We start from the raw sequence: 57671 nt of genomic DNA, 5'->3' as shown, positions 1-57671 counted from the left end.
CCCGACTCGGCGGCGAGCTGGCGGGTGCTGCTCGACGACCTGCCCTCGGTCGCGCTGACCGGCGTGAACCACCGCGTCGCCACGCTCGGCACCGTCGCGCCGGACCGCACCCAGACCCCGCTGCGCTGGCACGACGCGCCGACCGAGAAGCCGGTGCTGGGCCGCAGCGAGACCTGGGAGATCCTCAACTTCACCGACCACTCGCACACCGTGCACCTGCACCAGGTGCAGTTCGAGGTGGTCAGCCGGCAGCCCTTCGGCATCCCGCCGAAGCCGCGCCCGGCCGAGTCCTGGGAGTCCGGCCGCAAGGACACCGTGCTGGCCCACTCCGGCGAGGTCACCCGCGTCAAGGCCGTCTTCGACCGCCCCGGCCGCTACGTCTGGCACTGCCACATGCTCGAACACGAGGACAACGAGATGATGCGCCCGATCCAGGTGGCCTGAACAAAGGAAGGGCACCTTCACATCGCTCCGCGATGCAGAAGGTGCCCTTCCTCACGCGCCAGGTGCGCTGAGCTGCGGTGTCAGAGCGGAGTCTTCGTCACCTTGCCGCCGTGGTCGACGTACCAGCGCTCGCTGGCCATCGGCACCCCGCGCAGCCGGTCGACCAGCCAGTCCACGGCCAGCGTCGGCGCGAACGGGCCCAGGTTCGCCGCGGGCACCCCGCCGATCGAGTGCCGCGAGTCCTGGTACACCACCAGCTGCTTCGGCCCGGCGACGCTGTTCAGCAGCGCCTCGCTGCACTCCAGCGGGCTCAGCTCGTCGCGGTCCCCGGCCAGCACCAGGTACGGCATCTTCAGCAGCTCGGCATGGCCCTCCCAGGTCAGCGTCCTGGCGAACGCGTCGAAGGCGTCCTCGTCGGTGTGCCCCGACATGTACATGAAGCGCATCTTGTACGTCGGCCAGGCTTGCTCGAACGCCGCCGACCAGCCCGGCTGGTGGCAGGTGTTCATCACCGCGCAGGCCTTGATCCGGGGCTCGTGCGCCGCCGCGATGGTCCCGGCGAACGAGCCGAAACTGATGCCGCTCAGCACGATCCGCGACGCGTCGACCTCCTCGCGCCGGGACAGCCAGTCCACGCAGGCGGTGCCGGTACGCGCCCACGCGGGCACGGTCGTGTGGATGCCCATCATCGCGGCCTCGTACTGCCCCGGCCCCTCGATCGCCAGCACCGCGAAGCCGCGGGTCAGGAAGCGGTCGCCGTGCAGCGCGACGGTGGCCTCCTTGAAACTGTCCATGCCGGGCACCGCGATCACCACCGGCACCCGCCCGCCGTGGTAACCGGGCGGCAGGTGGAACCAGGCCGGCAGCGCCCCGCCCGCGAACGGGATGCTCACCGCCTCGATGCGATGGTCGGCCAGCTCGGCGTAGTGCGCGAAGCAGGCCCGCTTACGCCGGTGGTAGAAGCGGTTGACCTCGTCGTCGCTGTGGATCGGCCACTGCGCGGCGCCCCAGTGCACGGCGGCCATGTAGTAGTTGTCGCGCGCGGTGATCTGGTGCCCGTCGTCGGCGGCGGCCTCGGCGCGCGCCTCGCGGCGGCGGGCGACCGCCTCGAAGGTGGGCGCGAAGTCGGCGTACCGGCGCACCCGGGCGCGGATCGCGGCGAAGTCGGCCCCGGCCTCCGTGCCGCAGGCGGCGTTCCAGTAGATGGAGCGGGGCTGGTCGAAGTCGACGCCCGTCTCGGCGATGGCCGCCTCCAGCCGGTCGCGTTCGGCCAACCAGCGCCGGGTGGCCCGGACGGGGCGCTCGGCGCCCGGCGGCGCGGTGGCCGTCATCCGTGTTTCCGCATGGGACTTGACCTGGTCCATGTCGATCTCCTCAGTCGCGCGACACCGTCGCCCGCCGGCACAGATGGCACCGGCACACCGTCCCGTGGCGCATGACGGCGCCGTAGGGCTGCCCGACGGTCGCCGCCGCCCCGGCGGCACCGTCCCCGTAAGCACCCTGGCACACCACGAGCCCCGATGAGGCCGAATCAGTCCAGGTCAGACGTTCACCCGAGGGCGCGAGGCAGGACGTATCCGGTCGTGCAGCAGCGCCGCCGCCACCACCGTGGCGAGCCAGCACGCGCCCAGGGCGTAGCCGGCGAGCACGTCGGTGAGCCAGTGCACGCCGAGATACAGCCGGGAGAAGCCGACCAGCAGCGTCAAGGCCGTGGCCGCCAGCCACACCAGCGGCTTCGCCGCGCGCGCGACGCGCAGGCTGACCAGCAGTGCGAGCATGCCGTACGCTGCGGCGGCCTGCGCGCTGTGGCCGGACGGGAAGGCGTAACCCGTGGCCGTGGTCAGCACCTCGCCGACGACGGGGCGCGGCCGCACGGTGAGCAGCTTGCCCGCGGTGACCAGCAGCGCGCTGCCCACCGACACCGCCAGCACCAGCGCCACGGTGCGCCGCCGGTCCCGCCACAGCGGCAGCAGCAGCGCCGCGAGCATGAGCAGCGGCACGGTGACCCAGCCGCTGCCCAGCCAGGTGACCACCTGCATGCAGCGGGTCAGCCAGGGCGTGCGGTGATCCGCCAGCCAACTCGCGACCGGCGGATCTGTGCTGCTCAGCTCCTCGTGCGCGACCACGTCGTCGGTGATGCCGGCGAGCACCCACAGCCCGACCAGCGTCGCCGCCGCCCCGAAGGCCAGCCAGCCTCGCACACGGTGATCAGGCAATGCGCAGCCTCACCCGGATCGTGCGCAAGCCGCGACCGGTCGCCACCGGGCCCGCACGTTCCCGGGCGGCAGGCGACCCACCGGGTGCGGGTCCACCGGCGGGCGAGCGGCGCATCGCCAGGTTCGGCCGCAGCCCGACACGCGCTGCCGTCCGGTCCATCGCCAGGTTCGGGGACGGCCCGACGGACGGCGGGGCGGCCGCGTGCCGCGGACCGGACGGATCGGTGGGCGGCGTCGGCCCCCCGTCCAGCGCGTCGTCCCGGCGGCCCTTGCCGAACTTGAGGTACAGCGCGGGCAGCACGAACAGGTTCAGCAGGGTCGAGGTGACCAGGCCACCGAGGATCACCACGGCCATCGGGTACTCGATCTCGTGGCCCGGCAGGTTGCCGAGCACCACCAGCGGCACCAGCGCCAGCGCGGTGGCCAGGGTGGTCATCAGAATCGGCGACAGCCGCTCGCGCGCGCCGCGCAGCACCAGGTCGAGGCCGAACGGCTCGCCCTCCTCACGTTCCAGGTGCTGGAAGTGATTGATCATCAGGATGCCGTTGCGGGCCGCGATGCCCAGCACCGTGAAGAAGCCCACCAGCGAGCCGAGCGAGATCACCCGGCCGGTCAGGAAGGCCGCCAGCACGCCGCCGACCAGGGCCGCAGGCAGGGTGAGGAAGGACAGCGCGGCCAGCCGCCAGCTGCTGTACGAGGCCTGCAGCAGGAAGAAGATGGCGACCGCGGCGAGCCCGGCGTAGACCAGCAGCCGCCGGTCGGCGGCCTGGCGCTCGGCGTACTCGCCCAGGATCTGGGCATAGTGGCCACGGGGGAAGTCGACCGTCTGCATCTTCTCTTCCAGCTCGCCCACGACCGAGCCCAGGTCGCGGCCCTTCACGTTGGCGTCGACGTCGATCTTGCGCAGGGTGCCGTCGTGCTCGATCTGGTTCGGCGTCGACGCGATGCGCACGTCGGCAACGTCGCTCAGCGGCACCGTGCCGCCGGCGGGCACGTCGATCGGCAGCTGCCGGATCGCGGTGACGCTGGACCGCGTCTCCGGGGTGCTCCAGACCTGCACGTCGTAGGCCTTGCCGTCGCGGAAGACGTCGCCGACCTCCTCGCCCGCCATCAGCGTGGCGGCCGCGCGGCGCACGTCACCGGGCTTGATCCCCAACTGCTGCGCCTTGGCGAGATCGACCTCGATCTCGATCTGCGGCACCTGCTTCTGCAACGAGATGTGCTGGTCGACCACGCCGTCGATGCCGGACAGCACATTGAGCACCTTGTCGGCCTGCTCGCGCATGACCTGGAGGTCCTCGCCGTAGATGCGCACCACGATCGCGTCGCCGGAGCCGGTGAGCACCTCGCGGATGCGCTCCTTGAGGTAGGTCTGCACGTCGCGGACCAGGCCCGGGTAGCTGTTCACGACCGCTTCGATCTTCTTGTGGGTCTCGTCGTAGTCGGCGTCCGGGTCGATGCTGATCCAGTTCTCGCCGAAGTTGACCCCGACCACCTCGTCGGCGATGAGCGCCTGGCCGATGTGCGCGCCGAAGTTGCGTACCCCCGGGATGGCCATGAGGTCCTTGCTGGCCTGCTCGGTGATGCGCACCTCCTCCGGGTGCGACGCGCCGGGTTCGGTGACCCAGTGCATCAGGAAGTCGCGCTCCTTGAACGAGGGCAGCAGCGCCTGGCCCAGGCCGGGCAGCACCACGATGCCCGCCAGAGTCATGACCGCGACCAGGGCGTACGCCCGCACCGGCCGCTTGGTGACGCGGCTCAGCGCCGACTGGTATCCCTTCTGCAGCCAGCGCACCAGCGGCGACTCCCGCCGCTCCAGCGGCGCCTTGCGCAGCAGGATCAGCGCCAGGGCCGGGGTGACCGTCAGCGCTACCACCATGGACACCAGCACGGCCAGCATGTAGGCCAGGGCCAGCGGCCGGAAGAAGGCGCCGGTCAGGCCTTCCAGGAAGAAGATCGGCACGGCCGACGCGATGATGATCAGCGTGGCGTAGACGATCGGGCCCCGGACCTCCAGCGAGGCGTCCAGGATCAGCCGGGCGGTGGTCGGCACGGAGTCGTCCGCACCGGCCCGCCGGGCCTGGCGCAACCGTCTGACTATGTTCTCGATGTCGATGATGGCGTCGTCGACCACCACGCCGACGGCGATCACCAGCCCCGCCAGGATCATGGTATTGATGCCGTACCCGAACGCGTGCAGCACCAGGCCCGCGCCCACCAGCGACAGCGGGATGGCCACCACGCTGATCAGCGCGGTGCGCCACTCGAACAGGAACAGCGCCAGCACCAGCACCACCAGCAGGCAGCCCAGCAGCAGTGCCCGGCCCAGGTTGTGGATGGCGGTCTCCACGAAGGTGGCCGGCCGGAAGATCGTCGTGTCGACGGTGATGCCGGTCAGGCCCGGTGCCAGCTCCTTCATCGCCGCCTCGACGCCCTCGGTCACCTCCAGCGTGTTTCCCCAGGGCAGCTTCTCGACGATGAGCATGAGGCCCGGCCCACCGTTGATGACCGCGTCACCGATCATCGGCTGGTGGTCCTCCTTGACCGTGGCCACGTCGGCCAGCAGCACCTTCTTGCCGTCGCGCTCGGCCACCAGGACCTGTGCCAGGTCGGCCGGGGTCACGATCGGCAGCACGTGCTGGATGGCCATACGCTGGTTCGGCGTCTCCAGGAAGCCGCCAGTGCCGATCACCGCGCCGTCGGAGTAGCGCAGCAGGCCCGCGTCGAGCGCGTCGGCGGTGACCTCCATGACCTCGTCCAGCGTCACGTCGTGCGCCTGCATCCGGGCCGGATCGGCCTGCACCTGCATCATCTGCAGCCGCTCGCCCCAGATGGCGACGTTGGCCACGCCGGGCACCCGCAGCAGCCGGTTGCGGATGGTCCAGTAGGAGACCATCGACATCTCCATCACGGACCGGGTGTCCGAGGACAGCCCGATCTTCATGACCCGGCTGGTCGACGACAGCGGCTGCAGCATGACCGGCGGGCTGGCCCAGGTCGGCAGCATCGCCGAGGCCTCGTTGAGCCGCTCGGACACCAGCTGGCGGGCCTTGAGCAGGTCGGTGCCCGGCTTGAAGATGAGCACGATCGACGACAGCTGCGACACCGACTTGGACCTGATGTCGGCCAGGCCCTCCACGCCGTTGAGCGCCTGCTCCAGCGGCACCGTGACCAGCGCCTCCACCTCCGCGGCGGACAGGCCCAGGCTGGGGGTCTGCACCTCGACGCGCGGCGGGGCGAACTCCGGGAACACGTCGACCGGCATGTCGCGCAGCTGGCCGACGCCGAAGAACATCATGCCGCAGGCGATCGCGACCACCAGGGCCCGGAACTTCAGGCTCGATCCGACGATCCACCGCATCATGGCCGCGCCGCCCCCGTCACTTGCCGATGCCGGTCTCGGCGCCGTAGAGCTCGGACGCGCCGACCGACACCACCTTGGCGCCGGCAACCGGGCCCTGCGACAGCGTGACCTGGTCACCCACGATCTTGGTTACGGTGACCGGCTCCCGCTGGAAGCTCAGCGGGGCGGTCTCGACGTACGTCCACGTGGTGCCGTCCGGCAGGTAGATCAGTGCGGAGTACGGGATGGTCTTGACCCCGGCCGCCTCGGTCAGCGGCACCGTGGTCAGGCCGAGCCGGCCGACGCCCTCGTCGGTGAGCGTGACCTTCTTGACCTTGCTGCCTTCGATCGACTCGACCTTGGCCGGCTTGGGCGGCGTCGAGGTGCTGGTGGGCACTCCCTTGGCAGCGGCGACGCCCAGCGCCCCGACGACCAGCAGGCCGACCAGCAGGCCGCCGACCGTCCACCGGTCGAGCCTCTCGCCGAGATGGTGCTTCATCGTCGTGTCACCCCAACCGTGGTTCGGTGTAGAGCGCGAGGTCCTCGCGCTGTGAGCCGGCCCCGAAGCGCAGGTACAGCGCGGGGACGGCGAAGAGGGCGAGCAGCACGGCCACCGCCAGGCCGCCGAGCAGGACCAGGGCGATCGGCCGCAGCAGCTCCATGCCCGCCCGGCCGCCGAGCAGCAGCAGGGGCAGCAGCAGCGCGGCCGTGCCCACCGCGGTGACCAGGATCGAGCCGGCCTGCTCCCGGGCCGCCCGGGTGACCAGCCCGGGGCCGAACGGCTCCGCGCCCCGGCGTTCGAGGGCCTGCATGTGGCCGATCATCTGCAGCACGAACCGGGCCGTGATCGCGGCCACGGCGACCAGCGCGGTCAGGGTCGTGATCGCCGACAGGCCGGTGATCAGTCCGGTGATCAGCCCACCGGCCATCGCCACCGGCAGCGTCAGGAACGCCAGCACGGTGAGTTTCCAGCTGCCGATCGCCGCCTGCATCAGCAGGAAGATCCCGATCAGCGCGGCGAGCCCGACCAGCAGCAGCCGGTTCTGGTTCTCCTGCTGGTGCTCGTACGCGCCGAGCAGCTCGGCGTGGTGCTCCAGCGGGAACGGGATGGCGCCCAGCTTGGACTCGACGTCGCCGACCACGGCCCGGTAGTCGCGGCCCTTGATGCCGGCGCTGACGTCGACGTAGCGGAACACCGAGTCGCGCTCGATGACGGTCGGGCTCGGCGCGATCGACACGTCGGCGACGTCGCCGAGCCGGATCTGCTGCCCCGCCGGAGTATTGATCTTCAGGTCCTGGATGCTGGTCAGGCTGTTGCGCACGGTCGGCGCGCCCCAGACCACGACTTCGAAGACCTTCTGGTCCTCGAAGAGGTTGCCGACCTGGATGCCGGACAGCATCGCGGCGGCGGCCCGGCGTACGTCACCGGGCTTGATGCCGGCCTGCTGCGCCTTGGCCAGGTCCACCTTCACCCGCACCGTCGGCTCCTCCACCGGCAGGTCGGCGGTCGGGTTGACCACGCCGTCGACGGTGCCCAGCATCTGCTGCACCTCGGCCGCCTTGCTCCGCAGCACGTCGAGGTCCTGGCCGTACACCCGCACGACCACGGCCTCCTCGTCGCCGCCGAGCAGCTGCGTGATGCGCTCCTCCGGGTAGGTCAGCACGTCGGTGTCCAGCCCCGGATAGCTCTTCACGAGCGAAGCGATGGCGGCGCGGGTCGCGCCGTAGTCGGCGGCCGGGTCGATGTTGACCCACAGCTCGCCGGAGTTGACGTTCACCACCTGGTCAGAGGTGATGGCCCGGCCCAGGTGCGCGCCGACGGCCTGCACCCCCGGCAGCGCCTGCAGGTCCTTGCTCACCTTCTCGGTGATCCGGGTCATCTCGATGCCGGAGGTGCCGGGTGTGGTGTCCCAGTGCACCAGCAGGCTGCGCTCGCGCAGCGACGGCATCACGCTCTGGGCCAGTGGCTGGAACAGGGCCAGCACACCGCCGAGGGCGACCAGCCCGGCCAGCCCGTACGCGATGGCGGGTGTGCGCAGCACCGGCGACAGCGACCGCGGGTACCAGCCGTGCGCCCGGCGCAGCAGCGGCGAGGAGTGCCGTTCCAGGGCGGTGTTGCGCAGCAGCACCAGCGACATGGCCGGGATGAAGGTCAGCGCCACCACCGTCGAGGCGAGCACGACGGCGACGAAGCCGAGTGCCAGCGGGCGGAAGAACAGCCCGGTGAGCTCCGGCAGCAGCAGCACCGGCGCGGCCGCGACCAGGGCGATGACCGTGGCGTACGCCGTGGGCTTGCGCACCTCCAGCGCCGCGTTGAAGACGGCCCGGCCGACCGGCTCCTCGCTGCCCGACAGCCGCCGCTCGCGCAGCCGGCCCGCGATGTGCCGGACGTCGCCGACCGCGTCGGCGATCGCGAAGACCACCCCGAGCACGATGCCCGCCAGCAGCATCAGGTTCAGCCCGTACCCGGCGAAACTCAGCACCACCCAGGCCAGCGCCACCGACACCACGACCGCCAGGAACGCGGTGAGCGCGGTGCGCCACTCCCAGAAGCACAGCGCCAGCACCAGCGCGAGCAGCAGCAGGCCGAGCAACGCGACCAGGGCGGAGCTGTCCAGCGCCCGGTCGATGAAGGCGGCCGGCTGGTACACGTTCGTGTTCATCTCGATGCCGGTCAGGCCGGGCTTCATCGCGCTCAGCGCCGCCTGCACGTCCTTGGTCACCTGCACGGTGTTCGCGCCGGGCAGCTTCTCGATCACGAGCATGAGGCCGGGGCCGCTCTCCACCAGCGCGTCGCCGATCAGCGGCTGGTGGTCCTCGACGACCGTGGCCACGTCACCCAGGCGCAGCCGCTTGTCGCCGTCCTGGCTCTCCAGGGTGACCTGGGCCAGGTCCTGCGGGGTGCGGATGGGCAGCACGTGCTGGATGCCCAGGCGCTGGTTGGGGGTGTCGATGAAGCCGCCGGTGCCCGGGGTCGACGCCTCCAGGAAGGTCAGCGGGGAGACCCACAGCGCGTTGCCGGCGGTGGAGATGACCTGGTTGAGGGTCACGTCGTTCTGCTGCAGCTTCGCCGGGTCGACCTGCACCTGCAGCTGCCGCTCGCGGTTGCCCCAGACGGCCACGTTGGCCACGCCCGGCACGCCGATCAGGCGCGGCTTGATGACCCAGCGGGCCAGCACCGACATCTCGGTGAGCGGCACGTCCTTCGAGGTCAGGCCGACCATCATGACGCGGTTGGTGGACGACAGCGGCTGCAGCATCACCGGCGGGCTGGACACGTTGGGCAGCGCGCCGGCCTGGGTCAGCCGCTCCTGGACCATCTGGCGGGCCCGGTACACGTCGGTGCCCGGTTCGAAGATCAGTTCCACTGAGGAGAGCCCGGGGACCGACTCGGAGTTGATGTGGTCCAGCCAGGCGACGCCGTTGAGCAGATCGGACTCCAGCGGCACGGTGATCAGCTGCTCGACCTCCTCGGCGGACAGACCGAGGGCCTCGGTCTGCACCTCCACCCGCGGGGCGCTGAACTCGGGCAGCACGTCCACCGGCGCGCTCTTGAGCCGTACCGCACCCAGGATCAGCAGCGCCGCCGCGAGCGGCAGGATCAGGAGGCGGAACTTGAGACTGGTGCTGACCATCCAGCGGATCATGGCCGTGGACTTCCCTTCCAGCGACCGCGGAGCGGCGGTACATCCGTCCGATGGGGTGCGAACACGGTTCACGCAACCCGCATAAGCTGACCGTAATCCGAATCTGACCGATTTGAGAGCCTCATTCGGATTTCAGAGATATCTCAGTGAACACACAGCCTGAGAGCATTTAGACGGCTAATGTCCGGTTGAGAGTGCCGTTACGTCGTCAGCGGAGGACGTCCGTGGTGATGCAGAGCTCCAATCCCGTGCTCACCCGTCCGATCGAAGCTCCCGTCGTGCTCGACCAGCGGCAGCGGCTCACCCTGGACGGCGTGTGCGGGCGGACCCTGGTGCTGGTCGCCGTCACCGCGGCGACCGCCGCCGCGTCCTGGAACCTGCTGCGGGCCCCCGCCTGGACTGGGCTGGCCGTGCTCGGCTCGACCCTGGCCGGCCTGGTGCTCGCCCTGGTGATCGTGTTCAAGCGGATCACCAACCCGTTCGTGATCGGCGGGTACGCCGTACTGCAGGGCGTTTTCCTGGGCGTGGTCAGCCGCGAGCTGGAGCAGCAGTTCCCCGGCATCGTCGTGCAGGCCGTCATCGGCACGTTCGGCGTCTTCCTGGCCATGGCCGCGCTGTACAGCGCCCGCATCCTGCGCGCCACCAAACGCTTCACCCAGGTCGTCACCGGCGCGCTGCTCGGCATCGTGCTGCTCAGCCTGGTCGACCTGGCCCTGCGCTTCTTCGGCCACAGCCTGCCGATCTACCGCGCGGGAACCCTCGGCGTGCTCTTCGCCGTGCTCTGCGTCATCGTCGGCGCGCTGACCTTCGTCATCGACTTCGACCAGGTCGAACGCGCCGTCGCCGCCGGCCTGCCACCCCGCTACGGCTGGTACCTGGCCTTCGGCATGCTGGTCGGCCTGATCTTCCTCTACTGGCAGATCCTCCGCCTGCTCAGCTACCTCCGCCGCTGAGCGGGCAAAGCAAGGGCACCTTCTTAACGCTCCGCGTTATAGAAGGTGCCCCTGTTAACACTGGATGCCGTGTGAGCTGCGGTCGGACCGGGCGCGAGGTGCGGTGCGCACGGCGCGCCCGCGCCAGTCAGCGGACCGGGTGGCCCGCGCCGCGCAGGGCCGTCTTGACCTCGCCGATGGTGACGTCGCCGAAGTGGAACACGCTCGCGGCGAGCACGGCGTCGGCCCCGGCGTCCACGGCCGGCGGGAAGTGGGCGGCCTTGCCCGCGCCACCGGAGGCGATCACCGGAATGTCGACCACGGCCCGGACCTCCTTGATCAGTTCGAGGTCGAAGCCCTCCTTGGTGCCGTCGGCGTCCATGGAGTTCAGCAGGATCTCGCCCGCGCCCAGGTCGGCGACCCGGCGGGCCCACTCGATCGCGTCCAGCCCGGCCGACTTGCGCCCGCCGTGCGTGGTCACCTCGAACCCGCCGCCGTCCTTGAGCCGCCGCACGTCCAGCGACAGCACCAGCACCTGGTTGCCGAAGCGGCGGGCGATCTCGGTGATCAGTTCGGGCCGGTGGATCGCGGCGGTGTTGACGCCGACCTTGTCCGCGCCCGCGCGCAGCAGCACGTCCACGTCCTCGACCGACCGCACGCCGCCGCCCACGGTCAGCGGGATGAAGACGGTCTCCGCGGTGCGCCGGACCACCTCCAGCATCGTGCCGCGCCCCTCGAAGGAGGCGGACACGTCGAGGAACGTGATCTCGTCGGCGCCCGCCGCGTCGTACGCCGACGCCAGCTCCACCGGATCACCGGCGTCGCGCAGGTCGACGAAGTTGACCCCCTTCACCACCCGCCCGGCGTCCACGTCCAGACAGGGGATGACCCGCACCGCGACACTCATGCGCTCGACGCTACCCGCCGGCCCGCCACGAGGAGCCGCTGGTCCGGCTCGTGGGACGGTCCGGGGCGCCGGTCCGTGCCGTCCGGGGCCGCGACCCTGCCGCCCCCGCTCGCCCCGAGCAGCACTCCCCCGATCACCAGCGCCCCGGCGATCACGTCGCCCGCCCGCAGCGGCTCCCCCAGGAACAGGGCCGCCGAACTCATCCCGAAGAACGGGACGAGCATCGAGAACGGGGCCACCGTCGCCGCGCCGTACCGCTTGATCAGCACGCCCCAGCCCGCGAACCCGGCCAGCGTGGAGATCCCCGCGATGTAGGCCAGCGCCCCGAGCCCGGACAGGTCCAGCCCGGACAGTGCCGCGCCGACCCGGCCGGGCCCCTCGAACAGCAGCGACAGCGCGAACAGCGGCAGCGTGGCCACCGCCGACACCCAGACCATGAAGCGCAGCATGTCGGGCGGGGCGGCCCGGCGCATCATGACGTTGGAGACGCTCCACGCGACGGCGGCGGCCAGCACCAGCACGAAACCCTCCACCGGCCGGTCGGACCCGAGCCGGGAGGCGACCAGCCCGACGCCCGCCACGGCCACCCCGAGCCCGGCCCACTGGCGCAGGCCCGGCCGCTCCCGCAGCAGCGCGACCGCGAAAACGGTGGTGAAGATCGCCTGGCTCTGCAGCAGCAGCGAGGACAATCCGGCCGGCAGGCCGGCGGCCATCCCCGCGAACAGCAGCGAGAACTTGACCACGCCCAGCACCAGGCCGATGCCGAGGACCCACCGCCAGGGCGTACGCGGACCGCCGATGAGCAGCACCGCAGGGAACGCCGCCAGCGCGAACCGCAGTGCGCCGAACAGCAGCGGCGGCATCCGGTCCAGCCCGACCTCGATCGCCACGAAGTTGCAGCCCCACACGGCGGCGACGGCCACGGCCAGCAGGATGTCCCTCGGTCTCATGAGCCGAGTCTCGGCCCGGACAACCGTGCAGCACCAGCGAATAGTTCTTCAGTGTTCGTTTAGAATCGCTACATGCTCGATCTCGGCCGCCTGCGCGCCATCGACGCGCTCTCCCGCCACGGCACCGTGCACGCCGCGGCCGCCGCCCTGCACTGCACCCCGTCCGCGGTGTCGCAGCAGCTCGCCAAGCTGGAACGGGAGACCGGCGCGGTGCTGTGCCACAAGGACGGGCGCGGGCTGCGCCTGTCCGACGCCGGGCGGCTGCTGGCCGAGCACGCCGCGCTGGTGCTCGCGGCCGCCGACACCGCCTCGGCCGCGCTCGACGCCTACCGGGGCGAGGTCGCCGGCGAGGTCACCGTCGCCTGCTTCGCCACCGCCTGCCGCGGCCTGCTGCCCCCCGCTCTGACCGCACTGACCAGGTCGTATCCGCGCCTGCGCCCCCGCGTCGTGGAGACCAACCCGTACGAGGCGCTCCAGTCCCTCGACCGCGGCCGCGTCGACGTCGCCGTGATCGACGACTGGCGCGAGGTGCGCCTGCACCTGCCGCCCGGCGTCTCCTCGACCGTGCTCGGGGAGGACACCGCCGACCTGGTCGTGCCCGCCGACCATCCGCTCGCCGACGCCGGGCCGGGGCCGCTGGACCGGGCCGCGAACGAGCGCTGGATCGCCTCACCCGAGGGCACCATCTGCCACGACTGGCTGGTCCGCGCCCTGCCCGGCCTGCGCCCCGCGTACCTGGTCGGCGAGTTCGAGACCCAGCAGGCCCTGGTCGCCGCAGGCCTCGGCGTCGCGCTGCTCCCCCGCCTGGCCCGCCTCACCACCGCCCCCGGGACCGTCGTGGTCCCCGTCGACCCGGTCCCCACCCGCCGCGTCAGCGTCACCTGGCGCACCGCCCACCACCAGCGCCCCGCCCTCAAAGCCGTGATCGAGGCCATCACCACCGCCTGGTCCACCCGCACCACCGCCCGCGCCGGCTCCTGACCCGCCCCACCCGTGGCGCGACTCTTGACGAGTCGCGCCTACCGGGCCGGCCTGATGCCGCGAGTCTTCAAGAGTTGCGGCATCAGGCGAGGGCGGCGAGCGCCTCCGGGATGGTGAACGCGCCCGAGTAGACGGCCTTGCCCGTGATGACGCCCTCTACGCCGATCGGCTCCAGCGTCGCCAGGGCGCGGAGGTCGTCGAGCGTGGACACGCCGCCGGAGGCGATCACCGGAGCCGGCGTCGCGGCACAGATGTCGCGGTACAGCTGCAGGTTGGGTCCCTGGAGCATGCCGTCCTTGAGGATGTCGGTGACCACGTAGCGGGCGCAGCCGGCCTTGTCGAGGCGCTCCAGCACCTCGTACAGGTCACCGGCCTCCCGGGTCCAGCCGCGCGAGGACAGCACCCGTCCGCGCACGTCCAAGCCGATCGCGACCCGGTCGCCGTACTCGCCGACGACCCGGTCGCACCACTGCGGGTCCTCCAGCGCGGCGGTGCCGATGTTGACCCGGGCCGCGCCGGTGGCCAGGGCCGCGGCCAGCGACTCGTCGTCGCGGATGCCGCCGGACAGCTCGACCTTGATGTCGACCCGGCCGACCAGCTCCGCGAGCAGTTCCGCGTTGGAGCCCCGGCCGAAGGCGGCGTCGAGGTCCACCACGTGGATCCACTGCGCCCCGGCTGCCTGGAAGTCGAGCGCGGCGGCCAGCGGGGCGCCGTACGACGTCTCACTGCCGGCGGCGCCCTGCTCCAGGCGCACCGCCTGGCCGTTGACGACGTCCACGGCGGGCAGCAGGTCCAGGGCCATCAGGAACTCCTTCGGTCGAAAGCGACGATCACGAACACGGGCAGGGTCAGCGCCAGCAGCAGCGACAGCGCCACGGCCAGCGCCGTCGACGGCACCAGCGTCCAGATCACGAACAGTGCCAGGGCCGTCACGATGGCGACCCCGGCCCGCTCGGCCGCGCTGCGCCGCGCCGACAACCGGCCGGTACGGCGTATGCGCAGTTCATACAGGCTGATCCGGCGCCAGAAGGCGCGCCGCGCCAGGCGGCGGGCCGCCCGGCGCTCCTCGGCCGCGACGGCCTGCCGCGCGGCGGCCTCGCGTGCCTCACGGCGCAGCTTGCGTTCCTTGCTCATGTGTCGTCTCCACCCCGGTCCCGCCGCAACGTCGCGGCGAGCCTAACGAGTGGGCTCACAGCGTGGCGATCCAGTTCCGCAGCACCCGTGCGCCGACCGCTCCGGACTTCTCCGGGTGGAACTGGGCGACCGACAACGGCCCCCGCTCCGCGGCGGCGACGAACGTCGCGTGCTCATGCGTCGACGTGGTGACCAGCGCGACCGCGTCGAGTTCGGCGTTGGGCGGCGCGGCGTACGAGTGCACGAAGTAGCAGCGGGCGTCCGCGTCGACGCCGCTGAACAGCGTCGAGCCGGCCGGGGCGTCGAGCAGGTTCCAGCCCATGTGCGGCACCCGGCGGGCGGCCAGCCTGGTCACCGCGCCGGGCAGCAGGCCCAGGCCCTTGGTGACCACGCCGTGCTCGTCGCCGGAGTCGAACATGACCTGCGCGCCGACGCAGATGCCGAGCACGGGCCGCCCGGCCATGACCCGGTCGGCGATCACCGGCCCGGCCTGCGCGGCCTCGATGCCCGCCATGCATGCGGCGAACGCGCCCACACCGGGCACGACCAGGCCGTCGGCCCGAACGGCCGCAGCCAGGTCCTCGGTGACCACCACGTCGGCTCCGGCCGCCTCCAGCGCGCGCTGCGCGGAGCGCAGGTTGCCCGACCCGTAGTCGAGCACCGTCACCTTCGGCAGCGCGCTCACAGCACGCCCTTGGTGCTCGGGACCGCGCCCGCACTGCGCGGGTCGATCTCCACGGCGGTACGCAGCGCGCGGGCCAGCGCCTTGAACTGGCCCTCGATGACGTGGTGCGCGTCGGGTTTCTGCCCCGGCCGGGAGGCCCGCAGCACCGACACGTGCAGCGTGATGCGCGCCGTCTGCGCGAACGACTCGAAGATGTGCCGCGTCATCGAGGTCGGGTAGACCGGGCCGCTACCCGGGTTGATGTAGTCGGCGATGTTCTCCGGCTCGTCGTGCACCATGTACGGCCGCCCCGACAGGTCCACTGCGGCCTGCACCAGCACCTCGTCCATCGGCACCACCGCGTCGCCGTACCGGCGGATGCCCGCCTTGTCGCCGAGCGCCTGCGCGAACGCCTCGCCTAGCGCCAGCGCGGTGTCCTCCATGGTGTGGTGCGCATCGATCTCCAGGTCGCCCTCGGTGCGCACGGTCAGGTCGATGCCGCCGTGCCGGGCGATCTGGTTCAGCATGTGGTCGAAGAAGCCGACCCCGGTGCTGATGTCGCCGCGGCCGGTGCCGTCGAGGTCGACCTCGACGAGGACCTTGGTCTCCTTGGTGACCCGCTCCACGCGTCCGGTCCTCATGCCTTCAACTCCTTCATAGCCGCCAGGAAGGCGGAGGTCTCCTGCTCGGTGCCCGCGGTGACGCGCAACCAGCCCGGCAGGCCCACGTCGCGGACCAGCACGCCCTGACCGAGCAGCGTCTGCCAGGCGGCCTTCTGGTCGGCGAAGCGTCCGAACAGGACGAAGTTCGCGTCCGAGTCGGCCACGGTCCAGCCGCTGTCGCGCAGCTCCGCCACGATGCGGTCGCGCTGTGCCTTGATCGCCTCGACGGTGCCCAGCAGCACGTCCGCGTGCGCCAGCGCGGCGCGGGCGGCGGCCTGGGTGAGCGCCGAGAGGTGGTACGGCAGGCGGACCAGCTGCACCGCCTCGATCACGGCGGGGTGCGCGGCGAGGTAGCCGACGCGTGCCCCCGCGAAGGCGAACGCCTTGCTCATGGTGCGGCTGACGACCAGCCGCGGGTGCCTGTCCAGCAGTTCCAGGGCGCTGGGCGTGCCCGGCCGCCGGAATTCGGCGTACGCCTCGTCGACCACGACCAGGCCGGTCGTCTCGGCGAGCACCGCCTCGATCACGGCGAAGTCCAGCGCCGTGCCGGTCGGGTTGTTAGGCGAGCACAGCAGCGTCAGCGCGGGCCGGTGGCGGCGCACCTGCTCGACCGCGTGCTCGGCGGTCAGCCCGAAGTCGCCGTCTCGCCGGCCGTCCACCCAGGTGGTGGCGGTGCCGACGGCCAGTAGCGGATGCATCGAGTACGCCGGGCCGAAGCCCAGCGCGGTGCGCCCCGGCCCGGCGAACGCCTGGAAAAGCTGCTGCTGCACCTCGTTGGAGCCGTTGGCGGCCCACAGCTGCTCGGCGGTGAGCCCGTGCCCGCAGTAGGCGGCCAGGTCGGCGCGCAGCTTCACGGCGTCGCGGTCGGGGTAGCGGTTCAGGTCCGCGATCTCGCCGGTGATCGCCCGGCTCACGGCGCGCACGACCTCGTCGGGCAGCGGGTACGAGTTCTCGTTGGTGTTCAGCCGCACCGGCACGTCCAGCTGCGGCGCGCCGTACGCGCTGAGCCCGCGCAGATCCTCCCGCAGCAGCTCCTGCACCCACTCGTTCATGCCGCGCTCCCCTCGAAACGCGCGGTCACGGCCTCGCCGTGGGCGGGCAGGTCCTCGGCGTTGGCCAGGGCGACCACGTGGTGCGCGACGTCGCGCAGCGCGTCGGCGGTGTACTCCACGACGTGGATGCCGCGCAGGAACGACTGCACGGACAGGCCCGAGCTGTGCCGGGCGCAGCCCGCCGTGGGCAGCACGTGGTTGGAGCCGGCGCAGTAGTCGCCCAGCGACACCGGCGCGTACGCCCCGACGAAGATCGCCCCGGCGTTGCGCACCCGCATCGCCCACTCGCGCGCGTCGCGGGTCTGGATCTCCAGGTGCTCGGCGGCGTACGCGTCCACCACCCGCAGGCCCTGCGCCAGGTCACCGACCAGCACGGTCGCCGACTGCGGCCCACCGAGCGCGGTGGCGACCCGCTCGCTGTGCTTGGTGCGGGCCACCCGCACCGCCAGCTCCGCGTCGACCGCGTCGGCCAGCGCGGGCGAGTCGGTGACCAGCACGCTGGCCGCCATCGGGTCGTGCTCGGCCTGGCTGATCAGATCGGCCGCGACGTGCGCCGGGTCGGCGGTGTCGTCGGCCAGGATCGCGATCTCGGTCGGCCCGGCCTCGGCGTCGATGCCGACCACGCCGCGCACCAGCCGCTTGGCGGCGGTCACCCACAGGTTGCCGGGGCCGGTGATCAGGTCGACCGGCGCGCAGTCGTCGTGCGCGGGCAGCTCCCGCTCCGGGTCGGCGGTGCCGCGCGTGCCGTAGGCGAGCATCGCCACGGCCTGCGCCCCGCCGACGCCGTACACCTCGTCGACGCCGAGCAGCGCGCAGGCGGCCAGCACCCGCGCGTCGGGCAGCCCGGTCGCCTGCTGCGGCGGGCTGACGACCACCAGGCTGGACACCCCCGCGGCCTGCGCGGGGACCACGTTCATGACCACGGTCGACGGGTAGACGGCCAGGCCGCCGGGCACGTACAGGCCGACCCGGGACACCGGCAGCCAGCGCTCGGTGACCGTGCCGCCGGGCACGACCTGGGTGGTGTGGTCGGTGCGGCGCTGGTCGGCGTGCACCTTGCGGGTGCGCGCGATCACCTCCAGCAGGGCGGCCCGGACCTCGGGTTCGAGAGCCTGCTCGGCTTCCTTGATCGCTTCCGCCGGCACCCGCAACGCGGCCAGGTCCACCCCGTCGAGCCGATGGGTGGCTTCCTTGACCGCCTCGACGCCATGCTCGCGCACCCCGTCGACCAGCGGGCGGATCTGCTCCACCGCCTGGCTGACGTCGATCTGGGCACGCGGCAGCAGGTTGCGCGGATCGATGTCACGTCCACGCAGGTCGATACGGGTCAACACCTCCCAAAGTCTACTGGCGCACCCGCACGCCCCGGCGCACCCGCCCAGGCACTGGGACAGTGAGCCGGGCCACTGAGTCATGGCCGCCGGCTACCGCGGCCTTAATCGGTGTCATCCTCCGCTGCGCTGCGGACGACACCGAGCGGCCGCTACCGCGGGCGGGCAGTGTCATGGCCGCCGGCCACCGCGGCCCTGATCGGTGTCGTCCCCCGCTGCGTCGCGGACGACACCGGGCGGGCGGTGCCCGCTGACACACTGCGGCGTTAGGCTCACCCAATGACCGGGACGCTGCCGCTGTTCCCGCTGGGCACGGTGCTCTTCCCGGGCCTGGTGCTGCCACTGCACATCTTCGAGGAGCGCTGGCGCACGCTGATGCGCAACCTGATGGAGCTGCCCGACGGCACCCCGCGCGAGTTCGGCGTGGTCGCCATCGAACGCGGCCTGGAGGTCATGCCCCCGCCGCACGACGGCATCGCCACCTCCGAGGTGGTGGTGCACGAGGTCGGCTGCGTGGCACAGCTGCGCCAGATCACCGAGCTGCCCGACGGCAAGTTCGACATCGTCACCGTCGGAGCGCGCCGGTTCCGCATCACCGGTTTCGTGCCCAGCCCGCACCCGTACCCGGTGGTCGGGGTGGAATGGCTGCCCGATCCGGCCCCCGACGAGCTGGCCGACCAGCTCGCGCCCCGGGTGCTGGCGGCGTTCCGGGAATACCTCGGGGTGCTGCGCGGCGGGCCGGACGACCAGCTGCCCGACGACCCGACGGTGCTGTCGAACCTGGTCGCGGCCAGCGCGTCGCTGACCGTCGGCGACCGCCAGCAGCTGCTCAGCGCACCGGATCCGGCGTCCCGGCTGCGCCAGGAGCTGGCCATCCTGGCCCGGGAGACCGCGCTGCTGCGCGAGGTCCGGGCGGTGCCGGCGCAGCTGTCTCAGCTCGGCCCGGCGCCCGCGATGAACTGATCGTCGTCGTGGTCGGCCCACTCCTGCTCGTCCTCGTGGCGGCGCAGCGAGGGGAACCGCGACCAGGCCGCGGCCAGCGCGTAGGTGACCACCGCGGCGAGCGCCGGGATGAGCAGCGCTCCGCCGATCGCGTACGGGAAGAAGGTCAGCTTCTTCACCGCGCGCAGGTCCACCGGCCGGTGCACGATCGTGTCCACCGGCGCGTTCTTCAGCTGGTCCTGGTAGGCGGACAGCCCGATGTCGTGGCCCAGCCACCAGGCGGCCCAGCCCGCGATCAGGGTGCCCAGCAGCAGCCCGGCGAGCTGGATCGGCCCCCGGCGGGCGGGCAGCAGCACCCAGGCCGCGATCGCGCACAGCAGGCCGAAACCGAGGCCGAGCAGCACGAACCAGCCCTCCGCGGCGGCCAGCTGCTCCGGCTCGGGGGAGGTGTAGACCGCGCCCTCCTCGACGATGCGCAGCGGCAGGGTCGGCGCGAGCGCGTGCCACAGCAGGCCCAGGCCCAGCCCCAGCACGCCGATCACGGCCGCCAGCGCGAGCGCCCAGAGCACGTCCCCGCCCCGGCCACCACCCGACGACGCCGGCCGGCCTGGCTCGATCGGGCCCTGGTACTGCGAAGTGTCGTCGGAAAGCATGTTCGAACCGTAGTCCCCTCAGCGCGGCCGGGCCCGCGCCCGGGCACGGATGGGCGGGATACCTCCCTTCGTGCCCTGCTGCGATAAGTTGTCCAGACCGATCGCCGAACGCGGGAGCCGCCATGATTTCACAGGAACGGCTGGAGGAGATCGCGCGGCACTGGGCCGTCGCCGAGACCCTGCGCCGCGGCTACGAGTGCGAACCCCGGCTCACCGAGTTCCCGGGCGGCTGGGTCGTCTGGTCGCCGCCCCCGGCCGGCGGTCCGGTGGCCGAGCCCGGCAGCGGCGAGACCGTGATCATCGATCGGGAGACCGGCGCGCTGACCGTGGTGCCGGGCCTGCCGCCGCAGGTCGCGATGAGCCGGTACGCGGGCCCCGCCGCGACGGCCCAGGCCGCGTACCCGGCCGCACCGCTGCCCGTCCCGCCGCCCGGGGCCGCGACCTCGTCCGTCAGCACGATGCCACCGCCGATGCCACCGCTGCCGCCCGTGCTCTCCGTGCCGGCCGACCCGCACTCGCTGACCCCCGGGCCTCCGCCGCCGAACGCCGCCCTGACGTCGTCCCCGTTCGGGCCGCCCCGGCTGTCGGCCGACGAGTCGGAGCGGCGCGCCATGGCGCTCGCCACGCAGCTGGCCCGGCTCGGCCCCGGCCTGCCCGCGCCGACGCTGCCGCAGGTGGTGGCAACGCTGGAGGTGGCCGGACGGACGTTCCAGGCGCTCGGGCACACCGCCGACGCCGAACCGGCGCACCACCCGGCCGTCGCGCACGCGCTCGCCGCGATCCCGCCCGGCAGCCGCACCCGCGGCGCGCACCGCCACCCCGATCTGATCGTCGTGTCCAAGGCCCTGTTCGAACTCGGCGGGGCAGCGCACACCGACCCGGCCTGGGCCGCCCGGCAGCTCGCCGGGGCGACGCTGCGGCTGCATCTGCTGCGCGAGGGCGCGCCGGCCGACAACCCCACCCCCGCCGCCTCCTGCCACACCTGCGGCACCGTGCTGGTGAGCCTCGGCATGCCCGGTGAGCTGCCGCGTGACCTGGTCCGCCCGGAGCCGCCGCAGCGCGGTGCGGCCGGGCGGGCGGCGCTGCGGGCGATCACCGCGGAGGCGGTGGCCGCCACGATCGCCGTGCCCGGCGTACGCCACCGGCTGCCCGCGCTGCCGTTCCTGGTGGATCTGCTGGAGCCGTACGCGCCGTTCCACCCGGTGCTGCAGAGCCAGAGCGGCGCGGCTCAGCGCGTGGAGTCGTTCACCCTCGACGTGTGGACCCGCGAGCAGACCGCCGACACCCTCGGCGACCTGTCCGAACGCCTCGGCGCGCGGCTGTTCCCGATCGGCGGCGAGGCCGGCGGCCTGCACTCGATCCTCGCCGTCGACGAGCACCACCGCGTCTTCGCCGTCGACCACGCCGGCGCCTGGTACCTGGGCCCCACCCTCGAAGCCGCCGTCCAAACCCTCCTCATCGGCCGCTCCACCCCCCGCCTCCGCCCCAACGCCACCTGGTAACCCCCCCGGCCATTCCCGCGTTGATCATGAACTTATGGCACGGCTCGACGGCGCGCCGCTGCCACAACTTCATGATCAACGTGACTGTGCGGCCGCGAAGCACGCGAGGGGTCAGGCGGGCGGTTCGAGGGTGCCGTCGTCGCGGACGCGGGGCATGGGGTGGCCCTGGAGGAGGACGACGAAGGCGGTGTCGAGGTCGGGGCCTGCGTACCATTCGCCGGCCTGGTCGAGGACCCAGACGCGGCTGCGCTCGTCCACGGCGATGATGGCGTCGCCGGCCTGCTCCGCGCCGATCGGGGCGAGCTGGACACCGATCACCCGGGCGAAGTCGGCCAGCGAGTCCGCCGTCGCGCCGACCAGGTCGCCGCCCAGCTCGAACGGGCGCACCCAGTGCGCCACCCCCGGCCCGCGGCGCACCGAGACCAGGTACGGGAACTTCTCGATCGCCGCCCGCAGCGGCTCCAGCGGCGGGTGGCCGTACTCCCCCAGCGCCCGCACGGACCACTCGGCCCACTCGGTCGCGGACACGATGCGCCCGTCCAGCCGCAGCGGCACGTCCCAGCCGCCCGCGGCCAGCGTCGCCGCGACGTCCGGGGACAGGTTCGCCAGCGGCCCGGGGATGCCCGTCGGCGGCGCGACCGGCTCGACCGGCCCGACGGCGGCGGAGGCGGGCGCGAGCCCGAAGTGGATCCAGGCCGCCAGGCAGGTGTCACACGGCCCGGCCGGCGTGCCCGCGAGCGGGTCGCCCGGGTCGCGGACCAGGGTGAGCCGCAACTCCTGCACCTGCTGCGCGGCGGCCCGCACCTGCGCGACGGTCAGGCCCGGCTCGCCGCGGGAGGCCGCCGCGTGCTCCAGCTCGTGCAGCCAGTCGGACAGCACGATCAACTCCGCGTGCCGCCGGGTGCCGCGTACCAGCGAACCCGGGCTCTGCACCGCCAGCCACTTGACCACCAGCGGGTGGTGGTTGAGCTCCTGGTCGCCCTTGGCCCCGGTCGTCTCGCGCGGCAGTCCGTCGGCGGGCACCAGGCGCACCGTGACCCCGGGGGCCGACCCGCCGCCGAGCCGCCGCAGCGCCGCGACCGGGTCGGCGGTCACCGGGGCCGCGGGCTCCTGCTCGGCCCGGTGCTGCCGGTGCAGTCGGCGCACGTGCTCCAGCGGCACCGACGGGTACGTGGTCACCCGCGCGTCCTGCCGGTCGATGACCAGCCGCGCGCCCGCGCCGGGCTCCGGTGGGCCGTCGCTGTCGGGCAGCGTCCAGACGATGAAGCACTCCGGGAACTCCGCGACGTACGGCCGGTGCGAGCCGCCCGCCCCGCGCGCCAGCTGCTCGGCCACTCGCTGCGCGTCCTGCGCCGTGACGGTCATCGCCAGTCCCTTCCCCTGCACGATCCGGCCCGCGAGGCAGCGCGGGCCGGGCTTCACCCTGCCACGGGCAGGCACGATCTCAGAAACATGTCCAATGTAGACCTACGATCATCGTGAATTCCCAGCCCACCGGGACCAGCAAGTTCGGGAGTCACCTCGCATGGCTTCACTGGCAGCCCGGTCAGCTGCGCTGATCCGCCTCGCGGACCCGACGCGAAGCCTCGGCGCGGCGCTCCTCCCAGGACCTGTCGAGTGCGTCCAGCGCCGCTGGACCCAGATCCTCCACCGGAGCGAGCCGCGCGTAGCGCTCCGGCGATCGCGCCGGGACACCGTCGCCGACGCCGATCCGGATGCTGCCGGCCGCCCGGCTGAAGGACCCGCCGCGCTCGTACACCATGAGCAACGGCTCGAACGGATCGGGCGGGTCCTGCGGCCTGGCCGGCAACGCGGTGAAGTCGAGCATGTACCGGATGATCCGCGGGTCGAGCGGCCGCAATCCCCGCCCCTCCAGCCCGTCCAGCACCGAGTCCAGAAGCGCCTCGTCGAGCAGGGCACCCCGGCCGGCCGCCGCCGCGATGTCGAAGAACGGCCAGGCGTCCGCCCGGTCCAGCGCCTGTGCCCACAGCGCGGAACGGCGCAGGTACTCTCGCATCAGCGCGATGCGCGACCCGTTGTGGACCAGGCTCTCCTCCCAGACCACCCCGCGCAGCCGCGTGATCAACTGCTCGGTGCGAGCATTCGCCTTCATCACCGGTTCTCCTGGACATCGCCGTCGGGGCGCGCCGCGGTCCGGGCAGCGGGCGGCACGTCCGGCAGCCGAGCAGCGGTTGCCGGATCGTGAGCCGCTGCCGCACCATCAGCCGTCGCGGCGCTGGACACCGGCCTGGTAAGCACGTGCCTGCTCCGCCCGCCGGGCCAGCCATGCCTCGTCCAACGCGTCCAGCGCAGCCGGGCTCACATCGTCCAACGGCGTGCGGCCGACGTACTTCTCCCAGGTGCCCTGGGGGATGCCCACGGCCGAACCGATGTACACCCGCCCCGCCTCCCAGTCGAAGGGCCCACCACGTTCGTACACCATCAGGAGCGGTTCGAACGGATCCGGCAGCCCGTCGGGCCAGTTCTCCAGCACGCTGAAGTCCAGCATGTAGCGGACGATGGTCGCGTCCAGCGGCCGCGCGCCGCCCTCACCCATGCGCCGGCGCACCGCCGCGGCCGTCTGCTCGTCGATCCGCGCCGCGGGGTCGACGAAGGAGGCGATGTCGAAGAAGGGCCAATGCTCGGTCCGGCCCAGCGCCTGCGCCCACAGCGCAGACCGGCGCAGGTACTCCTGCATCAGCCTGACCCGTGACCCGTTGCGGTCCATGCTCTCGTCCCAGTCGACGGCGTCGAGCCGTTCGATCAGGCGCTCGGTGCTCGCCTCCACCTTCATCCCCGGCTCCTCAAGATCTCAAGCACGGCACTGACCACTGCTTCAAGATTGTCCACGCTCAGCGGGTCCCCTGTCTCCGGGGGCAGCACCGACATGTCCAGCGGCACCAATCCCATGCCGCGGTACTGGATGAACTGGTTCAGCGGGTTGTGTCGCGGCGCCAGGAAGTGCGCGGCAAAGATGCCGTCGGCGGTGCCCTCCATCCATCCGCCGTCCTCCTCGTCGGGACTCCAGCAGCGCGGGTCGGCCGAGTTGAACGGCACACCTTCCTCGATCAGGCGGGCCTCCACGTATTCGTGGGCGAGCAGCAGCGCAAAACCCCGCACCTCGATGTCGTCAGGAAAGGTACCTTCATAGGCCTTCAGCCACGGTCCGGAATTGTGGTGGTAGGCCGGAAACCAGACCCCGTGCTCGACCTGGCCCGGCCCGACCGCGACATCGTGCACGTCGACGAACAGGTTCCGCCACGCCCGCTCGATGATCTCCGGCGGATGTCCGGTGTAGTCGGCCACCCGCTCGACGACATCAGTCCATGCACGGATCTTCGCGTAAGCTTCCGGTGCGCCCGCCTGTGACAATTCACCCGCGTGCCGGATCCCGGCGTCCGACGGCTGGGCCGCCGACGCCGCGCCCGGATCGGGTAGCACGCCCGCGGGTTCCTGGCCTTGTGGTCCATCCTGCTGCGCCAGGCTCGGAGCCGGTTGCTTGTCCAGGCTGGGACCAGGCTGGTGAACCGGCTCGGGGTCGGGTTGCGGCTGCTGTTGTTGGGCCAGTTCGGCCTTGCCCCACGAGGTCTGGGCGAGGCTGGTCATGGGCTGCGGGTCGCCGTTCGCGTCCAGCATCATCGCGCGCATGCCGACGACGTTGGCGTTGTTCGACGGGTCGCCGGTGTGCCCGTACATCGACACGTTCTCGGCGATCTGGCGCGTCTGCGGGTCCAGGAACAGGATGGTCCCGTCCTGGTTGACCGCCAGCCAGGCATGCGAGGTGCCGGCCTGCCACTCGGTGACGATGAACATCGCCGCGCCGTGCCCGGCCTCGCTCAGCTCGTGCGTGATGGCCGCGAAGCTCCAGTCGGACCACTGCTGGGCCTGCGTGGCCGGGCTCTGCGCCATGTTCGGGAACACCGTCTGCCAGGCCCCGCCGACCGCCGCGGCGACGCGGGCCATACCGCCGACCTCGCCGCCGGTGACCGCGTTGACGTCGGTCCCGGCGTACCCGTCGAAGGTGCGTGGCGCGGACACCTGCGGGCGGCCCCGCCAGGTCCGCCACGCGGAGATCATGCAGTCGACGCAGTTGATGCCGCGGCTCGGGTCCAGCTCCGGCCCGCCGTCGTTGGCCAGGCCGAACCAGGTGCCCACCCGGGGGTCCGGGTTCATCTGCAGGAATCCGCCGGGGGTACGCGGCAGCGCGGCGACCAGGTCGTCCTGGTGCTGCCGCAGCGGCGGGCGCAGGCCGCCCCGGTACAGGTAGGGCCGCCCGTCGGCGGCGGGCACGTCGACCAGCAGCTCGCCGTCGTCGGTGTTGACGGCGACCCAGGCCGCGTCGGCGTCCACCGTCTGCGCCCGGTTGGCCGTGTACGTGCCGTTGTAGGCGGCCTTGGAGGCCTTGCCGAACTCGTTGGCCCACTGCTGGTGCCGGTCGGCCCACTCCTGGCACAGCTTCGCCTGCTCGGCGTCGGGCTGCTGCTCGGAGTAGAACGCCGCCCACGACCGGTACTTGTGCATCTCGGCGAGGTGCTTGGCCGCCTCCGCCGCCAGCGCGTCCGCCTCCTGCTGACGCCGCTGCAGCTCCAGCGACATGCGCCGGGTCTGCAGCCCGGCCCGGTACGGCCACTGCGGATGGTTCGGGTCGGCCGGGTCCATGCCGACCGGGCCGGGCGGCGTGCTGCCCGGCATCGGCGGGGTGCCGGTGGCGTCGGGGGTCGCCGAATCGGTGTCGCCGGCTAGGGCTGCGTCTCCTGGGCGCGGCGACGGTGCGACTCCGCGAAGATCTCCTCGATCTGCGGCTCGCTCGGCAGCGGGCCCGTCCCCTGCGAGATCGCCAGCGAGATCCGTTCGGCCTCCGCCCGGTCCACCGGACGGCGCCGGTCGTCCCAGCTCAGGCTGTTCATGATCTCCGAGACCGCGTCCGGGCGATACCGCCAGCCCCCCGCTCGGTGGTCGTACATCAGCGCCTCCCGGGTCCCCGGGCCCTTGACGATCAGACCCGTCGGCTCCTGGTCCGGGTGGTACTCGATGTCCCTCACGTAGAGCGCGAAGTAGTGCAGCATCCTCTTCCCTCAGGTTGGGGGCCACCTTGGGGGTGACCGCGAAGTCGTCCGGGGCGAGGTCGAACTCGGCGATCAGGTCGGCGGGGGTCCGGCCCTCCTGCGCCAGCTGGGCACGCAGCTCGTCCAGCACCTCCGGCTGCTCGGAGAGGAACTTGGCCAGGCCGTTGTCCTTGGCCCCGGCACCACCCATGCCCGCCGGGATCGCGTCCATGATACCGGCGCGCCGGTTGGCCTCGATCATCGACAGCAGGGCGCGCAGCCGCTGCTCGGCAGGCAGGCTGTCGTCGCGCAGCACCTCGTAGTCGTGGTGCGTCTGCTGCCACAGCTCGAAGGACAGCTGCGTCGGGAACTGCACCTCGAAGTAGGTGCCGTCCTCCGCCCGGAACGTGGCGTTGGTGCCGAAGAAGCGGTTGCCCGGCCGCCAGAAGTCCTTCGGCGGCCCGTCGAGCTCGTAGCCGAGGTCCGCCATCTGCCGGACCAGCGCGTCGAACGCCGGCCGGTACGCGTCGCCGCCGGGCATGACCACCGAGAAGCGCACCGCGTCGTTGATGGTCGCGGCGAAGTGCCCGTGCCCGTGCGCCTGGCCTTCCAGCAGGTACTTGCGCTGCAGCGATTCCCGGCTCTTGAAGCGCGTCTCGTCGGTGTCGTCGAGCAGGCGCAGGTCGTCGCCCGAGTGCTCGGGCGAGCCGTTGACGGCCGCCATCGCCGTCTGGATGTCGGCCATGATCTCGGCCGAACGCTGCCGCGAGGTCTCGTAGACCTCGTCGAGCATGGCGAACTCTTCGGCCGTCAGGTCCGCGGTCGTCGGTTCCGGCTCGAAGACGGCGCCCATCGGCTCCGGCGGCGGCCCGGCCGGATCCGGCGGACCGGCGGGGTCTAGTCCAGCGTCCCCGCCGCGCGGCGACGGTGGGACTCCCGGAACACCTCGAGGATCTCCTCCTCGCTCGGGAGCGGGTCGGTCCCCTTCGTGATCAGCATCGCGATCTGCTCCGCCTCCGACCGGTCGATCGGCCTGCGCCGGTAGTCGTACGTGTCCCGGCCCAGGATGAACCCCGCCGTCTCCGGGTCGTACCGCCAGCTCTGGGCCCGGTGATCCCAGATCAGATACTCCAGGTACCCCTCGCCCGCGATGATCAGGCCCACTGCCTCCTGGTCCGGGAAGTCCTCGATGTCCTTCCGGTAGATGGCTTTGTAGTACAACATTCTGGGCCTCCAGGCGGGCGGCGACCTCGGGAGTGATCGGGAAGTCGTCAGGGGTCAGGTCGTATTCGGCGATCACGTCACCGGGGGTGCGGCCCTCGGCAGCCAGCTGCCGCTCGAAGACGGCCCAGACTTCGGAGTTGTCCGCGATCCACTTGGCCAGGCTCGCGTCCTTGGGCCTGCGGTCCGCCACGCCCGGCGGGATCTCGTCGATCATACCGACGGCGCGATTCACCTCCAGCATGCGCAGCAGCGCGCGGACCCGCTGCTCTGGCGTGGCCTTGACGTCGCGCATCGTCTCGTACTCGACGTGCGTGGCGTGCCACACCTGATACGACCGCTCCGTCGGGAACTGCACCTCGAACAGGGTGCCGTCGGGCGCCCGGAAGGTGGTGTTCATGCCGTAGAAGCGGTTGCCGGCGTTCCAGAAGTTGTTGACCTTGCCTTCCAGCTCGTAATGGGCTGCCTGTAGCTGGGCGAGCACCGCGTCGAGCGCCGGAAGGTACCCGGGTCCGTCCGGCAGCTGGATCGAGAAGCGCACCGAGTCGTTGACGCTGGCCGCGTACTGGTCCGGCCCACCCTGCCGCTCCTCGGCGAGGTACTTGCGCTCCAGCGACTCTCGGCTCTTGGCCTTGTGCTCCGGATCGCGCAGTGGCAGCGACCCCTCGGGCAGGCCGAGTGCCTCCTCCGCGGCGGCGGTGAACCGCTGCAGGTCGCCGAGGATGCGCTCGGAGGCCTCCCGCGCACGCTCGTAGACGTCGTCGAGCATCGCGTACTCTTCCGCGTCCGGGCGATCCGACGGCGGCGGCGCGAAGAAGCGGCCCATCGGGTCCGGCGGCGGTCCGGCAGGTGGCTGCGCCGGGGGCATGGCGGTGCCGGGATCGGTGTCACCCTCGCGCTGCGCGGGGATCGCGGGCGAGCCGGGATCGGACGGCCGCTGTGCCGCGTCGGGCGCGGCCGGGTCCGTCGACGAGTCCGTCGCCAGCTCGGGCGACGCCGAGGCGTCGGACGGTGACGTCAGTCGTCGTCCTGCGGCGGAACGCCCTTCCACTGGAAGATCCAGAGGATCGTCTCCTCGTCGGGAAGCGCCTCCGTCCCCTTCGTGATCTGCAGGGTCAGCTCCTCGGCCTGCTCCCTGCTGATCTCCTCCGTGCGGTCCGTGTAGTCGTGGTGATCCATCACGTACGCCACCGTCGTCGGGTCGTACACCCACGCCTTCTGCCGGTGGTCCCACAGCATCGCGTCCACCCCGCCGTGAGTCACGATGATCCCCCTCGCCGGGGGCTTCGACTTGTCCACCGCGTAGAGCGCGTAGTAGCTCACCATCGATCCGCTCCAGTTTCTCCGCGACTTCCGGTGTGATCGGCACGTCGGCCGGGTCGATGCCGAACTCGGCGAGGATGTCGCCGAAGCCCGCGAAGGACTCCTGCTGATCATCCAACCATGCCCGGTACTGCTGCCAGATCTTTGCGTTCTTCGTGATCCAGACCGCGAGATTGGTGGACTTGGCGCCGACCGGGGCCGACTCCGGCGGCGGTCCCACGATCGTGTCGATGCCCGGAGGCACGTCGTTGACGCCGAGCTCCTCGTTGACCGCGAGCATGGACAGCAACGCATGCACACGCCGCGCTGGCAACTCGGCGTTCACCCGCTCGCCGTTCTCGTCCAGGCTGCCCTCCCGACGCAGCACCTCGTACGCATCGTGGGTGAGAATCCAGGCGCGTTCGGAGTTTTCAGTCGGGAACTGCACCTCGAAGAGCTGCCCGGTCGGGCTGGTGAAGGTGACGTTGAGGCCCAGGAAGCGGTTGCCGGACGCGAAGAAGTTCTTGATGTCGGTGAGCTGGTAGCCCTGTGCCTCCAGACCGCTGCGCACCGCGTCGAAGGCTGGCCGGTACCCCTCACCTTCCGGTAGGCGAACCATAAACCGCACCGCGTCGTTGGCCCGCGCAGGGAATCCTTCGACACCGAAGAACCGGCCCTCGACCAGGTACTTGCGGACCAGCGAGGCGAGCTCTTTGACCCGGTGGTCGATGCCGGGCATCTGCAGGATGCCGTCGGTGTCCGGGCTGAGGTTGTAGGCCGAGACTAGCTGGGCGATGTCGTCGCGGATCCCGTCGGCGTTGGCCACTGCGGCGTCGTGCAAGCCGGTGAGCATCTCGCGCTCGTCCGACTCCAGGTCGTCGACGACCACGTCCGGCTCCGGCGGCTTGCCGATGGTCACCGGGACCGTGTCCGCGCCGTACAACCGGCCGGGCAGCAGGCTGCGCTGCTCCGCCGCACGGAACAGCGCCGCCTCGCCGAACGTCGTCGGCACCGTGCCCCTCGGGTGCACGACTTCGCCCCGGTCGCCGCCGACGACCAGCCGACCGTCGACCATCCGGATCTCGACTGTGAGCGGCCGCCGGTACTTTTTACGGTCCGGGTCTTCGCTCTCGGGCAGGTTGCTCAGCGGCTCGTCCGGACGGTGCACGCACACCGGGACGGAGTCGAGCCCGGCCAGCCGCGCCGCCCGCATGCGACGGTTGTCCATGCTGTCCAGCGAGCCGTCGCCCCAGGCTATGACATGTGCAGGACCGCCTTGCCAGCCCGTCTCCGCCATGCGGGCGGTGAACTGGTCCATAGTCAGGTCACCGCTGGTCGGGCTGACCGAGCGCTGCGTGAAGCGGATGTCCTGGGTAGGCACCACCGCCGTCTGCGGCAGCAGCGCCTCCAGCCGCGCCCGTTCGGCGTCGTCGAGCACCGACGGATCCGGGTAGCCGAGGTCGTCGAGGGTCGCCTCGCCGACGCGGATGCCGTGCTCGGCGAGTTCGGCATCGGTGAGCGGCCGCTGCATGTCCGCGTCGAGCTGGGTCGCGTGCACCCCGGCCGGGGCGGCCGCCGGGTCCGGCTGGCCCTGGTACTGCGACCAGGCCCCGGTCGGCGCGCCGTCGATCAGGGACTGCTCCCCATCCGGCCCGATCACCATGGCGTCCATCTGGATGATGCCGCTGGTGTAGGGCGGGGTGGTGGTCGGCGTGCCGGGCGGCTGCTGCGGGTCGGCGTACATGATGACGCCGCCGTCGTTGAAGACCGGCCAGGTGTGCGCGGTGCCGTCGGACGAGTGGTGGATGATCACGGCCATCGCGCCCGGACCTGCCTGGCGCAGCTGGTCGGCGAGGCGGGCGTACGACGCGTCCACCGTCTGCCGGGCCGCCTGGCGGTCCAGGCCGCGGGTGTCCGGGCAGAGCTGCTGCAGCCGGCCGCCGAAGAAGTCCTCGATGCGGTGCGGCCCGCGCGGCTCCGGCCCGGACGGCTGGTCCGGGTTCCCGCCGGCGAACCCGTCGAGGGTACGCGCGGCGGCACAGCGCGGCCGCCCGTGCAGCCACGTGTCGGCCACCGACAGCAGCACGTCGACGCAGTTCACCGCACGGGTCGGGTCGGCCTGCGGCCCGCCGTCGTTGGCGTAGCGCAGCCAGCCCGAACGCAGCGGCGGGAACTGCAGCGGGCGGCCGTTCTCGTCACGCGGGACGGCGTTCTCCAGGTCGAGCTGGTGCTGGGTGAGCACCGGCCGGTAGCCGCCGCGCTGGTCGTAGCGGCGGGTCGCGTCGACCGACGGCGGCTGGTCGCTGCCGGTCAGCGCCGACACGTCGTCGGTGGTGACACCGCCGCGGGAGAAGTCCGCGCCGTCGTGGCGGTTCAGCGCGTCCCAGGCGGCCGCGGCCAGCGCGCCGGGGCGGCCCATCGAGGCCAGGATCTCGCGCCGCTGCGCGCGCAGCCCACCGTGGTACGCGTCGCTCCAGCGCCGCGCCTCGGCCCGGCTGCGCTCACCGTCACGCCGTCCGTCCGCGGCCGGTGGCCGGGAGCCGGTGTCCGGGCCTGGGCCGCGGGTGTCCGCGCCGGGCACGACCGCGACGGCGGGCGTCGCCGGGTCGGTCTGCTGGGCCGGGGTCGCGTGCGGGCGAGCCGGGTCGCCCGACGTCTGCTGGGCCGGGGTCGTCGGCTGGCCCGTCGACGGGCTCGGCGAGGTGGCCTGGCCCTGCTGGGGTGCCGGGTTCTGCGCGGTCGCGGGATTCTGCGTGCCCGTGGTCGGTGGCCTCGTCGCCTGCGGGTTGGTGGCGGACGTCTGGTTCGCGGGACCGGTCTGCGTGCCGGTGCTCGCCTGCGCCGTAGGCCCGGTCTGCGACGACGGCGTCTGCGCCGTGGTGTTCGCCTGCGCGGCGGGCCCGGTCTGCGACGACGGCGTCTGCGCCGTGGTGTTCGCCTGCGCGGCGGGCCCGGTCTGCGACGACGGTGTCTGCGTGGTCGTGTTCGTCTGCGTGGACGGCGCGGTCGTGGAAGTGCTCGTCTGCGTGGCGGGTGTCGTCACGGAGGTGTTGGTGTTGGCCTGCGCCGACGGTGTGGTCGTCGAGGTGCTGCCCTGGACGGACGGGCCGGTCTGCGTCGGAGTGACGGTCTGCGCCGCCAGTCCGGCCTGTGTCGGGCCGGTCGCCGTGACGCCTGCCGCGGGCCGCGCGCCGGAGGCGGGGTTGGTCCCCGCCGAGCCGGACGTGTTCGCGCCGGAGCCGGTGCCGGAACCCGATGTTCCCGTACCCGAGGTGGTGCCCGAGCCCGAGGTGGAGGTTGACCCCGCAGGGCCGCCTGACCCCGTGCCGCTGCCGGCCGACGGGCCTGCGCCGGTCGTCGTGGTGCCGCCGGCGGAGCCCGTGCCGGACAGTCCTCCGGACCCGGAGGAGACCGAGGTCGACGCGGAAGCCGACGTCGAGACCGACGATGCCGGCGGGCTGGCGGACGTGCCTGCGAGGCCTGACGCCGGGCTCGTCACCGCGGGCGCTGCGGGGGCCGCAGCGGCGGGCGCGGCCATACTCTGCGGAGCCGTGGCGACCGCCGGGGCGATCACGGTATTGGCCTGCGCGGGAACGTTCGCGACCGGGGGCGGTGCGGTGGACGCGGCCGGGGCTGCGCTCGCCTCCGGTGGGGCCACCCCGGCGAGGCCGCCGGAACCGCCCGAGCCGCTGCCCGAGCCACCGCCGTGCGATCCGCCGGAACCACCGCCCGAGCCACCGGAGCCCGTGGTCCCCGTGTGCGGGCCGCCACCGCCGCCCGAGCCGCCGCCCGCGGTCGCGGTGGCCGCCGCGGCGGTGGTGATGTTCGAGCTCGGGTCGCCGTCGAGCGCGGTCCCGGCGAGGTTGCTGACGATGTTGTTCGTCATGTTGTTGAGCTCGCCGGTCAGGTGGCTGGTGACGCTGGAGCGCGCGCCCGAGGTCGCCGCCATGCCCAGGTTGCCCGCGTCGGGCAGCTGCCCCGTGGCCAGCGAGCCGCCGATGTCGCCGAGCACCTCGCCGCGTACGCCGTGGGAGACCTTGCTGACGAAGCCGCCGTTGTGGCCGCCCGCGAGCGTGCTGGCCGCGCCTCCGGCGAAGCCCGCCCAGCCGGCCATGGCCAGATCGCCCAGGTCGAGGCCGTCGCGGCGGCCGGTCGCGGTCTGGTACGTCTGGATGGCGCCCTGGGTGAGCAGCTCCTCCTTCATCTCGTCCAGGCCTTCTTTGCCGGCCTTGATCGCCCACTTGCCGAGCTTCTTGCCGAAGTCCTTGCCGAGGTCCTTGAGCTTGTCCTTGACGGCGCGCTTGATGCCGCGCTCGATCAGCGACTTGAGCAGCCGCTTGAGGATCTCCTTGATGGCGAAGCGGGTCGCCATGCAGACCGGCCCGGCGGCGGCGGTGGACGCGCCGAAGGTGAAGAACGCGGCGACCGCCAGCGCGATCAGTTCGATCAGCAGCAGGCCGAGTTCGATGTAGTACTCCAGCTTCGCGCCCTGGATGTCGCAGCCGCCGCCTTCGAGCATCTCGCCGAGCGCGCCCGCGACGTAGGCGGCCGCCTGCAGCGCCGACTTCTCGTCGCCGCTGCCGATCTGGCCCCAGGCGTCCTTGATCGCGGCGGCGACCTTGCCCTCGGCGCCGCCGAACGCGGCGACCGCGTCCAGCGCCGCCCGCTCCGACTCGGTCAGCGGGTCGGCGAGGTCACCGGCGACCGCGTACCAGTCGTCGGCGAGGTCCCAGGTGGCCTGCTCGTCGCCTTCGGGCCAGTCCATACCGATGACCCAGTCGAGGCATTCCTTCATCCACCCCGGTGCGTCGAAGTAGGACAGCGGATGCGGAATCGGCGACGGCAACCACGACATCCGCACCCTCCCCAGAGTTCGGCTTCCCGCGCGATCCGGCCCGTGCGGGCACGGCGTATCCGGTGGCGCGCAGGCGCTCTGGGTAAGCTACTCGATCCGGACAAGAGCGCGCCAACCCGGTTGCGGCGACGGGTGCCGATCCGGGCTAGAGTCGGCGTCACCGGCCGTACCAGGGGAGGAGCCGCCGTGGCACAACGCTCCGATCGCGACGCCAACTCGGCGCTGCGGGAACGCTTCGCACAGGTGCACGACCAGTACACCCGGCTGCGCAACGGCATGGGCGACCTGCAGACCAAGCTCAAGGCCTACCGGGCGACCGAGAAGTCCCGCGACGGCCTGATCAAGGTGTCGGTCGACGCCCGCGGCCGGCTGATCAAGCTGGAGCTGGAGCCCGCCGCGCTGCGCTCCTACAGTGCCTCGAGCCTCGCCGAGGAGATCACGAAGACGATCGCGCGGGCGTCCGACGCCGCGGGCGCGGGCGTGTCGCAGCTGATGGCCGAGGTGATGCCGGCGGAATCGGGCGCGATGTCGTTCCTGCGTACCAATGACATGAACGACCTGCTCAAGCGGCACGACGACATCATGGACTACCGCCCGGAGCCGCGCGATGGGTGACGAGATCCCGATCCGCCCGATGGCCTGGCCCAGCGGTGACGGCACGCATCTCGACCTCGACCTGGCCCGCGACGCCGGCAGCCGGATGACGGCGGCCGGCAAGGACGTGACGGCGCTGCGCAACGGCCCCGGCGCGAGCATCGACTCGGCCGGGCAGGCCAAGCCCTGGGGCACCGACGACGTCGGCAACGCCCTGGACAAGGGCTACTCCGAGATCGCGCCGAACATCCTCGCGCTGTGGCGGCAGGTCGGCACGGCCATGGAGTCGATGGGCGCCAACATAACCCAGGCCGCCACCGTCACCACCGACACCGACGTGGCCGTGTCCAAACGCACCGACCAGGCCGCCAACCACCACCCCGACATCCCGGTCTGACCCAGACCTCCGGCCTCTCGAAGATCGCCGTTTCCGGTCAGGATCTGCGGTACGACCGCAGGTGGTGACCGGAAACAGCGATCATGTGCCAGGCCGACGCCGGGCCGGGGGCGGCGGGCCCGGTCAGCCCGCCAGGGCGGACGGGCCGAGCAGCGCCTTGAGGTCGGCCATGAGCGCGGGCACCGGAGCGACCCGCATCGGGCCGAGCCGGTAGGTCGACGACTTCGATCCGTTGGTGAGGCGCACGTGCACCTCGGCCTTGCCGGGGTGGGTCGACAGCACCTCGCGCAGGCGCTCGACCAGCGGCGGGGTGCACCGGTTGGCGGGCAGCGCGACCACCACCGGCCGGGCGTTGTCGTCGGTGACGGTGGTGTCCGGGATGGACATGTCCATCGCCATCAGCTTGGCCTGGTCGTCGCGGCGGTCCGCGCGGCCCTTGACCACGACGATGGCGTCCTCGGCGATGTACTGCCCGACCAGGTCGTAGGTGTTCGGGAAGAACAGCACCTCGACCGCGCCGTCCAGGTCCTCCAGGGTCGCCGAGGCCCAGGCCTTGCCCTGCTTGGTGATGCGCCGCTGCACCCCGGAGAGGATGCCGGCCAGGGTGACGATCTGCCCGTCGGCGACGCCGCCCTCCTCGTTCAGCGCCGCGATCGACATGTCGGCGGCCTTGCTCAGCACGTGCTGCAAGCCGAACAGCGGGTGGTCGGAGACGTACAGGCCGAGCATCTCGCGCTCGAAGACGAGCAGGTCGGTCTTGTCCCACTCGCCCGGCGGGATGGGCGGCGTGACGATCATGCCCGCGCCCGACGAGTCGGTGTCGGCGAACGCCGAGCCGAACAGGTCGAACTGGCCGATGGCCTCGTTCTTCTTGACGCTCATGAACGAGTCGATGGCGTCGGCGTGCACCGACAGCAGGCCCTTGCGCGGGTGCTCCATCGAATCGAACGCGCCAGCCTTGATCAGCGACTCCACGGTGCGCTTGTTGCAGGCGACCGCGTCGACCTTGCGCAGGAAGTCGTAGAAGTCGGTGAACGCGCCCTGCTCCTTGCGGGCGCGCACGATCGCCTCGACGACGTTGCCGCCGACGTTGCGCACCGCGCCCAGACCGAAGCGGATCTCGTCGCCGACCGGGGTGAACCGGGCGGTGGAGGCGTTGACGTCCGGCGGCAGCACCTTGATGCCCATGCGGCGGCACTCGGCCAGGTAGACCGCGGACTTGTCCTTGTCGTCGCCGACGGAGGTGAGCAGCGCCGCCATGTACTCGGCCGGGTAGTTGGCCTTGAGGTAGGCGGTCCAGAAGGAGACGAGCCCGTAGCCGGCGGTGTGCGCCTTGTTGAAGGCGTAGTCGGAGAACGGGACCAGGATGTCCCACAGCGTCTTGATCGCCGCGTCGGAGTAGCCGTTCTCCTTCATGCCTCCGGAGAAGGGCACGTACTCCTTGTCGAGGATCTCCTTCTTCTTCTTGCCCATCGCGCGGCGCAGCAGGTCGGCCTGGCCGAGCGTGTAGCCCGCCAGCTTCTGCGCGATGGCCATGACCTGCTCCTGATACACGATCAGGCCGTAGGTGTCGCCGAGGATCTGCTCCAGCGGCTCGGCCAGCTCGGGGTGGATCGGCACCACCGGCTTGCGGCCGTTCTTGCGGTCGGCGTAGTCGTTGTGCGCGTTCGCGCCCATCGGGCCGGGGCGGTAGAGCGCCAGCACGGCGGAGATGTCCTCGAAGCCGTCCGGGATCATCGAGCGCAGCAGCGCGCGCATCGGGCCGCCGTCGAGCTGGAACACGCCCAGCGTGTCGCCGCGGGCCAGCAACTCGTAGGTGGGCTTGTCCTCCAGCGGCAGCTCTTCGAGCACCACGTCGATGCCGCGGTTGGACTTGATGCCCTCCAGGCAGTCGTCCATCACGGTGAGGTTGCGCAGGCCGAGGAAGTCCATCTTGAGCAGGCCGATGGACTCGCAGGCGCCCATGTCCCACTGGGTGATGATGGCGCCGTCCTGCTCGCGCTTCTGGATCGGCAGCACGTCCATCAGCGGCTCGCCGGACAGGATCACGCCCGCCGCGTGCACGCCCCACTGGCGCTTGAGGCCCTCGATGCCCTTGGCGGTGTCGACGACCTTCTTGGTGTCGGGGTCGGTGTCGTACAGCGCCCGGAACTCCACCGCCTCCGGGTAGCGCGGGTGGTTGCTGTCGAAGATGCCCGACAGCGGGATGTCCTTGCCCATCACCGCGGGCGGCATCGCCTTGGTGATCTTGTCGCCGACCGCGAACGGGTAGCCGAGCACCCGGGCCGCGTCCTTGATCGCGGCCTTGGCCTTGATGGTGCCGTACGTGATGATCTGCGCGACCCGCTCCTCGCCCCAGCGCTGGGTCGCGTAGCGGATCATGTCACCGCGCCGCCGCTCGTCGAAGTCCATGTCGATATCGGGCATGGAGACGCGGTCGGGGTTCAGGAAGCGCTCGAACAGCAGGCCGTGCGACATCGGGTCGAGTTCGGTGATGCGCAGCGCGTACGCGATCAGCGCGCCGGCCGCCGAACCACGCCCCGGCCCCACCCGGATGCCCTCCTTGCGCGCGTACTCGCACAGGTCGGCGGTGACCAGGAAGTAGCCCGGGAAGCCCATCTTGCAGATGACGTCGAGCTCGTAGTCGGCCTGGCGCAGCCGGTCCTCGGGGACCCCGTTCGGGAACCGGTCGCGCAGCCCCCGGTGCACCTCGGCGCGCAGCCACGACTCCTCGGTGTAGCCCTCCGGCACCGGGAACGACGGCATCAGGTTGCGGTGCGCGAACACCTCCTTGTAGTCGCCGATCCGCTCGGCGATCTCCAGGGTGTTGTCACACGCGCCCGGCACCAGGTCGTCCCACTGGCGGCGCATCTCCTCGGCCGACTTGAGGTAGAAGTCGCGGGCGTCGAACTTGAAGCGCTTCGGGTCGGCCATCGTCGAGCCGGACTGCACGCACAGCAGCACCTCGTGCGCGTCGGCGTCCTGGGCGTACGTGTAGTGCAGGTCGTTGGTCACCAGCGGCTTGAGGTTCATGTGCTTGCGCAGCCGGTCCAGCCCCTCCCGGGCCGCCTTCTCGATGCTGATGCCGTGGTCCATCAGCTCCAGGTAGAAGTTCTCCTTGCCGAAGATGTCCTGGAACTCGCCCGCCGCTGCCACGGCCTTGTCGAAGTCGCCGATGCGCAGCCAGGTCTGGATCTCACCCGAGGGGCAGCCGGTCGTCGCGATGACGCCCTTGCCGTACGCGTGCAGCAGCTCCCGGTCGGCCCGGGGCTTGTAGAAGAAACCCTCCAGGCTCGCCCTGGACTGCATCCGGAACAGGTTGCGCAGGCCGTCGGCGTCCGCCGCCAGCATCGTCATGTGGGTGTACGCGCCACCGCCGGAGACGTCGTTCTCCCCGCCGTCGGCCCAGCGCACCCGCGAGCGCTCCTGCCGGGGCGTGTTCGGGGTGACGTAGGACTCGACGCCGATGATCGGCTTGATGCCCGCGGCCGTGGCCTGCTTGTAGAAGTCGTACGCCCCGAACATGTTGCCGTGGTCGGTCATCGCCAGGGCAGGCATCTGGAGGCGGTTGGCCTCCTTGAAGAGCTCCTTCAACCGGGCCGCGCCGTCGAGCATCGAATACTCCGTGTGCACGTGAAGATGCACAAAAGAGTCGCCCACGGCGCACCCACCCCCAGCTAGTCGACGGTACGCCTCAGCCTAGTCCTGCGCTCCGACGCGTTCCACCCGCCGCTCGGCGGGTGCCGGGCGTCACCGGGCGAACGGTTCCAGCATCGCCGACGCCGCGTTCAGCCACGCCCGCTTCGTGGTCTGCTGGAGCGCGCCGTACTCGATCGACGAGCCCGTCTCCAGGGCCGGATCGAAGGGCACCACGACCACCGCACGGGTGCGCGTGGCGAAGTGCTTGCGCAGGTCCTCCAGCAGCGGCGAGGTGCCCGGGGTGGCGCAGGACAGCAGCGTCACCGCGTTCTCCGCGAGCTTGCCCAGCCCGATCTCGTGCAGCAGGTCGATCATCCAGTCGGCGGTGAACGCGGCGTCCTCGCGCGGCACCGTCGTGATGACGAGCTGGTCCGCGGCGCGGATCACGGTCTGCCAGTTGGCGCTCTCCACGTTGTTGCCGGTGTCCACGCAGACGACATCGTGGGTGCGGCACAGCAGCTCCAGCACCCGGCGCACGGTGTGCTGGTCCAGGCGCTGGGCGAAGCGCGGGTTCTCCTCGCCGGCCAGCACGTCGTACGACCCGTCGGAGGCGTGGCGCAGGTAGTCGTCCAGCCGGTCCTTCAGCTCGCCGATCGGCGCGTTCTCGATCTCCAGCAGGTCCGCCAGCAGGTGCCGGATGGTGCGCGCGTGCCGCGCGCTGCCGGCCCGCAGGCCGAGCGTGCCGCGCAGCTCGTTGTCGTCCCAGGCCAGCACGCCGCGCCCGCGCACACTGCCGATGGTGGCCGCGGCCAGCACGGTGGCGGTGGTCTTGTGCACCCCGCCCTTGGGGTTGGCGAACGCCAGCACCTTCGGCCCGCCCAGCTCGCGGCGCAGCACCGAGACGGCGTGCTCGACGTCGTCGGCGCGGGCCGCGGGACGCCACTCGATCCGCCCGGCCGGCGCGCCGTATGCGGGCCCGCTCGGCGCGGCGGTGGCCGGTCCGGCCGGTGCCGGTTCGACGGGCGCCGGGTCGCGCGGCGGCGCGGCGCGGGCCCGGTCGAGCAGCACCCGCCAGCGTGAGGTCGCCTCGGCGGGCGTCAGCTCGCCGGGTCGGCCCCAAGCCGTGGGGCCGTCGCCCCGCTGGCCGTTGCGCTCCACGGTGTGCGCCCTCCCCGCCCTGCCATAGTGATCAATGATCAACGCGGTGCAAGGCTACGCACCCCGACACCAGCTTGACCACCCTATGTGTTCAGGCACCCGCACCTCCAGACCCTGTCGGCCGATTGCCGCCGAGAAGAGGTGAAGAGCACTTGCGAACCGGGTCTCCCCGTGCTCAACGACGCCACTCGATGCAGGGTGCGGACACCCGCGGGGGACCTCACCGGTCGGCCTCCCCCGCGTCGGAGGCCGCCGCCGACGGGGCGTGCGCCGGGGACGCCGGCACCGTGCCGTCCTCGGACGGGCTGGTCTCGGCCACCGGAGACGCGTGCGGCGACGCCGGGGTGGAGGTGCTGGGCTCGCTCGGCTCCGCGCCGGGACGCTCGCTCGGCTCGGTGCTCGGCGAGGCACTGGGCGACGCGCTCGGTGAGGCCGCGGGTGTGGCCGAGGCGGCCGGGTCGAGCTGGCCGACCTGCTCCGGCAGCGGGGGCAGGAAGACCGCCCGGTCCAGCCGCCGCACCTCGGGCGCGGGGTCCACCGCGCGTACCTCGGGCCGGGACGCGATCTGGTCCAGCGCCGCCGGGGTGGCCCGCACCACCGCCGCGTAAACGCAGGTGCAGCCCGTGCGGTAGGCCTCGGCCTCGGCCTCGGCGACCGCGGAGCCGCCCAGGTAGGTGCCGCGCAGGCGCTCCTCCTCCGCGTCCGCGGTGGTCAGCTTGCCGGCCAGGCCCCGGAAGTCCGCCGCGTCGGCGTCCTTGCGCCGGGCGACCTGCTTCATGCCGGCCACCACGTCTTCAGGGATCTTGAAGGCGGGGATGCGTACCGACGCGGTCTGCGTCTTCGCCAGCGGCACGCGGGCGTAGACCTCGACCACCGACACGCCGCCGAGCACCGGCGTGAGCCGTTCGGGGGCAAGGTACGCCTTGAGGCTGACCAGGGCGTACGTCTCGATCGGAGTGGCCGAGGGGCGCTTGAGCAGCCCGGCCAGCTCGGAGCGGGCCTGCCGGGCGTACAGCGGCACCGACTGCCCCTGCACGACGCCCACCTGCACGGTCTCGCCGAGCGTGCTCTCCGGGGTGGCCGTGGTGCCGCGGTGCGCGGTCCACACCACAGCCAACAGCACTCCGGTGACCCCGACCAGCGCCGCCGCGGTGAGCAGCCGCAACCGCAGCCGTCCGCGCGCGATGCGGACGAAGCCGCCCGCGAGCCGTGGCACTATCACCTGATCCAGATGCCGCAGGAACCTTTGCGGGCGCATCCGGCGTTCCCTTCATCCGGCCTCGCGCGGGGGCGCGAGCGCGTGTCAACCAGCCTCGCGCAGCAGCGCGAGCGCCTGCGCGAGATCTGGCGGGTACTCGCTGACGAACCGGACGTCTTGTCCGGTGCCGGGGTGGATGAAACTCAGCTCACGCGCGTGCAGCCACTGCCGGTGCAGGCCGAGGCGGGCGGAGAGCGTGGGGTCGGCGCCGTAGGTGGTGTCGCCTACGCAGGGGTGCCGCAGAGCGGAGAAGTGCACCCGGATCTGATGGGTGCGCCCGGTCTCCAGTCTGATGTCGACGAGGCTGGCGGAGGGGAAGGCCTCCAGCGTGTCGTAGTGCGTGATGCTGGGCTTGCCGCCCGACATCACGGCGAACTTCCAGTCGTGCGTGGGGTGCCGGTCGATGGGGGCGTCGACCGTGCCCCGTAGCGGGTCGAGGTGGCCCTGCACCACGGCGTGGTAGCGCTTGTCCACCTCACGGTGCTTGAAGGCCCACTTCAGCGCGCTGTACGCGGACTCGCTCTTGGCGACGACCATGAGGCCGGTGGTGCCCACGTCGAGCCGGTGCACCACGCCCTGCCGCTCGGCCGCGCCGCTGGTGGCGACGGTCTGACCCATCGCGGCCAGGCCGCCGATCACGGTCGGGCCGGTCCAGCCGGGGCTGGGGTGGGCCGCGACGCCGACGGGCTTGTCCACCACGACGATGTCGTCGTCGCTGTGGATGATCCGCAGGCCGTCGACCCGCTCGGCGACCACGGCGGGGGCCGTGGGCGGGGCGGGCAGGGTCACCTCCAGCCAGCTGCCGCCGGTGACCTTGTCGGACTTGCCGCGGGGCACCCCGTCGACGGTGGCGTCACCGGATTCGACCAGCGTGGCCGCCGCGGTGCGCGACAGCCCGAACAGCCGGGACACCGCCTGGTCCAGCCGCATCCCGTCCAGCCCGTCCGGGACCGGCAGGGAGCGGGTCTCGCCCCTGGTCACCATGCCTGGGACCCGCGCTCGGAGCCGACGGCGGCCGACGGGGCGTCGCCAGGCGCGGGCTCGTCGTCGGTGTCGGTGTTCTTCTCGGACGTGATGCGGCTGCCGTCACGCTGGCGGCCCTGCAGCTCCAGCAGGATCGCCAGGCTCACGCCACCGACCAGCGCCATGTCCGCGACGTTGAAGATCGGGAAGGCCCGGCCGTGCGCGTCGAACACGCTGATGAAGTCGACCACGTGCCCGTGGAACGGGGCCGGGGCCCGGAAGATGCGGTCGACCAGGTTGCCGAACACGCCGCCGAAGATCATGCCGAGCGCGATCGCCCAGGGCAGCGACCGCAGCCGCCGCGCCATGAAGCCGAGCGCGCCGAGCACGACCACCGCGATGATCGGGAAGATGTAGGTGTGGTCTTCCAGGAGACTGAACGCCGCCCCGCTGTTGCGGGTCAGCGACATGTAGACCGCGCCGCCGAGCAGCCTGATCGGCTCGTGCGGGTCCAGCTTCGTCGCCCACTCCTTGGTGACCAGGTCCAGCACGATCGCGAACCCGGCCATGCCCACGAGGATCGACAACGCGGTGCCGCGGCCGATCTGACGTGGGGAGTGCTCCGGTTCCCGTTCGCTTTCCTGGTCCACCGACACACTCCCCAAGTCACGGCGCGGGCGCGCCCTTCGTACGATCATGCCGGGTCGGCCCGGCCGGCCGGCAACCGGGCCCTAGCGGCGCTCTTCCAGCTGCTTGCAGGTCACGCACAGGGTGGCCGACGGGAACGCGGCCAGCCGCTCCACCGGGATGGGGTTGCCGCACTTCTCGCACCACCCGTAGCTGCCCTCGTCGAGGCGCTCCAGTGCGCGCTCCACCTGGGTGATCCGCTCCAGGATGTTGTTCGCGAGGGTGATCTCCTGCTCGCGCTCGAACGTCTTGGTGCCGGTGTCGGCCTGGTCGTCGCCGGCCGAGTCGGTGAGCCGGTCGCGCTGCAGCTCCGCGATCTCGACGAGCGTGTGGTCGTACTCCTCCTGCAGCTCGTCGCGGCGCGCGGTGAGCGCCAGGCGGATCTTCTCGGTCTCCGCGGCGCTGCGATCACCCTTCTTCACCGTGGTCGCCTTGGCGGCCGTACGGCTGGCGGTCTTGGACTCGGCAGGTTTGACCATGGTCGCTCCCTCGGCCGCGGACGTGGCGGCGCTCGGCGTTGCCTGGGCAGGGGGATTCTCTTCCGTCCCGGCGGCACGCCGCCGGGTGGTCGGGGTGGCGCTCGCCGACTTCTTGGCGTCGGCGGCCGCCGCGGCGGGCTTGGCCGCCGTCTTCCGCTCGGGCGCGGCCGGGCCGGCCGCGCGCTTGCGGGCAGTGGTGTCTGAGGTAGCCGTCACCGTCTCCCCCTTAGCCGTGGCCGCCCCCGCGGCCACTGTCTTCACGGAGCGTTTCGGCGCCGCGGTGGTCTTCGCGACGGCCTTCTTCGCCGCCGCTCCGGTCTTGCTCCCGCCTGCCCTCTCGGCCATGGCGTCCCCCAGATGCAAAACGGGCGCGCGGCTCACGCCGCGCACTCCAATAGGCTGGCAAGAATACGGAACGTATGGACGGTCCACAAACATGCCACGCACTGCCTGCCGAATTCCTGTCAGTACCCCGGAATCATCCGAAGTATCCGCAGGAAAGGCACGGATCATCGCGGTCATGCCGGACATTGCCGCGTGACCGTCCCTTTCTGGTGAATTTGGCAAAAGGGACAATATCACCTAGTCCCCGTGTTCCCTGCCGTCCTCTCCGAACCAGTGGGCCAGCCGGCCGCGCCGACTCACCGCCCGCAGCCGACGTTCGGCTTCGTCGCGTACCGATTCGGTGGCGACAATAAGCAGACTGTCACCCATTCGCAACCGTGTGTCGCGGTCGGGCACGAACCCGGCACCGTCGCGCAGCACCAGCGTCACCGACGCGCCCACCGGCAGCCGCAACTCGTCGAGATGCACCCCGGCCAGGCCCGACCCGGGCGGCACCTCGATCTGCAGCAGCTCGGCGTGCATCCGGTCCAGCGGGGCGGTCTCCACCCGCAGCTCGGTCGCCTCCCCCGGCGCGGTCACCCCCAGCCGGACCGCCACCGCGGGCAGGGTGCCCGCCTGCACCATGGTGAACACCACCACCAGCACGAACACGATGTTGAACAGCGCCTCGGCGCCCGGCACCCCCTGCGCCAGCGGGATGGTCGCCAGCACGATCGGCACCGCGCCGCGCAGCCCCGCCCAGGACAGGAACAACTGCTCCCGCCAGCCCACCCCGAACGGCGTCGCGCTGGCCAGCACGGACATCGGGCGGGCGACGAAGGTCAGCACCACCCCGGCCAGCACCGCGGGCACCAGCATCTGGACCAGGCCCGGCGGCGACACCAGCAGGCCGAGCAGGACGAACAGGCCGATCTGGGACAGCCACGCCAGACCGTCCGCGAAGCCGAGGATCGCCTGGCGGTGCGGCAGGCGGGAGTTGCCGAGGACCACCCCGGCGGCGTAGACGGCCAGGAAGCCCGAGGCGTGCACGACCGCCCCGCCGGCGTACGCCAGCACGGTCAGGCCGACCGCGGCCAGCGGGTACAGGCCGGCGGCGGGCAGCGCGGCCCGGCGCATCAGCTCCCGGCCCACCACCCCGACCAGCAGGCCGATCACCGCGCCGACCGCCAACTCGTACGCGATGAACAGCGCCTCCTGCCACCACGGCCCGATGCCCGCCGGGCTCGACAGCAGGATCACCAGCAGCACCACGGGGGCGTCGTTCATGCCCGACTCCGCCTCCAGCGTGGCGACCAGCCGGGGGCGCAGCCGCAGCCGGCGCAGCGTCGAGAACACGGCAGCGGCATCGGTGGACGACAGCACCGCGCCGATCAGGGCCGCCGTACGCCAGTCCCAGCCGAGCAGGAAGTGGCCGACCACGGTGACCATCACCACGCTCACCAGCACGCCCAGCGTGGCCAGCGTGGCGGCCAGCCCCAGCACCGGTCGCAGCGTGGTCCAGCGGGCGGTGAGGCCCCCCTCCGCGATGATCAGCACCAGGGCGCAGGTGCCCAGCAGCCGCACCAGTTCGGCGTCGTCGAAGCGCAGGCCGAACACCGACCCCAGCACCACGCCGATGGCCAGGTAGACGAGCAGACTGGGCACGCCCAGGCGGGTGGACCAGCGCACGGCGGCCACCGCGACGAGCAGCACCGCGGCCCCGATCAGCAGGGCCATGTCGAGGTGCGCGATCACCGAGCCGCCTCGCGCAGCGCGGCCAGGCGGTCCGCCAGGTCGGCGGGCGGCGTCTCGATCAGGAAGAGCTTGTCGCGGCTCGCCAGGCCGGTGCGCAGCGACACCGTGGCCGCGGGCAGGCCGAGCGCCTCGGCCAGGGCCCGGCGGGCCGCCTCGGTCGCCCGGCCGTCGACCGCAGGGGCCTGCACCGCCACGACCAGGGCGGTGCCGTGCGGGCCAGGGTAGGTGCCACCTACCCTGGTCCGGCCCGCGCCCGGCTTGACCCGGACCGCGACGACCGCGGATTCCGTCACCGACGAGGACCGATCACGCGCCTTGACATCTCCCCCAGCTGCAGCCGAGGGATTCTTCCCTCGCGGGTTGAGCTTTCTGCTTCACAGCCCGTTGCCGACCTGGGTTTCCAGCGAGGGACGGCATGCCGCCCATCGGTCTTACACAAGCTCCACAGACCTGACTTCCCGCCAGCCCGGCGGTAGGCCCGGCCGACTTGGTTATCGTCGACCGGGCCTGAATATCGTACATAATCCCGAAGCGAAGGCGAGGATCCGCTCCCGGTCAAACCCGGCGCGCGTCGGCCAGCAGCGCGCTGTCCGGCTCGCAGAGGCCGCAGGGGCTGAAGCCCAGGTCGACGGCCTCGGACACCGGCAGCGGCTCGTACGGCCGTCCCAGCAGGTGCACGCACCCGGCCACGTGGTAGCGCGGCCGGCCGTCGATCACGAGCACGTCCGCCGACATCCGGGCGATCCGCGCCGCGTCGGCCGGCGACACGCGCTGAGCCACCGGCTCGTCCGGCGGGTCCTCGTCGTCGAAATCGTCGGCCCGCCCGCCCGCGCCCTGCGCCGGCAGCACGACCTCGGTCTGCTGGTATCCGGCGGACATCGGTTCGGTGTCGGTGCGGCCGAGCACCGGCTGGCGCACCGGCTCGTCGTCCCAGTCGTCCCGTTCGGGAACCCGGGGCGGCACCACAGCCCGGCCGCCGGCACGCCGGCCGACCGGTTCGTCATCCTCGTCACCGTCGAACTGCTCGTCCTCGTCATCGTCGAGGAGCCCGGCCGCGGCACGCGCGGCGGCAGCCTGGCGTGCGCCCACCACGAGGGCGACCGCGGCCAGCAGGCTGGTGCCGATCGAACCGACGAGCAACCCGCTCGATCCGTCCGTCAGCCCCAGCACGAGCAGCACAACGGCAACGAGGATGAGCAGCAGACTTGCGACTATCACAGCTCACCCCCGCCGCGTCGGCGATCCAGGTCTCGGCTGGTCCGGGACACGCTCCTGGGCATCACCCGGGGGGAAGCGCTCACGAACCCGCCGTCTCGCTACCGGCGCGGGAGGGTCCCGCACCGGCGAACCCGGGGCGCCGAGCCGTTTCACGGCTCGGAGGCACCCAGGCCCGTTTCCATCTGCGGTGCGACGGCAGCTACGAGGGGTGAGGCTGCCGCGGTGACACTGGCTGTGCGTGAGGGGTGTTACCGGTGTGGTTCAGGCCGCTGGGAGACCGGCCGCGCCCCGGCGGTCCGCCGAAACGGACCGCCCGTGGGACGCCGGTCGTGCCACCCGGTGGCCGAGCCGCCTCAGCGGCCGTTGAAGGAGCCCGAACCCGAGCCCGCGGCGGCCAGGCCACCGCCGGCCGGACGGTCCTCGCGGCCGATCTCGGCCTCCAGGCTCTGGCCGCGGCCTTCCAGGTCGCGCAGCTGGCTCTCCAGGTACGCCTTCAGGCGCGTGCGGTACTCCCGCTCGAACTGCTTGAGCGTGTCGATGTGCTGCTGCAGCGCGGTGCGCTTGGCGTCCAGGCCGCTGATCGCCTCCTGGTGGCGCTGGCGGGCGTCGCGCTCCAGCGCGTCGGCCTTCGCCCGGGCGTCCCGGGTGACCTCCTCGGCCTTGGAACGGGCCTCGGACAGCACCTTGTCGGCCTCGCGACGCGCGTCGGACACGTGGTCGTCGGCGGTGCGCTGGGCCATCATCAGCACGCGCAGGGCCTGCTGCTCGCCCTCGGGGCCGGACATCGCCGCCGCGGCAGCCATGCCGCCGCCGCGCAGCTGCTCCAGCTCGTTCTGCATGGCGCGGGCGGCCTGCTCGGCCGCGGACTTGTCGCGCTGCATGCGGTCGAGCTGGGCCTTCATCTCGTTCAGCTCCGCCGCCAGCCGCGGGTCGGGGCCGCCGGGACCGACCGGGCGGCCACCGCCGCCGCGCTCGACCTGCATGCGCAGTTCGCTGTTCTCTTCGATCAAACGGGCGAGTTCGCGCTCGACCTCATCGAGGAAGGCGTCGACCTCCTCCTCGTCGTACCCCCGCTTGCCGATCGGAGGCTTTTTAAAGGCGACGTTGTGCACGTCGGCCGGGGTGAGCGGCATCGAAACTCCTCGGGTCAGTCGCGGCCGCGTTGAGGAACGCTCGAACGGATGGGGGTCACCCGTCAGAGCAGTCCCTCGACGATAAACATCAGCACGAAAAGGATAATCAACAGGACGATGGAGCTCAGGTCGATGCTCACGGTACCAATGCGCAACGGTGGGATCACACGCCTCAACGCTTTGAGAGGCGGATCAGTGACGCTCCACACCACCTCGAGCGCGGCCGCCGACCCCCGCGCCGGCTGCCAGCGCCGACTGAACGAGAGCACGTACCCCATCACGAACCTGGCCAGGAGCACCAGGTAGAACACGTAGATCGCGATGTACACGACCTGCAGCACAGGCGAAAACACGACAGTCGGAGTCCCTCGGTAGGACTAACTCTGGTTGAGGTACCCACCCTCGGCGATCTTGGCCTTGTCCTCGGCGGTTACCTGGACGTTGGCCGGTGAGAGCAGGAACACCCGGTTGGTGACGCGCTCGATCGTACCCCGCAACCCGAATGCGAGTCCCGCAGCGAAGTCAACCAGACGCTTGGCGTCCGCCTCGTCCATCTCCGTCAGGTTCATGATCACCGGCGTGCCGTCCCGGAACCGCTCCCCGATCTGCCGCGCCTCGTTGTACGTGGTGGGGTGCAGCGTGGTGATCTGCGGCCGCCGGTCGTCCTCGGCCGTCGCCGCCACCCGCTGCTGCGGCTGCACCTGGGGCGCCAGCGCCAGGTTGTCGCGCACCGCGGTGGTGCCACCCGTCGCCGACGCCGTGGCCGGGGCCGCGGTCAGCGGCCGGGTGATCGGGCGGACCGTGGCCCGCTCGGCCCGCGCCGCCTCCAGGCGCGCCTCCACGTTCAGCCGGGTGGCCTCCGCCCGGGCCGACTCGCGGGCGGCCTCCAGCCGGGCCGAACCGCTGCGGTCGGCCGCCATCCGGGTACGCGGCACCGACGGCACCTCGTCGAGGTCGTCGTCGTCCTCGAAGTCGTCGTTGTACCGGCCCCCGTCACGCGAGTAGCGGTCCTCCGCCCGGTCGCCGCGGCGACCCCCGCGGTCGCGGTAACCGGAGGAATAACCCTTGTCGTAGGCAGGCTCGTCGTACTCGTGCTCGTCATCGTCCTCGACCAGCCCGAGCCAGACACCCGCCTTCCGCAGTGCGCCCATTGCCGCGCCCCTCCGTCCGCCGTGCGGCACAAACCCCCGTGCCTGTGCCGCTCTCGCGCAGACACCAGCTCTCCATCAAAGCCCGCCACGAAGCCAGTGCCTGCAGCACTTCATCTTCACTCACGTGGGTTAACCACACTCGTGTAATTTCGGTGCAGCCGCCAGGCTACCGCAGGGGTGGTCGCATTCCGAGAATTGCGCTGCCGATGCGCACATGTGTCGCGCCGCACGCCACGGCCTCGTCGAGATCGTCGCTCATGCCCGCGGACACCACCGTCGCATCAGGATGTGCCGCCCGGATCAGCGCGGCGCACCGGGCCACCTCGGCGAAGGCGCGCTCGGGCGCCCAGTCCAGCGGCGCCACCGCCATCACGCCGCGCAGCCGCAGCGCCGGGTCGGCGGCTATCGCGTCCGCGACACGTCTCAGCGCCCGGTCGGGATCGTCACCGGTGGGCAGCGCCCCGCCCCGGTCCGGGTCACCGTCCACACTGATCTGCACCAGCGCGTCGAGCGGCCCCGGCCGGCCCTGCTCGGCGGCCCGTGCCGCCGCGGCCCCCAGCGCCGCCGCCAGCCGCACCGAGTCGACCGAGTGCACCATCGCCGCGTACGAGGCCACGGAGCGGGCCTTGTTCCGCTGCAGCTGCCCGATGAAGTGCCAGCGCAGGTCCACCCCTGCGGCGGCGGTCTGCGCGGCCTTGGGGGCGGCCTCCTGGTCGCGGTTCTCCCCCACGTCGGCCACGCCGAGCGCGGCCAGGTGCAGCACGTCGGCGGCGGGGTAGGTCTTGGTGACCGCGACCAGGGTGATCTCCTGCGGGGCGCGTCCGGCCCGCGCGGCGGCCGCCGCGATGCGCTCGCGCACGGCGGCCAGGTTCGCCGCGATCTGCTCGCGCCGCTGCTCGTCAGTCAAGATCCACTCCAGGTACGAAGGAAGCTCCGGTCATGCCGTTCATACCGCATGGCCGGAGCTTCGATCACAGAGAGCCGCTCGCCCTCGATCATCGGACTTGCCAGGCACCTGTGCGTATCTTGAGCCCACTTTCGGCCAGGTGCCAGGCAAGTCGAATGACCTTGGTGCGGTCCGCGACCTTCTGGAATCAAGAACCGTTCTTCAGGAAGTCCGGCACGTCCACGTCGTCGAACAGCACCTTGCGCTGCGACTGCGCGGGCGGAGTGCTGTTGGTCGGCGTCGGGTGGCGCAGCGTCGGCGCCTCCACCGGCGGGGTGACCTTGCGCGGGATCTCCACCGGCTTGTACGACGGCGAGCCGCCGTCGAAGCCGGCCGCGATCACGGTCACCCGCACCTCGTCGCCGAGCGCGTCGTCGATCACCGCGCCGAAGATGATGTTCGCGTCCGGGTGGGCCGCGTCGGTGACCAGCTGCGCCGCGTCGTTGATCTCGAACAGGCCCAGGTCGGAGCCGCCCGCGATGGACAGCAGGACACCGCGCGCGCCGTCCATGCTCTGCTCCAGCAGCGGGCTGGAGATGGCGCGCTCGGCCGCCTCGACCGCGCGGTTGTCGCCGCGGGCGCTGCCGATGCCCATCAGCGCGCTGCCCGCGCCGCTCATGACGCTCTTCACGTCGGCGAAGTCGAGGTTGATCAGACCCGGCGTGGTGATCAGGTCGGTGATGCCCTGGACACCGGAGAGCAGCACCTGGTCGGCCTGGCGGAACGCGTCCATCATGGTGATGCCGCGGTCGCCGAGCGCCAGCAGCCGGTCGTTGGGGATGACGATGAGCGTGTCGCACTGGTTGCGCAGCTCCTCGATCCCGGACTCGGCCTGCACCTGGCGGCGCTTGCCCTCGAAGGAGAACGGCCGGGTCACCACGCCGATGGTCAGCGCGCCGAGCTTGCGGGCGATGTTGGCCACCACGGGCGCGCCGCCGGTGCCGGTGCCGCCGCCCTCGCCGCAGGTGACGAAGACCATGTCGGCACCCTTGAGCACCTCCTCGATCTCGTCGCGGTGGTCCTCGGCGGCGTTCTTGCCGACGTCCGGGTTGGCCCCGGCGCCCAGGCCCCGGGTCAGCTCGCGGCCCACGTCGAGCTTGACGTCGGCGTCGCTCATCAGCAGCGCCTGCGCGTCGGTGTTGATGGCGATGAACTCCACGCCCTTGAGGCCGACCTCGATCATGCGGTTGACGGCATTGACGCCACCGCCGCCGATGCCGACGACCTTGATGACCGCGAGGTAATTGTGCGGAGGTGTCATCGGACCCTTCCTTCGAGGCTCTTGTGCCACAAGGGCGAGGGCAACACCCCCACCCGGCCTAGCTTGCCGCAGCGGCGGAGGCGGACCTCCGGTCACTGCCGCTCCGGCATCGGTTCGGGGCGGGAACCCTAAACCTCTACTAGAGCCTTACGGTTATGTCAATCATTGTCTTGTACGGAAACGTAAGCGTCGGCACGCTGTGATCCAAGGACCACTGCGGCGTGTCTCGCCTTCCACTATGGAGACCTCGCGCACGTCGCCGCCGTGACGGCCGCCGAGGGGCTCAGCCGAGGGTCACGACCTCCGGCACGCCGCTGACGTCGATGCGCTTGTCCGGCTTGGCCAGCAGGGCGTCCGCCGCCTTCGCCTTGTCGTCGCTGTTCTCCGCGTCGCCCCAGGTCACGACCCGGTCTCCGGACATCTCCAGCCTGATCCGCGCCGGGCCCTCGACGACCAGGGTGACCAGTTCGGACCGCAGCCGCTTGGTCAGCGACCGCAGCACCGCGAGCGCGGACTGGGTGGAGACGTCCTGTGGGCCGGGCGTGGCCAACTGCACCCGCACGACGCCGGACGGGACGCCGGAGACCGTACGGTAGATCACACCATGATCATCGAAAAGATCGTACTTCTTTCCGTTGGGCACCGCGCCGACCGGTGTGCGCTCGACCACCTCGATGACCAGAGTGGACGGCCAACTGCGGGACACGGTGACCTCGCGGGCCGGGGCCAGCGCCGCCACCCGGGCGCGCACCGCGTCGGTGTCCACCCGGGCCAGCGGGGTGCCGTCGGGCACCGCCGCGGCGGCGCGCACCTGGTCGGGCTCCAGGATGAGCGCGCCCTGCACGTAGACCTCGCGCACCCCGAGCACCGGCGAGACGAAGATCAGCCAGCCCAGCGCGCCGAGCACCAGCAGCGTGCCCGTCGCCAGGCCCAGCCGGGCCACGATCCGCCGGTTGCGGCGCACCCGGCCCGCCCGCGAGAGCGGGATCCGGGTACGCCGCATGAACTGCCGGACCCACGGCGGGACGGCGTCGGTGCCGGCCCGCACGAGCCGCCAGCGCCGCCGCGATCCGTCGTCGGGGCCTTCCGGCATCAGGCCGACTCTCGGGCGTCCGGCGAGGCGTGGCGGGCGACGTACCCGTTCGGGGAGACGGGCTCGGCGCGCCCGGCCAGGGCGGCCATGAGTTCGTCGCCCATCAGCGAGATCGGCGGGGCGCCCATGGTCACCACCACGTCGCCCTCGCGGACCCGGCGGACCACCTCGCCCGGCACGTCCTCCCAGGACGGCACGAAGATCTTCTGCTCGGGCGGCAGCGGCACGGCCGCGGTCAGCGCGACCCCGCCCTCGCCCGGCTCGCGCACCTCGCCGGGGCCGAACACCTCCATGATCACGGCCTCGTCGGCCAGCGCCAGCGCGGCGGCCATCTCCTCCTGCAGGTCCCGCGTGCGGTACATGCGGTAGGGCTGGAACACCACGACGAGGCGTCCGTCGCCGGCGACCTCGCGCAGGGTGTGCAGGGCGGCGGTCATCGAGGTCGGGTGGTAGGCGTACTCGTCGTACACCCGCACGCCGCCCACGATGCCCTTGAGCTCGAAGCGCCGCCGCACGCCCGGGTGCGCGGCCAGCCCGGCCGCCACCACCTCGGGGTCGACGCCGAGCTTGAGCGCGGTGAGCACGGCCGAGGCGCTGTTCAGGCCCAGGTGCCGGCCCGGCACCGGCATGGAGAACTCGCCCAGCTCCTGCCCGTTCAGCGAGGCCAGGTAGCGCACGCCCGCGGCGGTCGTGGTGATGTCGGTCAGCCGCAGGTCCGCCTCGGGCGACTCGCCGTACGTGTACACCGTGCGGCCCAGCTCGCGCAGCCGCGCGGTGACCCGCATCGCGCCCGGGTCGTCGGCACAGGTGACCACGAAGCCGTCCGGCTCGACCAGGGTGCCGAACTCGACGAACGCGTCCTCCAGGTTGGCCAGCGTGCCGTACGTGTTGAGGTGGTCCTCCTCCACGTTCGTGATGATCGACACGTGCGGCCGGTACAGCAGGAACGACCGGTCGCTCTCGTCCGCCTCGGCGACGAAGAACTCCCCGGTGCCGTGGTGGGCGTTCGAGCCGACCTCGGAGATCTCCCCGCCGATCACGAAGGACGGGGCCAGCCCCGCCTGCTGCATGATCAGGGTGATCATCGAGGTGGTGGTGGTCTTGCCGTGCGTGCCGGCCACCGCGATGGTGCGCCGCCCGGTCATCGACGCCGCCAGCGCCTCCGAGCGGTGCAGCACCCGCAGCCCGCGCCTGCGCGCCTCGGCCAGCTCCACGTGGTCGGCCGGGATCGCGGTCGAGTAGATGACCGTGTCGACGCCGTCCAGGTTCGACACGTCGTGGCTCATGTAGATGGTGCCGCCCAGGGCCCGCAGCGCGGCCAGCGCGGGCCACTCCCGCAGCTCCGAACCGGACAGCGGCACGCCGCGGGTCAGCAGCAGGCGGGCCAGGCCGCTCATGCCGACCCCGCCGACCCCGATCATGTGCACCCGGCCCAGGTCCTCCGCGGTGAGCACACCAGCCGGGATCATCTCCGCCGTCTCCACTGCACGCCTCCCTAGTTTCGCTTCGCCGACGCCAGCGCGTTCAGCAGGAACGAGCGCAGCTGCTCGTCGCCGTCCCGCCGGCCGTACGCCGCGGCCGCGTAGCCCATCGTGGCCAGCCGCGCCTGATCCGTCACCAGCGGCAGCACGTTCTGCTCGATCCACTGCGGGGTCAGCTCGCCGTCGTCCACGATAAGTCCACCACCAGCCTCAACGACCGGGAGCGCGTTGCGCCGCTGCTCGCCGTTGCCGTACGGCAGCGGGACGTAGATCGCGGGCACCCCGAGCGCGGCGGTCTCCGCGCAGGTCATCGCACCACCGCGGCACAGCGCCAGGTCGGCGGCGGCGTAGCCCAGCTCCATCTCGTTGATGAACTTGACCCGCACGTACGGCGCGTCCAGGTCGCTCGGCACGTCGAAGTCCTCGTTGCGGGCCCCGATCACGTGCAGCACCTGCACGCCCGCCGACGTCAGCGCCTTCGCCGAGGCGGCCACGGCCAGGTTGATCGAGCGGGCTCCCTGCGACGCGCCGAAGACGAACAGCGTCGGCCGGTGCGGGTCCAGCCCGAAGTGGGCGCGGGCCCGCTCGCGCAGCGCCACCCGGTCCAGCGTGGCGATGGACTGGCGCAGCGGCACGCCGACCACGGTCGCGCCGCGCAGCGACTCGTCCTGGCGCGGCTGGTGCGGGAAGCCCACCGCCAGGTGGTCGGTGAAGCGCATGCCCATCTTGTTGGCGACACCGGCCGGCACGTTCACCTCGTGGATCACGATCGGCGTGTGCCGCCGCCACGCCGCCAGGTAGGCAGGCACGCTGACGTAACCGCCGAAGCCGACCACCGCGTCCGCCTCGACCTCGTCCAGGACCGCGCGCGCCGCCTTGGTGGACCGGAACATCCGGTCCGGCGTGCGCAGCAGGTTCATGTTCACCGAGCGGGGCAGCTGGTACGCCGGGATGTGCCGCAGGTCGTAACCGGCCGCCGGGATCAGTTCCGTCTCCATGCCGCGCGGCGTGCCCAGGCACGTGATGCGCAGGTCCGGGTCGTGGCGGCGCAGACAGTCCGCGAACGCCAGCAGCGGATAGATGTGCCCGCCGGTGCCACCACCGGCCAGCACCACCGACCGCAACCGGCCGTCACCTGACACCATCACCGTCTCCTCTCACCCGGGCCACCTGCCTTGGTGGTTCGTCCCGGCGCGCCGCCCGAACGGCGGTCCCCCGGGGACTCCCCACCCGCGCGCGACGCCGGCTCCTTCGCCTGCGGCTCGCGCGCCTTGGCCACCCCCGTCGCCGCGGTCGCGGCGGCCGCCGCGTCGGCGGGTCGCGCCGGCGACGGCAGGGGTGGCAACGGGGCCCACACTAGCTGGGCCCACTTCGGGGCCGGACGGGCATGCAGGGCTCGCGCCGCGTCCGGCTCCGCGCGGGCGAACGACGCCAGCATGCCGACCGCCGCCAGGGTCACCACCAGGGCCGTGCCGCCGTCGGAGATGAACGGCAGCGGCAGGCCGGTGATCGGCAGCAGCTTGACCACCCCGCCGATGTTGATGACCGCCTGCGCCACCAGCCACAGCGTCACCGCGCAGGCCGCCATCCGGCGGAACGGGTCGTTGACCCGCCGGGCGATGCGCAGCCCGGTGAAGGTCAGCACGGCGAACAGCGACAGCACCACCAGGCAGCCGACCACGCCGAGCTCCTCGGCGATGACCGCGAAGATGAAGTCGTTGTGCGCGCTGGGCAGCCAGTTCCACTTCAGGCTGCTCTTGCCCAGCCCCACCCCGAACCAGCCGCCGTCGGAGATGGCCAGCAGGCCCTGCTTGGACTGGTAGCAGGTGTCGTCGTTGGCGGTGCAGCTGATGATCTCCGCGTCGGTCTGGAAGAACGCGCCGAACCGGTCCGACCGGTAGCCGCCCAGGCCGGGCGCGACGATCAGCAGCGCGATGCCGGCCAGGCCGGTGCCGATCAGCATGCCGAAGTAGCGCATCGGCGTGCCGGCCGCCCAGAGCAGGCCGACGAACAGGATCAGCAGGCACAGCATGGTGCCCAGGTCGGTGTACCCGACCAGCACGAACAGCAGGCCCACCAGCGGGAACAGTGGCGAGAACAGCTCCTTCAGCCGCACGATCGAGTTGCCCTTGCGGGTCAGCACGTCCGCGCCCCACAGCACCAGCGCGAACTTCGCCAGCTCCGACGGCTGGAGCTGGACCGGCCCGAGGTAGAGCCACAGCGTCTCGGAGTGGATGAAGCCGATTTGGGGCTTGGGCAGCACCTTCGAGGCGTGCAGCAGCGCGATGCCGTCCATCAGGACCAACAGCACGATCGACAAGGTCAGCGCCACCGGGGCCATGGCCCGGAAAGTGCGCCGCGGCAGGCGCTGGCAGACCCAGAACGCGGCCAGGCCCACCACCGCGGCGATGACCTGCTGCGCGATGACCGCGAACGCGTTGCCGCTGGCGCTGTACGCCGCGACGCTGGTCGCCGAGTACACCATCGCCAGGCCGATCACCAGGAGCAGGCCGGCGCTGGCCAGGAGCAGGTAGTAGGAGGCCAGCGGGCGGGACAGCAGCCCGCGCAGGGCGGCGAGCCAGGTGAACAGGTCCACCCGCAGCGCGCGGGGAGCCGGCGTGCCCGCCTCGGCGGGCGGGGCTGCCGTACGGGCGTCACCGGTCATCGAGAGGACTCCGATCTCGGCCGCTGCGGACGGGGTGCTGTTCTGTTGTGCGTGACCGGCGCGCCCGCCGGCGGCGTCAGCCGGCCAGGGCGCGGACCGCCTCGGCGAACGCGTCGCCGCGGCGGGCGTAGCTGGGGAACATGTCCAGGGACGCGGCGGCGGGGGCGAGCAGCACGGTGTCGCCCGGCTCGGCCAGCCGGGCGGCCGCCCGCACGACCTCCGCCATCGCCCCATCATCCGTGCGGGCGACGTCCACCACGGGCAGGTGCGGCGCGTGTCGCGCCAGCGCCGCGGCGATCTCGGCCCGGTCCACGCCGAGCAGCACCGCCCCGGCCAGCCGGGGCGCGATCCGCGCCGTGAGCTCGTCGATGTCGACGCCCTTGAGCTGCCCGCCGGCCACCCACACGATCCGCTCGTACGAGGTCAGCGACGCCTGGGCGGCGTGCGGGTTGGTCGCCTTGCTGTCGTCCACCCAGGTCACGCCGCCGACCTCGGCGACCTTCGCGTTGCGGTGCGGCTCGGGCACGTAGCCGGCCAGCCCGCGCCGGATCGCCTCGTGCGGCACGCCCACCGACAGCGCCAGCGCGGCGGCGGCCAGGGCGTTGGCGACGTTGTGCGCGCCGACCGGGTGGATGTCGGCCAGGGTGGCAAGCTCGTGGGCGTCACCGTCGCCGGTGCGGTCCACGAGCACGTCCTCGACCACGCCGACACAGCCGGGCGGCGGCACGTCGAGGGTGAACCCGACCAGCGGGCCGGTCACCCGGGCCGCGTGCAGCCCCTCCAGCAACGCCCTGACGCGCGGATCGTCGAGGTTGCCGACTGCCGTGCCCCCGGTGGCCGCCGAGCGCCACACGGCGGTCTTGGCCCCCGCGTAGTGGTCGAAGCCGCCGTGCCAGTCCAGGTGGTCGTCGGCGAGGTTGAGCATCGCCCCGCCGTGCGGGGCCAGCGTCGAGGACCAGTGCAGCTGGAAGCTGGACAGCTCGACGGCCAGCACCTCGTATCCGGTCGGGCCGCCGGCCTGGGCGTCGACCAGCGGGGTGCCGATGTTGCCCAGCGCCGCCGTGCGCAGGCCCGCCGCCTTCAGGATCGCGGCGAGCATGGTGACCGTGGTGGTCTTGCCGTTGGTGCCGGTGACCGCCAGCCAGCGCGGCCCGTCCGGCTTGCGCAGGCGCCAGGCCAGCTCCGGCTCGCTGTACACCTCGATGCCCGCCGCCGCGGCGGCCAGGGCGAGCGGGTGGTGCGGTGGGAAGCCCGGGGAGACGACCAGGTCGTCGACCCCGGACAGCAGCTGCCCGGGGTCGGGCTCGCCGATCACCACGGACACGCCCAGGCCCGCGAGCCGCTCGGTCTCCGCGGAGGCGGCCCGGTCGACGACGGTCACCTTGGCGCCGAGGCCCGCCAGGGCGGTGGCGCAGGCGGCTCCCGCCACCCGCGCCCCGGCCACCAGCACCGAACGGCCCTCGTACATCGATGTCACCCCATCACGCGCAGGAAGTCGCTGTAGAAGATGCCCAGGCCGATCGCCACGCCGATGCCGCCGACGATCCAGAACCGGACGACGATGTTGACCTCGCTCCAGCCTGCCAACTCGAAGTGGTGCTGCAGCGGCGACATGCGGAAGACACGTTTTCCGGTGGTCCGGAAGGAGATCACCTGGATCACCACCGACATCGTGATGATCACGAA

The 57671-nt window shown here is 72.0% G+C and carries 44 protein-coding genes and 1 pseudogene (2 of these 45 only partly in view); 7 read left to right on the top strand and 38 right to left on the bottom strand.

Annotated elements, in window-relative coordinates:
- Positions 1 to 444, top strand: the 3' end of a protein-coding gene (locus AB0B35_RS16305; RefSeq protein WP_361045767.1) for a multicopper oxidase domain-containing protein. The gene continues 1500 nt to the left of window position 1, outside the view; the window shows 444 of its 1944 coding nt (coding positions 1501–1944); its start codon lies beyond the left edge, outside the window; the stop codon is at positions 442 to 444.
- Positions 445 to 524: 80 nt separating this feature from the next.
- Here AB0B35_RS16305 and AB0B35_RS16300 read toward each other — a convergent pair whose 3' ends face one another.
- The 5 genes from AB0B35_RS16300 to AB0B35_RS16280 form a co-directional block, all read right to left on the bottom strand.
- Positions 525 to 1808, bottom strand: coding sequence for an alpha/beta hydrolase (locus AB0B35_RS16300; RefSeq protein WP_361045766.1), 1284 nt, complete (start codon positions 1806 to 1808; stop codon positions 525 to 527).
- Between the two features lie 177 nt (positions 1809 to 1985).
- The gene (locus tag AB0B35_RS16295) at positions 1986 to 2645 is read right to left on the bottom strand and encodes a phosphatase PAP2 family protein (RefSeq protein ID WP_361045763.1); all 660 of its coding nucleotides are present in this window, start codon (positions 2643 to 2645) and stop codon (positions 1986 to 1988) included.
- Positions 2646 to 2652: 7 nt separating this feature from the next.
- On the bottom strand, positions 2653 to 6024 hold the full coding sequence (locus tag AB0B35_RS16290) for an efflux RND transporter permease subunit (protein WP_361045761.1): 3372 nt from the start codon (positions 6022 to 6024) through the stop codon (positions 2653 to 2655).
- A gap of 16 nt (positions 6025 to 6040) precedes the next feature.
- Positions 6041 to 6502 (bottom strand): hypothetical protein, encoded by a 462-nt coding sequence (locus AB0B35_RS16285; protein ID WP_361045758.1) that lies wholly within the window; start codon positions 6500 to 6502, stop codon positions 6041 to 6043.
- Positions 6503 to 6509: 7 nt separating this feature from the next.
- Positions 6510 to 9638 (bottom strand): efflux RND transporter permease subunit, encoded by a 3129-nt coding sequence (locus AB0B35_RS16280; RefSeq protein WP_361045755.1) that lies wholly within the window; start codon positions 9636 to 9638, stop codon positions 6510 to 6512.
- 242 nt (positions 9639 to 9880) lie between these two features.
- On the opposite strand from AB0B35_RS16280, the gene AB0B35_RS16275 reads away from it, so the two are divergent.
- Positions 9881 to 10603, top strand: coding sequence for a Bax inhibitor-1/YccA family protein (locus tag AB0B35_RS16275; protein WP_360529641.1), 723 nt, complete (start codon positions 9881 to 9883; stop codon positions 10601 to 10603).
- A 127-nt stretch (positions 10604 to 10730) separates the two neighbouring features.
- On the opposite strand, the gene hisF is transcribed toward AB0B35_RS16275, so the two are convergent.
- Positions 10731 to 11489, bottom strand: a complete 759-nt coding sequence (gene hisF / locus AB0B35_RS16270; RefSeq protein ID WP_361045752.1) for an imidazole glycerol phosphate synthase subunit HisF — start codon at positions 11487 to 11489, stop codon at positions 10731 to 10733.
- Positions 11486 to 12439: an EamA family transporter gene (locus tag AB0B35_RS16265; RefSeq protein ID WP_361045750.1), complete on the bottom strand. Its 954-nt coding sequence runs from the start codon at positions 12437 to 12439 to the stop codon at positions 11486 to 11488. The genes hisF and AB0B35_RS16265 overlap by 4 nt, the downstream gene beginning before the upstream one ends.
- Before the next feature lie 72 nt (positions 12440 to 12511).
- Here AB0B35_RS16265 and AB0B35_RS16260 point away from each other — a divergent pair, with 72 nt between their 5' ends.
- On the top strand, positions 12512 to 13420 hold the full coding sequence (locus AB0B35_RS16260) for a LysR family transcriptional regulator (RefSeq protein ID WP_361045747.1): 909 nt from the start codon (positions 12512 to 12514) through the stop codon (positions 13418 to 13420).
- Between the two features lie 82 nt (positions 13421 to 13502).
- Here AB0B35_RS16260 and priA read toward each other — a convergent pair whose 3' ends face one another.
- The 6 genes from priA to hisD are packed head-to-tail and all read right to left on the bottom strand — an operon-like array spanning position 13503 to position 18266.
- Complete coding sequence (gene priA, locus AB0B35_RS16255; RefSeq protein ID WP_361045745.1) at positions 13503 to 14222, bottom strand: bifunctional 1-(5-phosphoribosyl)-5-((5-phosphoribosylamino)methylideneamino)imidazole-4-carboxamide isomerase/phosphoribosylanthranilate isomerase PriA; 720 nt, start codon at positions 14220 to 14222, stop codon at positions 13503 to 13505.
- Positions 14222 to 14554 carry a hypothetical protein gene (locus tag AB0B35_RS16250; RefSeq protein ID WP_361045742.1) on the bottom strand — a complete coding sequence of 111 codons (333 nt, stop codon included), beginning with the start codon at positions 14552 to 14554 and terminating at the stop codon, positions 14222 to 14224. The genes priA and AB0B35_RS16250 overlap by 1 nt, the downstream gene beginning before the upstream one ends.
- Before the next feature lie 55 nt (positions 14555 to 14609).
- Entirely contained in the window at positions 14610 to 15230 is a 621-nt protein-coding gene (gene hisH, locus AB0B35_RS16245; protein WP_361045870.1) for an imidazole glycerol phosphate synthase subunit HisH, read from the bottom strand.
- A gap of 5 nt (positions 15231 to 15235) precedes the next feature.
- Complete coding sequence (gene hisB, locus AB0B35_RS16240) at positions 15236 to 15859, bottom strand: imidazoleglycerol-phosphate dehydratase HisB (RefSeq protein ID WP_360529533.1); 624 nt, start codon at positions 15857 to 15859, stop codon at positions 15236 to 15238.
- Entirely contained in the window at positions 15856 to 16932 is a 1077-nt protein-coding gene (locus AB0B35_RS16235) for a histidinol-phosphate transaminase (RefSeq protein WP_361045740.1), read from the bottom strand. The genes hisB and AB0B35_RS16235 overlap by 4 nt, the downstream gene beginning before the upstream one ends.
- Positions 16929 to 18266 carry a histidinol dehydrogenase gene (gene hisD, locus AB0B35_RS16230; RefSeq protein WP_361045738.1) on the bottom strand — a complete coding sequence of 446 codons (1338 nt, stop codon included), beginning with the start codon at positions 18264 to 18266 and terminating at the stop codon, positions 16929 to 16931. Before hisD ends, AB0B35_RS16235 begins: the two co-directional genes overlap by 4 nt.
- A gap of 276 nt (positions 18267 to 18542) precedes the next feature.
- Here hisD and AB0B35_RS16225 point away from each other — a divergent pair, with 276 nt between their 5' ends.
- Positions 18543 to 19226 (top strand): LON peptidase substrate-binding domain-containing protein, encoded by a 684-nt coding sequence (locus AB0B35_RS16225; RefSeq protein WP_361045735.1) that lies wholly within the window; start codon positions 18543 to 18545, stop codon positions 19224 to 19226.
- On the opposite strand, the gene AB0B35_RS16220 is transcribed toward AB0B35_RS16225, so the two are convergent.
- Positions 19196 to 19858 (bottom strand): DUF2567 domain-containing protein, encoded by a 663-nt coding sequence (locus tag AB0B35_RS16220; RefSeq protein ID WP_361045732.1) that lies wholly within the window; start codon positions 19856 to 19858, stop codon positions 19196 to 19198. The two genes, AB0B35_RS16225 and AB0B35_RS16220, sit on opposite strands and share 31 nt — an antisense overlap.
- Positions 19859 to 19980: 122 nt before the next feature.
- Here AB0B35_RS16220 and AB0B35_RS16215 point away from each other — a divergent pair, with 122 nt between their 5' ends.
- Positions 19981 to 21360, top strand: coding sequence for an SUKH-3 domain-containing protein (locus AB0B35_RS16215; RefSeq protein ID WP_361045730.1), 1380 nt, complete (start codon positions 19981 to 19983; stop codon positions 21358 to 21360).
- Positions 21361 to 21471: 111 nt separating this feature from the next.
- On the opposite strand, the gene AB0B35_RS16210 is transcribed toward AB0B35_RS16215, so the two are convergent.
- The 4 genes from AB0B35_RS16210 to AB0B35_RS16195 all read right to left on the bottom strand — a co-directional run bounded on the left by AB0B35_RS16210 (position 21472) and on the right by AB0B35_RS16195 (position 33783).
- Positions 21472 to 22725, bottom strand: coding sequence for an SUKH-3 domain-containing protein (locus AB0B35_RS16210; protein ID WP_361045728.1), 1254 nt, complete (start codon positions 22723 to 22725; stop codon positions 21472 to 21474).
- Between the two features lie 181 nt (positions 22726 to 22906).
- Positions 22907 to 23473, bottom strand: coding sequence for a hypothetical protein (locus AB0B35_RS16205; protein WP_361045725.1), 567 nt, complete (start codon positions 23471 to 23473; stop codon positions 22907 to 22909).
- Positions 23474 to 23581: 108 nt separating this feature from the next.
- Positions 23582 to 24154: a hypothetical protein gene (locus tag AB0B35_RS16200; RefSeq protein ID WP_203687995.1), complete on the bottom strand. Its 573-nt coding sequence runs from the start codon at positions 24152 to 24154 to the stop codon at positions 23582 to 23584.
- The gene (locus AB0B35_RS16195; RefSeq protein ID WP_361045722.1) at positions 24151 to 33783 is read right to left on the bottom strand and encodes a toxin glutamine deamidase domain-containing protein; all 9633 of its coding nucleotides are present in this window, start codon (positions 33781 to 33783) and stop codon (positions 24151 to 24153) included. The genes AB0B35_RS16200 and AB0B35_RS16195 overlap by 4 nt, the downstream gene beginning before the upstream one ends.
- Before the next feature lie 186 nt (positions 33784 to 33969).
- Between AB0B35_RS16195 and AB0B35_RS16190 the strand changes: the two genes are divergently transcribed.
- A complete protein-coding gene (locus tag AB0B35_RS16190; protein ID WP_361045719.1) occupies positions 33970 to 34398 on the top strand; it encodes a YbaB/EbfC family nucleoid-associated protein in 429 nt (142 codons plus the stop codon).
- On the top strand, positions 34391 to 34774 hold the full coding sequence (locus tag AB0B35_RS16185) for a hypothetical protein (protein WP_361045717.1): 384 nt from the start codon (positions 34391 to 34393) through the stop codon (positions 34772 to 34774). Before AB0B35_RS16190 ends, AB0B35_RS16185 begins: the two co-directional genes overlap by 8 nt.
- A gap of 123 nt (positions 34775 to 34897) precedes the next feature.
- Here the strand turns inward: AB0B35_RS16185 and dnaE are convergent, their stop codons facing one another.
- The 20 genes and pseudogenes from dnaE to mraY form a co-directional block, all read right to left on the bottom strand.
- A complete protein-coding gene (gene dnaE, locus AB0B35_RS16180) occupies positions 34898 to 38434 on the bottom strand; it encodes a DNA polymerase III subunit alpha (protein WP_361045715.1) in 3537 nt (1178 codons plus the stop codon).
- 90 nt (positions 38435 to 38524) lie between these two features.
- A pseudogene (locus tag AB0B35_RS16175) lies at positions 38525 to 39493 on the bottom strand (AAA family ATPase); the annotation flags it as partial.
- Between the two features lie 298 nt (positions 39494 to 39791).
- Complete coding sequence (locus tag AB0B35_RS16170; protein WP_361045713.1) at positions 39792 to 40829, bottom strand: hypothetical protein; 1038 nt, start codon at positions 40827 to 40829, stop codon at positions 39792 to 39794.
- 45 nt (positions 40830 to 40874) lie between these two features.
- A complete protein-coding gene (locus AB0B35_RS16165; protein WP_361045711.1) occupies positions 40875 to 41813 on the bottom strand; it encodes an RluA family pseudouridine synthase in 939 nt (312 codons plus the stop codon).
- Positions 41807 to 42490, bottom strand: a complete 684-nt coding sequence (gene lspA / locus AB0B35_RS16160) for a signal peptidase II (RefSeq protein WP_361045709.1) — start codon at positions 42488 to 42490, stop codon at positions 41807 to 41809. The genes AB0B35_RS16165 and lspA overlap by 7 nt, the downstream gene beginning before the upstream one ends.
- Positions 42491 to 42523: 33 nt before the next feature.
- Positions 42524 to 42958, bottom strand: a complete 435-nt coding sequence (locus tag AB0B35_RS16155; RefSeq protein ID WP_203688058.1) for a TraR/DksA family transcriptional regulator — start codon at positions 42956 to 42958, stop codon at positions 42524 to 42526.
- A gap of 582 nt (positions 42959 to 43540) precedes the next feature.
- Positions 43541 to 45037: a potassium/proton antiporter gene (locus AB0B35_RS16150; RefSeq protein ID WP_361045707.1), complete on the bottom strand. Its 1497-nt coding sequence runs from the start codon at positions 45035 to 45037 to the stop codon at positions 43541 to 43543.
- A complete protein-coding gene (locus AB0B35_RS16145; RefSeq protein ID WP_361045705.1) occupies positions 45034 to 45330 on the bottom strand; it encodes a DUF167 domain-containing protein in 297 nt (98 codons plus the stop codon). The genes AB0B35_RS16150 and AB0B35_RS16145 overlap by 4 nt, the downstream gene beginning before the upstream one ends.
- Before the next feature lie 262 nt (positions 45331 to 45592).
- Positions 45593 to 46255: a hypothetical protein gene (locus AB0B35_RS16140; RefSeq protein ID WP_361045703.1), complete on the bottom strand. Its 663-nt coding sequence runs from the start codon at positions 46253 to 46255 to the stop codon at positions 45593 to 45595.
- 353 nt (positions 46256 to 46608) lie between these two features.
- Positions 46609 to 47388 carry a DivIVA domain-containing protein gene (locus AB0B35_RS16135; protein WP_120316109.1) on the bottom strand — a complete coding sequence of 260 codons (780 nt, stop codon included), beginning with the start codon at positions 47386 to 47388 and terminating at the stop codon, positions 46609 to 46611.
- Between the two features lie 62 nt (positions 47389 to 47450).
- Entirely contained in the window at positions 47451 to 47741 is a 291-nt protein-coding gene (locus AB0B35_RS16130) for a YggT family protein (protein ID WP_360539736.1), read from the bottom strand.
- A 24-nt stretch (positions 47742 to 47765) separates the two neighbouring features.
- On the bottom strand, positions 47766 to 48539 hold the full coding sequence (sepF, locus tag AB0B35_RS16125) for a cell division protein SepF (RefSeq protein WP_361045701.1): 774 nt from the start codon (positions 48537 to 48539) through the stop codon (positions 47766 to 47768).
- A gap of 166 nt (positions 48540 to 48705) precedes the next feature.
- Positions 48706 to 49449: a YggS family pyridoxal phosphate-dependent enzyme gene (locus AB0B35_RS16120; protein ID WP_361045867.1), complete on the bottom strand. Its 744-nt coding sequence runs from the start codon at positions 49447 to 49449 to the stop codon at positions 48706 to 48708.
- A gap of 184 nt (positions 49450 to 49633) precedes the next feature.
- On the bottom strand, positions 49634 to 50746 hold the full coding sequence (ftsZ, locus tag AB0B35_RS16115) for a cell division protein FtsZ (RefSeq protein ID WP_360539740.1): 1113 nt from the start codon (positions 50744 to 50746) through the stop codon (positions 49634 to 49636).
- A gap of 283 nt (positions 50747 to 51029) precedes the next feature.
- Positions 51030 to 51839 (bottom strand): FtsQ-type POTRA domain-containing protein, encoded by an 810-nt coding sequence (locus tag AB0B35_RS16110; RefSeq protein WP_361045698.1) that lies wholly within the window; start codon positions 51837 to 51839, stop codon positions 51030 to 51032.
- Positions 51839 to 53308: a UDP-N-acetylmuramate--L-alanine ligase gene (gene murC / locus AB0B35_RS16105; RefSeq protein ID WP_361045865.1), complete on the bottom strand. Its 1470-nt coding sequence runs from the start codon at positions 53306 to 53308 to the stop codon at positions 51839 to 51841. The genes AB0B35_RS16110 and murC overlap by 1 nt, the downstream gene beginning before the upstream one ends.
- A 26-nt stretch (positions 53309 to 53334) precedes the next feature.
- Positions 53335 to 54465, bottom strand: coding sequence for an undecaprenyldiphospho-muramoylpentapeptide beta-N-acetylglucosaminyltransferase (murG, locus tag AB0B35_RS16100; protein WP_361045695.1), 1131 nt, complete (start codon positions 54463 to 54465; stop codon positions 53335 to 53337).
- Positions 54465 to 55985, bottom strand: coding sequence for a putative peptidoglycan glycosyltransferase FtsW (locus tag AB0B35_RS16095; RefSeq protein WP_361045692.1), 1521 nt, complete (start codon positions 55983 to 55985; stop codon positions 54465 to 54467). Before AB0B35_RS16095 ends, murG begins: the two co-directional genes overlap by 1 nt.
- A gap of 76 nt (positions 55986 to 56061) precedes the next feature.
- Positions 56062 to 57453, bottom strand: a complete 1392-nt coding sequence (gene murD, locus AB0B35_RS16090) for a UDP-N-acetylmuramoyl-L-alanine--D-glutamate ligase (protein WP_361045690.1) — start codon at positions 57451 to 57453, stop codon at positions 56062 to 56064.
- Positions 57454 to 57458: 5 nt separating this feature from the next.
- Positions 57459 to 57671, bottom strand: the final stretch of a protein-coding gene (mraY, locus tag AB0B35_RS16085; RefSeq protein ID WP_361045687.1) for a phospho-N-acetylmuramoyl-pentapeptide-transferase. It continues 897 nt past the right edge of the window; the window shows 213 of its 1110 coding nt (coding positions 898–1110); its start codon lies off the right edge, out of view — the gene reads right to left on this strand; it ends in the stop codon at positions 57459 to 57461.

It is taken from the genome of Catellatospora sp. NPDC049133 (assembly GCF_040648455.1).
Taxonomy (GTDB): Bacteria; Actinomycetota; Actinomycetes; order Mycobacteriales; family Micromonosporaceae; genus Catellatospora; species Catellatospora aurea.
The sequence above is the reverse complement of the archived record's forward strand: the minus strand, read 5'-3'. Positions and strand labels throughout refer to the sequence as shown.

What these genes read in the sequence shown, in the direction of transcription:
- AB0B35_RS16300 (WP_361045766.1), bottom strand. Translation starts at nt 1,808, where the DNA reads ATGGACCAGGTCAAGTCCCATGCGGAAACACGGATGACGGCCACCGCG.
- AB0B35_RS16290 (WP_361045761.1), bottom strand. Translation starts at nt 6,024, where the DNA reads ATGATGCGGTGGATCGTCGGATCGAGCCTGAAGTTCCGGGCCCTGGTG.
- AB0B35_RS16285 (WP_361045758.1), bottom strand. Translation starts at nt 6,502, where the DNA reads ATGAAGCACCATCTCGGCGAGAGGCTCGACCGGTGGACGGTCGGCGGC.
- AB0B35_RS16280 (WP_361045755.1), bottom strand. Translation starts at nt 9,638, where the DNA reads ATGGTCAGCACCAGTCTCAAGTTCCGCCTCCTGATCCTGCCGCTCGCG.
- AB0B35_RS16275 (WP_360529641.1), top strand. Translation starts at nt 9,881, where the DNA reads ATGCAGAGCTCCAATCCCGTGCTCACCCGTCCGATCGAAGCTCCCGTC.
- hisF (WP_361045752.1), bottom strand. Translation starts at nt 11,489, where the DNA reads ATGAGTGTCGCGGTGCGGGTCATCCCCTGTCTGGACGTGGACGCCGGG.
- AB0B35_RS16265 (WP_361045750.1), bottom strand. Translation starts at nt 12,439, where the DNA reads ATGAGACCGAGGGACATCCTGCTGGCCGTGGCCGTCGCCGCCGTGTGG.
- AB0B35_RS16260 (WP_361045747.1), top strand. Translation starts at nt 12,512, where the DNA reads ATGCTCGATCTCGGCCGCCTGCGCGCCATCGACGCGCTCTCCCGCCAC.
- priA (WP_361045745.1), bottom strand. Translation starts at nt 14,222, where the DNA reads ATGGCCCTGGACCTGCTGCCCGCCGTGGACGTCGTCAACGGCCAGGCG.
- AB0B35_RS16250 (WP_361045742.1), bottom strand. Translation starts at nt 14,554, where the DNA reads ATGAGCAAGGAACGCAAGCTGCGCCGTGAGGCACGCGAGGCCGCCGCG.
- hisB (WP_360529533.1), bottom strand. Translation starts at nt 15,859, where the DNA reads ATGAGGACCGGACGCGTGGAGCGGGTCACCAAGGAGACCAAGGTCCTC.
- AB0B35_RS16235 (WP_361045740.1), bottom strand. Translation starts at nt 16,932, where the DNA reads ATGAACGAGTGGGTGCAGGAGCTGCTGCGGGAGGATCTGCGCGGGCTC.
- AB0B35_RS16225 (WP_361045735.1), top strand. Translation starts at nt 18,543, where the DNA reads ATGACCGGGACGCTGCCGCTGTTCCCGCTGGGCACGGTGCTCTTCCCG.
- AB0B35_RS16220 (WP_361045732.1), bottom strand. Translation starts at nt 19,858, where the DNA reads ATGCTTTCCGACGACACTTCGCAGTACCAGGGCCCGATCGAGCCAGGC.
- AB0B35_RS16215 (WP_361045730.1), top strand. Translation starts at nt 19,981, where the DNA reads ATGATTTCACAGGAACGGCTGGAGGAGATCGCGCGGCACTGGGCCGTC.
- AB0B35_RS16210 (WP_361045728.1), bottom strand. Translation starts at nt 22,725, where the DNA reads ATGACCGTCACGGCGCAGGACGCGCAGCGAGTGGCCGAGCAGCTGGCG.
- AB0B35_RS16205 (WP_361045725.1), bottom strand. Translation starts at nt 23,473, where the DNA reads ATGAAGGCGAATGCTCGCACCGAGCAGTTGATCACGCGGCTGCGCGGG.
- AB0B35_RS16200 (WP_203687995.1), bottom strand. Translation starts at nt 24,154, where the DNA reads ATGAAGGTGGAGGCGAGCACCGAGCGCCTGATCGAACGGCTCGACGCC.
- AB0B35_RS16195 (WP_361045722.1), bottom strand. Translation starts at nt 33,783, where the DNA reads ATGTCGTGGTTGCCGTCGCCGATTCCGCATCCGCTGTCCTACTTCGAC.
- AB0B35_RS16185 (WP_361045717.1), top strand. Translation starts at nt 34,391, where the DNA reads ATGGGTGACGAGATCCCGATCCGCCCGATGGCCTGGCCCAGCGGTGAC.
- AB0B35_RS16170 (WP_361045713.1), bottom strand. Translation starts at nt 40,829, where the DNA reads ATGCGCCCGCAAAGGTTCCTGCGGCATCTGGATCAGGTGATAGTGCCA.
- AB0B35_RS16165 (WP_361045711.1), bottom strand. Translation starts at nt 41,813, where the DNA reads ATGGTGACCAGGGGCGAGACCCGCTCCCTGCCGGTCCCGGACGGGCTG.
- lspA (WP_361045709.1), bottom strand. Translation starts at nt 42,490, where the DNA reads ATGATCGTACGAAGGGCGCGCCCGCGCCGTGACTTGGGGAGTGTGTCG.
- AB0B35_RS16155 (WP_203688058.1), bottom strand. Translation starts at nt 42,958, where the DNA reads ATGGTCAAACCTGCCGAGTCCAAGACCGCCAGCCGTACGGCCGCCAAG.
- AB0B35_RS16135 (WP_120316109.1), bottom strand. Translation starts at nt 47,388, where the DNA reads ATGCCGCTCACCCCGGCCGACGTGCACAACGTCGCCTTTAAAAAGCCT.
- sepF (WP_361045701.1), bottom strand. Translation starts at nt 48,539, where the DNA reads ATGGGCGCACTGCGGAAGGCGGGTGTCTGGCTCGGGCTGGTCGAGGAC.
- ftsZ (WP_360539740.1), bottom strand. Translation starts at nt 50,746, where the DNA reads ATGACACCTCCGCACAATTACCTCGCGGTCATCAAGGTCGTCGGCATC.
- AB0B35_RS16110 (WP_361045698.1), bottom strand. Translation starts at nt 51,839, where the DNA reads ATGCCGGAAGGCCCCGACGACGGATCGCGGCGGCGCTGGCGGCTCGTG.
- murC (WP_361045865.1), bottom strand. Translation starts at nt 53,308, where the DNA reads ATGATCCCGGCTGGTGTGCTCACCGCGGAGGACCTGGGCCGGGTGCAC.
- murG (WP_361045695.1), bottom strand. Translation starts at nt 54,465, where the DNA reads ATGGTGTCAGGTGACGGCCGGTTGCGGTCGGTGGTGCTGGCCGGTGGT.
- AB0B35_RS16095 (WP_361045692.1), bottom strand. Translation starts at nt 55,985, where the DNA reads ATGACCGGTGACGCCCGTACGGCAGCCCCGCCCGCCGAGGCGGGCACG.
- murD (WP_361045690.1), bottom strand. Translation starts at nt 57,453, where the DNA reads ATGTACGAGGGCCGTTCGGTGCTGGTGGCCGGGGCGCGGGTGGCGGGA.